52 protein-coding genes and 1 pseudogene (1 of these 53 running past the window's edge) are annotated in these 57,671 nt (G+C 59.4%); 10 read left to right on the top strand and 43 right to left on the bottom strand.

Annotated features, from left to right (window positions below; translation table 11 throughout):
- From IDH44_RS00415 to IDH44_RS00370, 10 genes and pseudogenes are all read right to left on the bottom strand, one after another.
- Window positions 1-735: the 5' portion of a phosphotransferase family protein gene (locus IDH44_RS00415; RefSeq protein ID WP_190913634.1), read on the bottom strand. 96 nt of this gene lie to the left of the window's left edge; the window shows 735 of its 831 coding nt (coding positions 1-735); the start codon lies at window positions 733-735; its stop codon lies beyond the left edge, outside the window.
- Window positions 732-878 carry a DinB family protein gene (locus IDH44_RS00410; protein ID WP_190913633.1) on the bottom strand — a complete coding sequence of 49 codons (147 nt, stop codon included), beginning with the start codon at window positions 876-878 and terminating at the stop codon, window positions 732-734. Before IDH44_RS00410 ends, IDH44_RS00415 begins: the two co-directional genes overlap by 4 nt.
- Window positions 871-1,212, bottom strand: a complete 342-nt coding sequence (locus IDH44_RS00405; protein ID WP_190913631.1) for a DinB family protein — start codon at window positions 1,210-1,212, stop codon at window positions 871-873. Before IDH44_RS00405 ends, IDH44_RS00410 begins: the two co-directional genes overlap by 8 nt.
- Window positions 1,213-1,239: 27 nt before the next feature.
- Window positions 1,240-1,506 (bottom strand): 3-alpha domain-containing protein, encoded by a 267-nt coding sequence (locus tag IDH44_RS00400; protein WP_190913629.1) that lies wholly within the window; start codon window positions 1,504-1,506, stop codon window positions 1,240-1,242.
- A complete protein-coding gene (locus IDH44_RS00395) occupies window positions 1,484-2,953 on the bottom strand; it encodes a HAMP domain-containing sensor histidine kinase (protein ID WP_190913627.1) in 1,470 nt (489 codons plus the stop codon). Before IDH44_RS00395 ends, IDH44_RS00400 begins: the two co-directional genes overlap by 23 nt.
- A 30-nt stretch (window positions 2,954-2,983) precedes the next feature.
- On the bottom strand, window positions 2,984-4,852 hold the full coding sequence (locus tag IDH44_RS00390) for a patatin-like phospholipase family protein (RefSeq protein ID WP_190913625.1): 1,869 nt from the start codon (window positions 4,850-4,852) through the stop codon (window positions 2,984-2,986).
- A gap of 88 nt (window positions 4,853-4,940) precedes the next feature.
- On the bottom strand, window positions 4,941-5,624 hold the full coding sequence (locus tag IDH44_RS00385; protein ID WP_190913623.1) for a response regulator transcription factor: 684 nt from the start codon (window positions 5,622-5,624) through the stop codon (window positions 4,941-4,943).
- Between the two features lie 32 nt (window positions 5,625-5,656).
- Window positions 5,657-6,796 (bottom strand): DUF2264 domain-containing protein, encoded by a 1,140-nt coding sequence (locus IDH44_RS00380; RefSeq protein ID WP_190913621.1) that lies wholly within the window; start codon window positions 6,794-6,796, stop codon window positions 5,657-5,659.
- A gap of 172 nt (window positions 6,797-6,968) precedes the next feature.
- Window positions 6,969-9,596, bottom strand: coding sequence for an RICIN domain-containing protein (locus IDH44_RS00375; RefSeq protein ID WP_190913619.1), 2,628 nt, complete (start codon window positions 9,594-9,596; stop codon window positions 6,969-6,971).
- 102 nt (window positions 9,597-9,698) lie between these two features.
- Window positions 9,699-10,131: pseudogene (locus IDH44_RS00370) on the bottom strand (thiamine pyrophosphate-dependent enzyme); the annotation flags it as partial.
- 208 nt (window positions 10,132-10,339) lie between these two features.
- Here IDH44_RS00370 and IDH44_RS00365 point away from each other — a divergent pair.
- Complete coding sequence (locus IDH44_RS00365; RefSeq protein ID WP_190913617.1) at window positions 10,340-11,254, top strand: phosphotransferase; 915 nt, start codon at window positions 10,340-10,342, stop codon at window positions 11,252-11,254.
- A 146-nt stretch (window positions 11,255-11,400) separates the two neighbouring features.
- Here the strand turns inward: IDH44_RS00365 and IDH44_RS00360 are convergent, their stop codons facing one another.
- The 9 genes from IDH44_RS00360 to zwf all read right to left on the bottom strand — a co-directional run bounded on the left by IDH44_RS00360 (window position 11,401) and on the right by zwf (window position 20,108).
- The gene (locus IDH44_RS00360) at window positions 11,401-11,601 is read right to left on the bottom strand and encodes a hypothetical protein (protein WP_190913615.1); all 201 of its coding nucleotides are present in this window, start codon (window positions 11,599-11,601) and stop codon (window positions 11,401-11,403) included.
- A complete protein-coding gene (locus tag IDH44_RS00355; protein WP_190913613.1) occupies window positions 11,598-11,774 on the bottom strand; it encodes a hypothetical protein in 177 nt (58 codons plus the stop codon). Before IDH44_RS00355 ends, IDH44_RS00360 begins: the two co-directional genes overlap by 4 nt.
- Before the next feature lie 51 nt (window positions 11,775-11,825).
- Window positions 11,826-12,653 carry a protein phosphatase 2C domain-containing protein gene (locus tag IDH44_RS00350; RefSeq protein ID WP_190913611.1) on the bottom strand — a complete coding sequence of 276 codons (828 nt, stop codon included), beginning with the start codon at window positions 12,651-12,653 and terminating at the stop codon, window positions 11,826-11,828.
- Window positions 12,654-12,748: 95 nt separating this feature from the next.
- Window positions 12,749-13,495, bottom strand: coding sequence for a hypothetical protein (locus IDH44_RS00345; RefSeq protein WP_190913609.1), 747 nt, complete (start codon window positions 13,493-13,495; stop codon window positions 12,749-12,751).
- A gap of 128 nt (window positions 13,496-13,623) precedes the next feature.
- The gene (locus tag IDH44_RS00340) at window positions 13,624-14,670 is read right to left on the bottom strand and encodes an NADH:flavin oxidoreductase (protein ID WP_190913607.1); all 1,047 of its coding nucleotides are present in this window, start codon (window positions 14,668-14,670) and stop codon (window positions 13,624-13,626) included.
- A 49-nt stretch (window positions 14,671-14,719) separates the two neighbouring features.
- Window positions 14,720-15,304, bottom strand: coding sequence for a TetR/AcrR family transcriptional regulator (locus tag IDH44_RS00335; RefSeq protein ID WP_190913605.1), 585 nt, complete (start codon window positions 15,302-15,304; stop codon window positions 14,720-14,722).
- Between the two features lie 521 nt (window positions 15,305-15,825).
- Entirely contained in the window at window positions 15,826-16,491 is a 666-nt protein-coding gene (fsa, locus tag IDH44_RS00330; RefSeq protein ID WP_190913603.1) for a fructose-6-phosphate aldolase, read from the bottom strand.
- Window positions 16,492-16,546: 55 nt separating this feature from the next.
- Window positions 16,547-18,553 (bottom strand): transketolase, encoded by a 2,007-nt coding sequence (gene tkt, locus IDH44_RS00325; protein ID WP_190913601.1) that lies wholly within the window; start codon window positions 18,551-18,553, stop codon window positions 16,547-16,549.
- A complete protein-coding gene (gene zwf, locus IDH44_RS00320) occupies window positions 18,546-20,108 on the bottom strand; it encodes a glucose-6-phosphate dehydrogenase (RefSeq protein ID WP_190913599.1) in 1,563 nt (520 codons plus the stop codon). The genes tkt and zwf overlap by 8 nt, the downstream gene beginning before the upstream one ends.
- 106 nt (window positions 20,109-20,214) lie before the next feature.
- Here zwf and IDH44_RS00315 point away from each other — a divergent pair, with 106 nt between their 5' ends.
- Window positions 20,215-21,093, top strand: a complete 879-nt coding sequence (locus IDH44_RS00315; RefSeq protein ID WP_190913685.1) for a LysR family transcriptional regulator — start codon at window positions 20,215-20,217, stop codon at window positions 21,091-21,093.
- A gap of 173 nt (window positions 21,094-21,266) precedes the next feature.
- On the opposite strand, the gene IDH44_RS00310 is transcribed toward IDH44_RS00315, so the two are convergent.
- The 9 genes from IDH44_RS00310 to IDH44_RS00270 form a co-directional block, all read right to left on the bottom strand.
- Entirely contained in the window at window positions 21,267-22,253 is a 987-nt protein-coding gene (locus IDH44_RS00310; protein ID WP_190913597.1) for a cation diffusion facilitator family transporter, read from the bottom strand.
- Between the two features lie 292 nt (window positions 22,254-22,545).
- A complete protein-coding gene (locus tag IDH44_RS26925; RefSeq protein WP_317890081.1) occupies window positions 22,546-22,938 on the bottom strand; it encodes an alkaline phosphatase in 393 nt (130 codons plus the stop codon).
- Between the two features lie 341 nt (window positions 22,939-23,279).
- Window positions 23,280-24,461: a type III-B CRISPR module RAMP protein Cmr6 gene (gene cmr6, locus IDH44_RS00300; protein WP_190913595.1), complete on the bottom strand. Its 1,182-nt coding sequence runs from the start codon at window positions 24,459-24,461 to the stop codon at window positions 23,280-23,282.
- Window positions 24,454-24,897, bottom strand: a complete 444-nt coding sequence (gene cmr5 / locus IDH44_RS00295) for a type III-B CRISPR module-associated protein Cmr5 (protein WP_190913593.1) — start codon at window positions 24,895-24,897, stop codon at window positions 24,454-24,456. Before cmr5 ends, cmr6 begins: the two co-directional genes overlap by 8 nt.
- Window positions 24,890-25,870 carry a type III-B CRISPR module RAMP protein Cmr4 gene (gene cmr4 / locus IDH44_RS00290; protein ID WP_190913591.1) on the bottom strand — a complete coding sequence of 327 codons (981 nt, stop codon included), beginning with the start codon at window positions 25,868-25,870 and terminating at the stop codon, window positions 24,890-24,892. Before cmr4 ends, cmr5 begins: the two co-directional genes overlap by 8 nt.
- Window positions 25,871-25,934: 64 nt before the next feature.
- Window positions 25,935-27,080 carry a type III-B CRISPR module-associated Cmr3 family protein gene (locus IDH44_RS00285; RefSeq protein WP_190913589.1) on the bottom strand — a complete coding sequence of 382 codons (1,146 nt, stop codon included), beginning with the start codon at window positions 27,078-27,080 and terminating at the stop codon, window positions 25,935-25,937.
- Window positions 27,077-28,735 (bottom strand): type III-B CRISPR-associated protein Cas10/Cmr2, encoded by a 1,659-nt coding sequence (gene cas10, locus IDH44_RS00280; protein WP_190913587.1) that lies wholly within the window; start codon window positions 28,733-28,735, stop codon window positions 27,077-27,079. Before cas10 ends, IDH44_RS00285 begins: the two co-directional genes overlap by 4 nt.
- Window positions 28,722-29,657 (bottom strand): type III-B CRISPR module RAMP protein Cmr1, encoded by a 936-nt coding sequence (gene cmr1 / locus IDH44_RS00275; RefSeq protein ID WP_190913585.1) that lies wholly within the window; start codon window positions 29,655-29,657, stop codon window positions 28,722-28,724. The genes cas10 and cmr1 overlap by 14 nt, the downstream gene beginning before the upstream one ends.
- A gap of 46 nt (window positions 29,658-29,703) precedes the next feature.
- Window positions 29,704-30,657 (bottom strand): DUF6602 domain-containing protein, encoded by a 954-nt coding sequence (locus IDH44_RS00270; RefSeq protein WP_190913583.1) that lies wholly within the window; start codon window positions 30,655-30,657, stop codon window positions 29,704-29,706.
- Between the two features lie 389 nt (window positions 30,658-31,046).
- On the opposite strand from IDH44_RS00270, the gene IDH44_RS00265 reads away from it, so the two are divergent.
- Complete coding sequence (locus tag IDH44_RS00265; protein ID WP_190913581.1) at window positions 31,047-31,826, top strand: sulfotransferase domain-containing protein; 780 nt, start codon at window positions 31,047-31,049, stop codon at window positions 31,824-31,826.
- A gap of 91 nt (window positions 31,827-31,917) precedes the next feature.
- Here the strand turns inward: IDH44_RS00265 and IDH44_RS00260 are convergent, their stop codons facing one another.
- The 4 genes from IDH44_RS00260 to IDH44_RS00245 form a co-directional block, all read right to left on the bottom strand.
- Window positions 31,918-32,754 carry a hypothetical protein gene (locus IDH44_RS00260; protein ID WP_190913579.1) on the bottom strand — a complete coding sequence of 279 codons (837 nt, stop codon included), beginning with the start codon at window positions 32,752-32,754 and terminating at the stop codon, window positions 31,918-31,920.
- A gap of 7 nt (window positions 32,755-32,761) precedes the next feature.
- Entirely contained in the window at window positions 32,762-33,229 is a 468-nt protein-coding gene (locus IDH44_RS00255; protein ID WP_190913577.1) for a hypothetical protein, read from the bottom strand.
- A gap of 79 nt (window positions 33,230-33,308) precedes the next feature.
- Window positions 33,309-34,010 (bottom strand): response regulator transcription factor, encoded by a 702-nt coding sequence (locus IDH44_RS00250; protein ID WP_190913575.1) that lies wholly within the window; start codon window positions 34,008-34,010, stop codon window positions 33,309-33,311.
- Between the two features lie 164 nt (window positions 34,011-34,174).
- The gene (locus IDH44_RS00245; protein ID WP_190913573.1) at window positions 34,175-35,569 is read right to left on the bottom strand and encodes a sensor histidine kinase; all 1,395 of its coding nucleotides are present in this window, start codon (window positions 35,567-35,569) and stop codon (window positions 34,175-34,177) included.
- 414 nt (window positions 35,570-35,983) lie between these two features.
- Here IDH44_RS00245 and IDH44_RS00240 point away from each other — a divergent pair, with 414 nt between their 5' ends.
- The 5 genes from IDH44_RS00240 (at window position 35,984) to IDH44_RS00220 (ending at window position 42,070) form a co-directional block, all read left to right on the top strand.
- Window positions 35,984-36,445 (top strand): GNAT family N-acetyltransferase, encoded by a 462-nt coding sequence (locus IDH44_RS00240; RefSeq protein WP_190913571.1) that lies wholly within the window; start codon window positions 35,984-35,986, stop codon window positions 36,443-36,445.
- A gap of 42 nt (window positions 36,446-36,487) precedes the next feature.
- A complete protein-coding gene (locus IDH44_RS00235) occupies window positions 36,488-37,006 on the top strand; it encodes a phage tail protein (RefSeq protein WP_190913569.1) in 519 nt (172 codons plus the stop codon).
- Window positions 37,007-37,043: 37 nt separating this feature from the next.
- The gene (locus tag IDH44_RS00230) at window positions 37,044-37,550 is read left to right on the top strand and encodes a phage tail protein (protein WP_190913567.1); all 507 of its coding nucleotides are present in this window, start codon (window positions 37,044-37,046) and stop codon (window positions 37,548-37,550) included.
- Window positions 37,551-37,595: 45 nt separating this feature from the next.
- Entirely contained in the window at window positions 37,596-38,111 is a 516-nt protein-coding gene (locus tag IDH44_RS00225) for a phage tail protein (protein WP_190913565.1), read from the top strand.
- A 575-nt stretch (window positions 38,112-38,686) separates the two neighbouring features.
- Window positions 38,687-42,070, top strand: coding sequence for an S-layer homology domain-containing protein (locus IDH44_RS00220; RefSeq protein WP_190913563.1), 3,384 nt, complete (start codon window positions 38,687-38,689; stop codon window positions 42,068-42,070).
- 191 nt (window positions 42,071-42,261) lie between these two features.
- Here the strand turns inward: IDH44_RS00220 and IDH44_RS00215 are convergent, their stop codons facing one another.
- The 6 genes from IDH44_RS00215 to IDH44_RS00190 all read right to left on the bottom strand — a co-directional run bounded on the left by IDH44_RS00215 (window position 42,262) and on the right by IDH44_RS00190 (window position 47,639).
- The gene (locus IDH44_RS00215; RefSeq protein WP_190913561.1) at window positions 42,262-42,402 is read right to left on the bottom strand and encodes a hypothetical protein; all 141 of its coding nucleotides are present in this window, start codon (window positions 42,400-42,402) and stop codon (window positions 42,262-42,264) included.
- Complete coding sequence (locus tag IDH44_RS00210; protein ID WP_190913558.1) at window positions 42,372-42,794, bottom strand: GNAT family N-acetyltransferase; 423 nt, start codon at window positions 42,792-42,794, stop codon at window positions 42,372-42,374. The genes IDH44_RS00215 and IDH44_RS00210 overlap by 31 nt, the downstream gene beginning before the upstream one ends.
- 77 nt (window positions 42,795-42,871) lie before the next feature.
- Window positions 42,872-43,549, bottom strand: a complete 678-nt coding sequence (locus IDH44_RS00205) for a class I SAM-dependent methyltransferase (RefSeq protein ID WP_190913556.1) — start codon at window positions 43,547-43,549, stop codon at window positions 42,872-42,874.
- A gap of 85 nt (window positions 43,550-43,634) precedes the next feature.
- A complete protein-coding gene (vanT, locus tag IDH44_RS00200) occupies window positions 43,635-45,818 on the bottom strand; it encodes a serine racemase VanT catalytic subunit (protein WP_190913554.1) in 2,184 nt (727 codons plus the stop codon).
- Window positions 45,811-46,572, bottom strand: a complete 762-nt coding sequence (locus tag IDH44_RS00195) for a D-alanyl-D-alanine carboxypeptidase family protein (RefSeq protein ID WP_190913552.1) — start codon at window positions 46,570-46,572, stop codon at window positions 45,811-45,813. Before IDH44_RS00195 ends, vanT begins: the two co-directional genes overlap by 8 nt.
- Window positions 46,563-47,639 (bottom strand): D-alanine--D-alanine ligase family protein, encoded by a 1,077-nt coding sequence (locus tag IDH44_RS00190; protein ID WP_190913551.1) that lies wholly within the window; start codon window positions 47,637-47,639, stop codon window positions 46,563-46,565. The genes IDH44_RS00195 and IDH44_RS00190 overlap by 10 nt, the downstream gene beginning before the upstream one ends.
- Window positions 47,640-48,057: 418 nt before the next feature.
- On the opposite strand from IDH44_RS00190, the gene IDH44_RS00185 reads away from it, so the two are divergent.
- Together IDH44_RS00185 and IDH44_RS00180 are read left to right on the top strand one after the other, a co-directional pair.
- Entirely contained in the window at window positions 48,058-48,939 is an 882-nt protein-coding gene (locus IDH44_RS00185; protein ID WP_190913550.1) for an AraC family transcriptional regulator, read from the top strand.
- Between the two features lie 99 nt (window positions 48,940-49,038).
- On the top strand, window positions 49,039-50,430 hold the full coding sequence (locus IDH44_RS00180) for an ADP-ribosylglycohydrolase family protein (RefSeq protein ID WP_190913549.1): 1,392 nt from the start codon (window positions 49,039-49,041) through the stop codon (window positions 50,428-50,430).
- Window positions 50,431-50,851: 421 nt separating this feature from the next.
- Here the strand turns inward: IDH44_RS00180 and IDH44_RS00175 are convergent, their stop codons facing one another.
- The 5 genes from IDH44_RS00175 to IDH44_RS00155 form a co-directional block, all read right to left on the bottom strand.
- Window positions 50,852-51,997 (bottom strand): response regulator, encoded by a 1,146-nt coding sequence (locus IDH44_RS00175; protein ID WP_190913548.1) that lies wholly within the window; start codon window positions 51,995-51,997, stop codon window positions 50,852-50,854.
- A gap of 18 nt (window positions 51,998-52,015) precedes the next feature.
- Entirely contained in the window at window positions 52,016-53,797 is a 1,782-nt protein-coding gene (locus IDH44_RS00170) for a cache domain-containing sensor histidine kinase (protein ID WP_190913547.1), read from the bottom strand.
- A 154-nt stretch (window positions 53,798-53,951) separates the two neighbouring features.
- Window positions 53,952-55,517 carry an extracellular solute-binding protein gene (locus IDH44_RS00165; RefSeq protein WP_190913546.1) on the bottom strand — a complete coding sequence of 522 codons (1,566 nt, stop codon included), beginning with the start codon at window positions 55,515-55,517 and terminating at the stop codon, window positions 53,952-53,954.
- 68 nt (window positions 55,518-55,585) lie between these two features.
- Complete coding sequence (locus IDH44_RS00160; RefSeq protein ID WP_317890079.1) at window positions 55,586-56,461, bottom strand: carbohydrate ABC transporter permease; 876 nt, start codon at window positions 56,459-56,461, stop codon at window positions 55,586-55,588.
- A 13-nt stretch (window positions 56,462-56,474) separates the two neighbouring features.
- A complete protein-coding gene (locus IDH44_RS00155) occupies window positions 56,475-57,419 on the bottom strand; it encodes an ABC transporter permease (RefSeq protein ID WP_223869233.1) in 945 nt (314 codons plus the stop codon).
- Window positions 57,420-57,671 lie beyond the last annotated feature (252 nt).

Below are 57,671 nucleotides of genomic sequence, written 5' to 3'. Positions count from 1 at the left end.
GACCGGCAGCAGCCATTGCGCAATCTCCGCCTTGCCTCGTCCGGACAAGCGGATATACTCGGCCAGGTAGGCTTCGCGGATCGTCTCGCGCGCCGCTTGGAGCTGCCGGCTCTCCGCCTCCGAAGCGTGCTCCGGCGGCGCGCCGTACTTGAGCAGCAGCCAGGTGCGCGCGGCGTCTCCCGCCGGGCTGCCGGACATGCCGTTCATCCAGTCGAGCACGACATCCTGCGCGCCGGCCATGATATTGTCCGGATGGTAATCGCCGTGACACAGCGCCTGCTCCTCCGGCAGCCGCTCCAACAGGCGGAGCAAGGCCTGCCGCTCCTGAGCGTCCAGTCGCTCGCAGCGGCGAATGCCCGCGGCGAGCACTTCCTTTTGCCTGATGCCCATCCCGGCGCCGTCGCACGCATGCACCCGGATATGAAGAGCGGCCATCCTGCGCGAGAGCGGCTCCAGCTGCAGAGGCTGCTCCAGCATGAGCCTCAGCAGCGGCACGCCCGCGGCGCGCGTGTAGCGTATGCCGAGCCTGCCGTCGATCCGCACGAGCCCCAGCGCGGCCGGCGTAGCGATGTCCTGTCCCCGCAGCCACCGTCCGGCGGCGTATTCGCGCTCGACATCGGTCTGCGGGATGAATGGCTTGAACAGCTTCACCACCGTCTCGGCATCCGCCGCATGCGCCATGATGTCGGCGGTCCGACCGTGACCGATGGCCTGCCAATCGTTCGCTTCGCTCATGTCTGCTCCCGCATGAAGAGGATCCAGTCCGTGCCGCAGCTTGGCAATCCGGCTTGGTACAGCATCGCCGTCACATTGCCGCGATGGTAGGTGCCGTGGTTGACCATCTGCACGAGCAGCTCCGTCAGCGTATTCTCATACACCGTACCGGACGTGTTGGCGTACCGGATGACCGCATCGCCCTGCGCGCCGGACAGATAAATCGCGCACCGACGCGTGCAGCGCGCCGAGCCTTGCCTTGGCCTCTGCCGGCTCGGCGAACACCGTCTCTCCGAGCGCCCCCGGGCCGCTCCCTCTCATCCGGCTGAACCAGGTGCGATCCACATCATAGAGGTGACCGAACATCCGGGCCATCGTCGGGAACGGCGACGCCAGGACGCGGGCAAACACCTCCGGTGTGCGCGCCACATGATCGAGCAGCCGCGCATTCGCCCAGCCGTGGTAGGCGTGGTACTTCATCATTTCCGCTTGATGCATGCCTTATCCCTCCTTGCGCCGAGCGCGCTAAGCCTGTCCTTCCAATCTGGCCTTCGTGTCCGTGCGCTGCCCGTCCAGACGCTTGCGCAGCGTGGCGGACCAGCTCGCCGACAGCGCCTCGACCGCGAGCAGCCGGCTCATGCCCTCCAGGTAATCCGTCTCGTGGTGCATGATCCGATTCGCATCGGCGACGGTGACGCCGGCCGCGTCGCGCTCCAGCAGCACGAGCTCGTCCGTATCCGCGACAGTCCCCGCCTGCAGCACGGCCGCTCTATCGATTCTGCACTGCGGCATCCGGCATCACATCCTGTGCTCTCGCCACTGGCACCGTCAGCGCAAAGACGCTTCCTTGACTGTCGCTGCGAGCCAGCTCAAGCTCGCCGCCCAATGCTCGGGCGATAAGCCGGCTGAACGACAGGCCCAGACCGAGACCTCGCACGTATCTCTTTTTGGCCTCGCCGCGGTAGAACGGTTCGAAAATTCGCTCCCGCTCCTCCTCCGGCACGCCGCGGCCACAGTCGCACACCTCGATGCGCACGGATTCGGCCTCGCGCAGCAGACGTACGAGGATCGTCCCTCCCTGCGGCATGGCGTCTGCGGCATTGCGCAGCAGATTGATCGCCACCTGCTCCACACGCCCCGGGTCCGAATCGACCTCCCAGGCCGCACTGCCTCGATTCTGACCGAGCTCCAGCCGAGCCGAATGCCGAGGCCGGCTGAAGTTCCACTGCCGGACGATTGCATGCAACGCCTTGCGCATATGGAACGGCTCGCGGCAGATCGTCACCGTGTTGGACGCAAACGCATGAAAATCCAGCAAATCCTCGACCATTTTTTGCAGATGGCGGGTATGCTTTAAGCCGTTGTCCAAAAACAGCTTTGCCTCCTCGCCCTCCACTACGCTGTCCCGTACCGCCTGCAGCAAGCCGCTGATCGAGGCAATCGGCGTCTTCAGCTCATGCGTGACCCCGGCGAGCAATTGGGTCCGCAGCGCCTCCAGACGCTTCAATCGATCGGCCATTTCGCGGAACGATTGCAGCAACTCGTGGATTTCCTTCTCCGGATGGCTATGACTGCTCAATTGAATGTCGTAGTTGCCGGCGACGATCTGGCGCGATGCCTCCGCCGCATGCCGAATCGGCTGCACCAGTCGCCGGGTGATCCAATAGATCGCAAGCCAGCCGACCAGCACGATCAAGCCCGTCCCAAACAGCCGAATTTCCCGAAAAGCCTGCAGACCGCGCAAAACATCGGATTTCGGCTGCACGAACAGCGCATATCCGGCGCTCGTACCGGCGGCCGAGACCAGCGGGACGGCAGCCCCCACGTACGGGATCTCACCCCCCAGTCCGCGCGGCCTTACAACCCCCGCAGCCCCTTGCGTGATAGCAGCGAGCTCTCCGCGCAGCTCCTCCAGATCGAAGCGCGGCGCCAAGGGCGATTGCTGGACGAGCCGCCCCCGCGAATCAAGCACGAAAAAAATCGGCCGGCTCGTCAGGCCGAAGCGCTCCGTCTGCTCCACCAGCTCACGCTCCAGCAATTCCTCCGGCAGCGCGCCGCCGTGCGCCTGGAGCTTTGCCCCGAGCTCGCGCACAACCTGCTCCATCGCCTCCCGCTGCTCTTTTGAGGCGCTATACTGGATCAACGTCAACGTTCCGATTCCGACGCCGATCGCACAGACAAGCAGCAACAGAAAATAGCGCAGCGACCCATACAACAACAAACTTCTTCTTCTTTGCACGTCTTCCGCCCCCATGCTCCGACAGAATGCTCAGCTCATTTTGTTTCGAATCGCTGCGACCGCTTCGCATGCCGCCAGCTCGCCTTTTTGAATGAGCAGCGTGGAGGCTTTGAAGGTCATCTGATTCGTGTCGAGCTGCGGGCGCAGCACGACGTCGGCCAACTGCAACTCCTCGCTGACGATCTTCTCGCTCATGATATCGATCGTATTCAGGATCGAGGATACGAAATGAGCCGGTCTGCGCTTCACGAAGGAGGGGAGGCTAACGTCGACCGCAATCACGATATCCGCGCCCAAGCTTTTGGCCAGCGCGACAGGTACCGGGTGTACGACTGCGCCGTCGAGCAGCAGCCGCCCGCGATAGTGGACCGGCTTCATGATGCCGGGGATGGCCGTGGAGGCGCAGATCGCATGCGACACGCTGCCCTCGTTCAAAATGTACGGCTCGCCGGTCGTCGCATCCGACGCCACGGCGGCAAACGGTATCGGTAGCTCGTCGAATTGGACGGGGCCGATGTACTTCTCCACGAACCGGGCCATCGGACGGTTGTCGAAGAATGCCTTGGGCGGCAAGGCCGGGCGAAGCAACTGGTTCCAGCGCACCGTCGGCAGCACCCGTTCGAAAGCCGAGATCGGCTGGCCGCCGACGTACAAAGCGCCCAAAAAGGCGCCGACGCTCGTACCCGCCACAATGTCGACGGGAATGCCCTCGCGCTCCAGCACCTTCAACACGCCGATATGCGCCGCGCCGCGCACGGAGCCGCTGCCCAGCGCCAAGCCGATGGTCGGCCGCGCCCCGGGCGCGCGGCGGCCGCCGAACTTGATATGCCGAGCCTGGATCGCCCGGCCCTCGCTGCGCACGAGGGCTTGTTGCACGACTTCCTTCAACTCCTGTATATTGCCCTTCATATAAGGATACATGGCCAGCATGCGCATCGCCGGCTCGGCAATCGCCTCCTCCGGCCGGACCGCTCCCGCCTGCGCCAAAAATTCGGCGGCCAGCTCGGGGATATCCTCCACCCGCTCGCGCAGCGGCGTCAGCTCAATGCACGCGATGCGCCGCTCCGTTGCCGGGCGGCGACAGGCGGTCATCACGAGCGCAGGCCTGCCGCGTTCGCACGACCATTCGTCCAGCAGCTCGTGCAGCAGCTCAGGCGGCAAATGGTCGGCATGCTCCAGTACGAGCATGCCCTCGCCGGCGCCCGCTCGCAGTTGCAGCTTCCATTCCGCGTGCGCGAAGTGTGCGCCGTCGATACGCAGCAATGGCTGCTCGCGGCGCGCCGAGCCGCGATGAATGGCGTAAGCAAGGTGCAGCTTGCCGACGCCGGGATCGCCGACGAGACATAGCGGGTAATCGGAATCCGTCAGACGCGATATTCGGTGGCGCAGCTGCCCCATGAACGGCCCGCTGCCGACGAGCGGGCCAAAGCTGGCGGCGCGTTCGCGTTCCAACTGACGCAGGACGAGCGCCCCGCGCGCATGCTCCTGCGCAATGCGCTCGTTGGATCGGCCGATCCGCGCAATCATCGCCTCGATCATCTGCTTGCGGAATACCGGGCTCCGTTCCATCAATTGCAGCATGCCCGCGCGCGTAATCGACAACGTCCGCACCGCGCCTTCGGCCATGACCGTCGCGCTGACCGGCTCTCCGGTTAGACACGACATCTCGCCGCAGATCTGACCTTCCTCCAACACCGCCACGCGCACGCGCATTTCTTTTTCCACGAACACGCCCAGCGTCCCCGACAGCAGCAGATGCAGCCGGTCGCCGGCCTGCCCCTGCCGAAGCAGCGTCGTACCGGCATCATAGGTGTGTTCACTCAAGTATGGGAGGATCGCCTCCATATCCTCCGCATCCAATCGACTGAAGATGGGATAGGTTAGAAACTTCTTGCTCACGGGCTATCTTCCTTTCGGCCTAGCTGGCGGCGCTGCCGCCTATCACCCTCCATCATACCCCGCGATTGTTTCGATCCTGTCACAAGAGCTAGCGCGCAACGCGGAACTGATAGCCGTAATTGCGTATCGTCGCTATCTCGCCTTCCGCGGCCGGCCACTCCGCCAGCGCCTGACGAATCCGGGTCACGGCCATATCAACAGCCCGATCGCTGCCGTCGTAATCGATACCCCACACCGCCTCGATCAGCTGCGCCCGGCTCAGCGAGTAATTCGGGTGACGGGCCATATGCGTCAGCAGCTCCAGATCGCGCGGTGGCAGAGGCACCTGCCGTCCGCGCAGCGACACCTCCCTGGCGCCGAAGTCCAGCGACAAGCCGCCGAATACGGCGCGCTCCGGTGTCATGATCCGGGCCGGGCGCCGCAGCACGGCGCCTACGCGCGCGACGAGCTCCTCGCCGATGAACGGCTTGGTGATGTAATCATCGGCCCCGCGCTCGAAGCCTTGCAGCTTGTATGCAAGATCGCCGAGCGCCGTCAACATGATGACCGGTATCGAGCTGTGCGCGCGCAGCCGCTCCAGGACGACCCACCCGTCCAGATCGGGCAGCAGCACATCGAGCAGCACGAGCTGAGGTCGCCATTGCGCTGTCAGCTCCAATGCACGCTCGCCGGTCTCCGCTCGCTCGGTCGCATAGCCCGCCTGTCGCAAATAGGCGTGCAGCACCATCGCAAGATCCGGCTCGTCCTCGACGATCAGTATGCGGCTGTTCACGGCAACTCCCCTTCCATTTCCCGAGCCTGGTGTCAGTGTTGCGTCAGCGCATGATCTGCGGCCAGGTCCTCGCTCGACCACAGCCGCTGCGCCGTCCAAGCTTGGTCATCGTCCTGCCAGAAGGGCGCATGCGCAGGCAAGCCAAGCGGTAGAAAGGCCGCCGTACACAGATAGAGACTGCCCGTCGAGATATAGCCCTCGCCCAGGCCCGGTTGATGGCCGCACAGGCCGATGCGGAGCCACCCATTCGCGTCGAACGTGCCCGGCGCGTCCATCGTGCGCCGAATGACCGCTTCCAGCGCGCAGCGCACCTGCGCACGCGGCAGAGTCTGCGGGAGCTCGTCCAGCAGCGCCAGCTGTGCGAGCAGGTGAAACGCGCCACAGCGGTACGCAAGCGAGCGACCCAGTGGCGCGAAGCTGCCGTCAGGGGCGATCAGCCGCTCCTGCACCTCGGCATAGCGCTGCGCTCGCGTCAGGATGCGCGTCTGCTCCTCGACCGGGCGACCTTGCGTCCGCAGCGTGTCGAGCAGCATCGGCTGGATAACATAGCTGTTGTAATAGTCCCAGTGGAATTCCGGGCCGTCGCCGTACGTCCCGTCCCCCTTGTACCAGAGCTCGTGCTCGCGCAGGGCGTAATCGATGCGCATGCCATCCGCCTGTTCGCCGGTCGCACCGATCCATGTCTCGACCATCGCTGCGAACAACAACCAGTTGTTGTAAGGCGGAGTGACGACTCGCGTCGCGCGCATCGCCTCCAACACCTGTTGCTTCACCCGCGCCTCCAGCGGCTCCCAGAGTCGTCCCGGGGCGCGCAGCAGAGCCTCTGCGAGGAAGGCCGCGTCGACGAGCGACTGCGGGCTGTCTCCGAAGCGGCCGTAGTCTGGCGAATCGGGGTTGGTGAGTGCGTCCAGCCCGGCTACCGCCCACTCCCGGTACTGCTTTTGCAACGCGGCCTCCGATTCGCTCAGATCGGGATCGGTCAGCTCCAGCCACGGAGCCATGCCGCACAATGTACGGCCAAAGGCCTCCAGATAGCTGCAGGCGCTGCGATCTCTCTTGGCCTCCAGCGGCATATCCTCCCGCAGCCTCCGATGTGCGGCCGCCTCCAGTACCGGCCCTCCGATGCGCAGCATCGTTTGCAACCAATACGATCGCTCTCGTTCATCCGACATGCTTTCTTCCCCTTCCCCTATATCAAAAAAATTGAAGATGCCCTTCACATTGTAATTCTGCACGCCTTGCTTCATCGCCTGCCGCGCATCATAAAATTCGTAACGGTCATGCGCTGGACTCGCCGCCGACGAGCGCTGCTCGGAATCCAATCGAGCCGACGATAGCTCTGCCTTACTGCCGCAGCACGAGCCACCGCTGCTTGTCGGTGCCGTCGGGGTCCGCCCACTCGTAGCGGATGCCTTCGGCGCCGCTTGCGTCAACCGGCTGCAATACCTTGCGGTTCGCCGCATAGACGAGCAGATAGCTGCCATCCGGCTGCCGCTCCAGAATCCACTGCTGATTCACATCATGATAGGCAAAGGTCTGCTGAATCGCCAACTGCGAAGCGTTCGGCGCCAGCACGAGACCGCTGTTCGCATTGACGATGCGCGTGCCGCTGCGGTACCAGCGGAACTGCCATAGCTGCTCCGGGGTGCCGGCGTACACGGCCTGCGTAACGCTGGCCGCATTGGCGGTGCTCGCATCGGCGACCTCCATGACCTGGCCAGTAGCCGCATTCTGCAGAATATAGTCATGTTCCTCGTCGACGACGGGCTCGATAGGCTGCCGCTCGTCCTTGACGATATACCACTGCTGCGCATCCGTCCCGGTATACGGAGCCGTGACCGCCATCGCGCCCTCGAGCAGACTGCCGTCCTTCGGCTGCAGCACGCCTGTCGTGACGTTGTCGCGAATGACGTAGGCGCCATCCGGCTGCTTGTCCAGCGTCCATAGCTGCCGCGGCGCATCGTACCAGAATGGAGCCTGGGTAATGCGCGAGCCGGCCGCGCCATTAATGACCAGCTTACTGCCCGCGTTGATCATGCGAAAGCCGGAGCACCCGTCGAAGCAGCGGAAACTCCACTTCTGACTCGCCAGTCCCTCATCCTCTTGAAGATTGGCAATACCGCCCTCCGTACCGCGTGAATTGCCGATCTGCAGCACCTTGCCTGAGGCCTTGTTTATCACCTGATATAGATGCTCGCCGTGATCGATAATGTGTGTGCGGGGGCCGGCATAGTCCATCTGCCACGTCTGGCGCGGGTCCGTAGACACGGGCTCTACCGAGACCTCCTCCTCCAGCGGATCGGTCGAGATTGCCAGTACGAGGGAGCTGTCCGCCGCTTGTATCCGCACGCGCTGGCCCGACAGCGGAATCAGCTCCCACTGCGTCGCGACCTCGCTTTGCCCGTACGGCACGCTCAGCAGGCTCTCGCCGCCACGCGTCTGGATCTCGTATCGACCGCCGCCGACTGCGCGGAAGGTCCACTGCTGATCCCAGCTGAGCGTATTCGGGCCGTGTACGTAGCCATAGACGGAGCCCGTCGCGGTCAGCAGCGTCTCCGACTGCCCATTCGTCAGTGTGTATGGGATGTGCTCGACCGGGGTTGCCTCTGCCCCGCTCGTGAGTACCGTGACCGAATGTCCCGGCAGCTCCAGTCCGTCCGCCGCCCATGAGGCAGCGTTTAGATTTGGCGTGTGCGAAGAGCCGCTCGCATCCAGTCGGTACAGTTGCCAGGTACCCGGCGCCGTGCCGGACTGATTCAGCTCCACCGTCTGGACGTCGTCCGTACGGTTGATCAGCATCATTGACTTGCGGTCGTCACTGGCGACGGCGAAGCCGTCCACCTTGGTCTCGTCCTCAAATGCCGTCGCGACCGTCTGACCGTGGAAGAAGCGATTCAGCCAATGATGCAGGTCTGCCGTCTCGTACAGCTCATGACGGTCATTCATCAGTCCCATGTAGGAGCCCTCAGCATGCCAAAAATTCACGGCCGTGCCGTCGCCGCCGACGACATTCGCCGCCAGCAGCGCTGTATACACCGACTCCTTGCTCGTATGCAGGCGCGGATCGGTGTCCCAGGTCATATTGTATTCGTCAATCACTATCGGCAGCTCCGCGCCCGGATGATTCGTCTCGATCTCCGCACGCAGCGCGCTTGCCAGCGCGCCCTGATTCTGTGCATGATTGTACGCCTGAACATCCGTGCCGGGTCGCGACTGACCGCTGCTGTAGGCGTGCATAGACACGAAGTCGAGGCTAGGCAGCGCCAGATCGATCACGTCGGACAGATACGGGACGTTGACATCGCTCGTCGCCGGTCCGCCGACGAGTATCGACGGATCGACCGCCTTCATGGCGAGCGCGCTTTTGGCGATCAGCTCGGCCATAGCCGAAGCGCTCAAGCCGGGGCTCGCGAAGCCGCTCTCGCGCTCGTTCGGAATTTCCCAGTAGCGCACGTCCAGCCCGTGATCGACATTGACGATCTCCACCAGCTCGGCGGCGAAGACGGCGAAGGCATCGGCATCCAGATAATCCGTCTTGCCGGCCGGGCCGTACGGAATGTTGATCATGATCGGGTAATCCTCCTGGACCAGCGGGGCCAAAGCACCCGCAATCCGCGACTCGTTCCAGGTCAGATCCTCATTGAGCCAGCCTGCAGTGCTAATCATGCCGGTACTGTGAATGCGTATCAAGCCTTTGTTGCCGTTCAAGTATCGGATATTGGCCATGAAGTCCGGATTCTCGGTATACGTACTCTGCAAAAAACCGTTGGCGTTCAGACCGTACGCATACGGCGCAATGGTCTTCCCGAGTGTGTTCCAATCTACCGTCGCGACCAAGCCTCCCGTGGCCGGCTTTTCGTCGGCGTTCACATTGGTTGCGCTTACATTTCCAATCAGAAACAGCCCGAGCAACAGCCCAGCCAGCGCCTGGCTGATGCGCTTGCGCAAGCGCCCCCCGATTAATCGATTCATTCCTTATCCTACCTCCTTTGGAATCAGCGTTCATTTCCTAGGTTCTGCGCGTCGCAATTGAATTCCTGCTTGGCCGCTGCCCGTAACGCAAAATAGCGCTAAGACGTTGAAGCCGCCGTCGCCGCACATCGCCACCGCCTGCCGGCCGGGGCAGGCCAGCTTGGCCGCCATCGCGCCGGGCAGCCCGCAGCCCAGCGTCGCCAGCCAGCTCGAGAGCACCAGCTTTTGCCCGGTCATCCGGAAATAACGCGCCGTCCATACCGTCACGGTAGCGCCGGCCGAGATTCTCCGGGTTGCTGTCGATCTGGATCGACTTGGCCCGCTCCGGCAAAAAGTCCGTATACGGATAGGACGTGCCCAGCAGCAGGAGCGTGTCGCACCGCTCCATCGCTTCGTAGGCCGGCTTGGTGTCGATTATGCCGAGGTTGCCCAGGCAGAGCGGGTGCTCGTCGGCGATGACGCCCTTGGCCGGGAGCGTGACGACAATCGGCGCGCCCAGATGCTCGGCGAACGCCTCCAGCTCGTCTCTGGCATGCAGGCAGACATTTCGGACAACGGCGCTCCTACGATGTATTTAATCGCACCCCCTTCCAATCAATCAGAGGAATCGGCGAGGATGACTGCAGTTGCACGCCTTCGCGCAGCTACACCTGACGATGGCCGCAACGGTCAACAGAGTCGCTTAGACGCTCATTTTGAAGCTTTTCCGGCTCTATACGAAGGAACGAGGAGGCAGATACTTCATGAGAGGAACGAATGTATGGGACGCGGAGTGGGAGGTTAACGAAGAGCAGGCGCAGAGACTGATCCGCAGACAATTCCCTCGGCTGTCATCGAACCAAGTGAAGCGATTGGGCTGGGGCTGGGACAATACGGTTTTTCTCATCGGTGACGAGTACGTGTTCCGGTTTCCAAGAAGAACGATTGCAATTGGCTCGATTCGTATGGAAGGGAAGCTGCTGCCGAAGCTGGAGCCATATATGACCATCCCCTATCCGAAACCGTTGTTTTATGGGGAAGCAAGTGACGAATACCCGGCACCATTCCTGGGCTATGCCTACGTGCCAGGAGATTTCCCAATCGGTTTGACGGAAGAACGCCGGGCTTTATCGGCAGAGACGCTGGCGAAATTTTTGCGGAGATTGCATGAGTTTCCGGTGCAAGCGGCGCTGAAGTTCGGGATTCAGCACGATCATCGAAACTTGACGGACATCGCATCGCGCAAAGTGAAATTGGAGGGCTTTCTACCGAAGGTGGTTGCACACTTGTCGCCGGAGGAGGCCGGTGTGATCGAAGCGTATATTAGCAGGCTGCAAAAGGATCGTGTCGAGGCGGTGAATGCACTCCTACATGGCGATCTTCATTTCAAAAACATGCTTGTGAATGAGAACGGGATCGTTTCCGGCATCATTGATTGGGGCGATCTGAGCGTAGGCCATCTAGCTTGCGATTTGAGCGTTGCTTACAGCTTTTTACCTCCTTACGCTCGTGATGTGTTTTTCGAAACCTACGGAGGGGCAGGCGAGGAAACGAAGCTGCTGGCGCGGCTAATCGCGGTATACATCCCCGTATTGCTCTTCATGCAAGCGGTGGATGACGGGAATGATGCGATTGCGGCAGAGGCGAAATCCAACATCATGCGGGCATTGTCGGATTAGTTTAACAGAGTAATCAACATTATTAGAATTTAACATAGCCATTTTAAAAAAACGCTCGACATCGCGATGTGCGAGTCGTAGCGGGCCTGGCTGCAGTCGCTCCCATGCGGAACATGAATGGTTCATTCGGGGAGCACAGCGACGCCTTATTGCAGGTCGGTCAAGGTGAGTCCGCAGTCGGGGCACACCTCCGTCGCCGCCGTCACGCCGGCTTGGCAGGCCGGGCAATGCTCCGGCGCATCTGGAGGTATAGACGCCGCCGGCTCGGGGACGCGCAGGCGGTCTGCGAGGGCAGCCAGCGGCTGGCCGTCCACCTCGATCACCGTCAGCTCATCGGTACAGATCAAACTGATGCGCCCCTGGTGTCGCAGACGGCGGCCACCGGAATCTCGTCGGCCTCCTCGTGCGGGAACAGATTGCCGCCCAAAAAGCTTGGCCGCTGCGCCTTATAGGCGCCGAAGCCGGTCCCCAGCAGGATGTAGCGTTGATTCGTCGACTTGTGCAGCACAATGACGCTCATCGGTTATGCCTCCTCTCGTATTCGCTATGTGTCGCCAGGATCGCCCTGTCGTCAGACATCCGAAGGCATCAGTCCAGGCGATTCGCAGGTCCAATAGAACCCGAGCATCGTGGCACTGTCGCGGACGCGATCCCGGCGCGCGTCCTCGAGTACGGTCCGGATCGAGCGATCCATCCCACTGTCACGGATAGCATTTCCCCCAACCTTCCGGCGGGGAAAGAAGGCCTCGTAGAGATGGGCGGGGTCCCGGTACCGACGATCCGCCGTGTCCAGGATGCCGTCAGTCGTCAGCACAATGGCATTGGCGCCGAATCGCAACTGACGTCGCCCCGACGTGTAGCAAGGAACCGGCAGATCGAGGGCGCTGCGCGCTCCGATCCATTCGTAGAACTGCCGCTGATTCAACGCGTATTGACCCAGCCCCGCCAGCTCAGGATGCAGTAAATAGGCCATACAATCGCCGACGGACAGCCACCACAGATAGGCCCCCTTGACGAAGCAGATCAGGCAGGACGTCTCGCCAGTCGTGCCCCGGCATGCCGATCGGAATTCGCTTCCCATCAGCAGCTCAACAATGGCAGGCTCGAGCGCCGCGAAGGCATCCGCCCTTCCGCAAGTGTCCGCCAACTGCGGCGCATAGCGGTCGAACAGCCCCACCAGTAGCTCGGCGCTCGCCGCCGTATGATGCGCGTCCACCAGCACCGCGAGGACCCATTCGCCCGCCTCGTCTCCAAGCGCGAACAGGCCGTCCTCGTTTTTGTGCGCACCGCCGGCGGTGCTGCCGCCGAAGCGGCCGACATGCAGCATCTCGCCGACTGCCGTCACATGCACTTCATCCAAATAGGAGCCACGGCTGCCGACCCAGGAATAAGTTTGCATGATTTCCTTCACCTCCCAAACGTTCGCGACAGGCAACAAAAAAGACGAACGCCCGCATTCCAACGCCTAGTCAATCGCCGCGGCAACCCGTTCGTTCAGTCGACCATCTTGCTGCGCAGCACGTACACCCCGGTCTCGGCAATCGGACGATTGGACTTGGACGGCTTGCGCACCTCCAGGAGATACACCGCTTGGGCCGCTTGACCGGGCAGCTCGTAGAGCTGCAGATCCGGATCATAGCCGCCGGCAGACTTGAAGGTATACGCCTTGAACTCAATTGTCTCCTCATCGTATACCAACTGAAAATATCCCGTGCCGTTCCAGCCTCCGCGAGTCGTGTTGTTGATATCGTAGAATGCCTTTGATTGCCGAGCCTCCCGCACGAAGCCCTGCAGCGTCAGCGGCGCCGCAGCGTCCTCCCAGTCCTGGAAAGGGGCGATCAGCCCCGTCAGCTCCTCAAAGCGGCTCGTCTCGCCGCTCGGGCGAGCGCTGTCCAGCTCCGGCAGGCCGGCCTCGCCGACGTCCAGCTGCCGCACCGTGCGGCCGTCGGCGGCGACGGCCCATAGCATCGCCGGCCGATCGAAGCCGCGTGCAGCCTGCCGATATACGAGCACGCGCCGCTCCTGGCGATCCCAGACGATGGTATCCACCGCGCCCGGTACGAGCTTCGCCAATTCGTGGCGCGCGCCGACGAGCGGCGCCTCGGTCAAGGCAGGGTAGCTCTCCAATGCCTGCGGGAGCAGCAGCCGGTCGAGCGCATTGCGCGTCCCGTCGTGACGGGCCAGCCACCACCCGGCCAAGACGAGTGCGAGCAGCGCCGCTGCATATAGGGTCGCCTTCATAGGCGGCCTTTCCGAATGGCTGTCCTCTGCATGCACACCACTCCTCTGCCTGAGGCGCAAGCGCCAGGCGATTACTTCCTCTCATTCTACCGCAGATCGGCGCCTTTAAGAATGACAACCAGTCGATGTCAGCGCAGCGTCTGCAAGGCCTCGCGGGCAAACGGCTCCCACTCGGTCGTCCGGCCGTCGCGCAGCTTGCGCGCCCAAGCCGGGTCCGCCAGCAGCGCCCGGCCGACGGCCACCAGGTCGAACTCTTCCCGCTCCAGCCGCTTCACGATCTCGTCGACTCCGGTATTGGCCGCGCCCTGGCCTTCGCGGAAGAAGCGCGAGACGTCGCCGTCGAGACCGACCGAGCCAACCGTGACGACCGGCTTGCCGGTCAGCTTCTTGGTCCAGCCGGCCAGATTGAGCTCGGCATCGGCATCGGCAAATTCAGGCTGCCAGTAGCGCCGCGTCGAGCAGTGAAACACATCCACTCCCGCTTCAACCAGCGGGTTCACAATTTCCGCCCACTGCTCCGGCGTCTCGGCCAACCGCGCCTCGAAATCGACGCCCTTCCACTGCGACAGACGCAGCATGATCGGGAAGTCAGGCCCGACGGCGGCGCGACATGCCTCGACGACCTCGACGGCGAAGCGGGTACGCGCCGCACGGTCGCCGCCGTAGCGGTCGGTGCGCGAATTGGTCCGCTCCCACAGGAACTGATCGATCAAGTAGCCGTGCGCGCCGTGCAGCTCGATGCCGTCGAATCCCAGCCGACGGGCCGCCGCGGCAGCGTCCGCGAACGCCTGGACGATCTCGGCAATCTCCGCTTCGGAATAGCCGTTCACGTCGCCGCGCGCGCCCATGTGCCAGATCTGCGGCATGATGCGCCCGCCTGCCTCATGCACCTCGCGGACGACATGCGCCCAGCCTTGCAGCGCCGCTGCGCCGTAGAAATGCGGCACGTTCGCTTGATTGGAGGCGTCGGCATGCTCCACGATCGTGCCTTCTGTGACAATCAAGCCGACGGCATTCTCGGCCCGGGCCCGATAATAGCGGGCGACATTCTCGCCCGGCACTCCCTCTGGCGAGAACTGCCGGGTCATCGGCGCCATGACGATGCGACTGGCGAGCGTCATGCCTCCGAGCTGAAAAGACCGAAACAACGGATTGGCATTGGACGAATGATTCATTCTGCTCTCTCCCTCTTACTTTCCATTTTTTGCTCGTTTGGGGCGCTGTTCAGGGCTCCAGCAGCGCAAAGGACGTCTGCAACACCGCGTCGATGCTGGCCCGGCCGGCGCCCGACCGCTCCATCACCTTGGCACTGCGCAGGACATTGCTCAAATACGCGGCCAGCTCCCGGCTCGCGCAGCGCGTCGTAATGATATGCTGCGCCTGTCCTTCTCGAAGCACCACTTCGAGAATGCGCTCGACTTCCGCGGACATGCTCGCAATTTCGGCGGACACCGCGAGATCCTCGGCTCCGAACTCCAGCACCGCATTGACCATCAGACAGCCTCGGCAAGCCGCGCCCCCCTCCCCGGAGCCCAGACTCAGCAAGCGAATGTCATCCAGCTTCTTCCGGACAGGCGCCTTCTGCGACGCAGCTTGCTCCAACATGCGGATGAACTGCTTGCGGTAGAGCGCCAGGGCCTGGAGGTACAAGCTTCGCTTATCCTCAAATGCGCCGTACAGGCTTTGCTTTTTGACCTGGGTGCGGCGGGTCAGGTCTTCGAAGGACGTTGCCTTGAACCCCTTCGCCCAAAACACGTCCATGCACTGCCGCAACGCAAGGTCGGCATCGAATTCTCTTGGTCTGCTCATGTCTGCAAGTATATCCATTCTTGACTGTCTAGTCAAGAATAATAGTCGACTCGCTCTCGGGCTCGGCGTCTCGTCAGCCGCCCGCTCACGCAGTAGCGTTACTTTTTCACTCTACTGTCAGTCGCCTGAACTCCACCGAATCGGCCAAATCGGCCGAACCCATATGTGCGCACTTGGCTGCTTGCCCCCAAAAAAAAGCCTCCCGCCCCCGCGTCCATAGCGGGTTTAGGAGGCTTTTGCTTCTAGAGGTTATAATTGACTCAGCGTCCATTACAGAAGAACCAGATGCGATTGAAACCGTCCTGATCCCTTCACCAACCGCCAACGAACCTAACGGTTGCCACAGCGGCTATTGCGCCCAAAAAACGCCGTTAGCTTCGCAGAGTCCGTTTGCCCGCGTGATGGGATGGATTAGCTGGCTTTGGTTATTTCGTGAAGGGGCATCCGACCAGCGTCATGCCGCCGGACCCCGCGCGCTGGGAGCTGCGCGCGGAAAGACCTGAGACAAGCATTAGCGCGCCTTACTTCGTGGCGTTCTGCCAGTCGGCCGCGAACTTGTCCATGCCTTGATCGGTCAGCGGATGCTTCGAGATCTGCTCGATGACGGCAAACGGCACGGTCGCGATATGCGCGCCGGCCATCGCCACGCGCGTCACATGGTCGGGGTGGCGCACCGAGGCGGCGATGATCTGCGACTCCAGGCCGTGGATGCGGAACAGCTCGGCGACCTTGGCGACAAGCTGCACGCCGTCCTCGGAGATATCGTCCAGCCGGCCCAGGAACGGAGAGACATACGTCGCGCCGGCGCGTGCGGCGAGCAGCGCCTGGTTGACAGTGAAGATCAGCGTGACGTTCGTTTTGACGCCCTTCTTGGTCAGGTAGCGGCATGCTTCCAGCCCTTCCAGCGTCATCGGCAGCTTGATCGTGATGTTTTTGTCGCCGCCGTTGATCTTGATCAGCTCGTCGGCCTGGGCCATCATATCCGCCGCAGTGAGCGCATCCGGCGTAACCTCCGCCGACACCGATTCGACCTCGGGTACGGTTTGCAGAATTTCCGCGATGCGGTCCTCGAATTTGACGCCTTCCTTCGCCACCAGCGAAGGGTTGGTCGTTACGCCGGACAGCACGCCGATCTTGTAGGCTTTTTTGATGGCATCCAGGTTTGCGGAATCGATAAAAAATTTCATTGTGCATTCGCCTCCTAAGTTTGGTTCTTGCCTATACTTGCCTATAAGTGTACCGTTATACGAGCGATTTGGCCAATCGGACCACATGCTCGGCCGTGAAGCCGAAATGCGCCTGCACCTCGCCGCCCGGACCGGACGCGCCGAACGTCTCCATCGCCAGCACCTTGCCCGCCGGACCGGCATAGCGCTCCCAGCCGAGCGGGATGCCCGCCTCGATCGCCACCCGCGCCGCGATCGCATCCGGCAGCACCTGCTGCCGATACGTCTCGGGCTGGCGGTCGAACAGTTCGCGGCACGGCATCGCCACGACGCGCACAGAGCGGCCCTCGCGCTCCAGCTCGGCCTTGGCGTCCATCGCCAGCGACACCTCGGAGCCGGTCGCGATCAGCAGCAGCTCCGGCGAGGCGTCGGTCTCGGCCAGCACATAGCCGCCGCGCGCGACGTTGTCCATATTGCCCTTGGTCGCCTCGTAGACCGGCAGATTCTGCCGGCTCAGCACGAGCGCGACCGGCCCCTTGCTCTGCAGCGCATACGCCCAGGCGCTCGCCGTCTCGTTGGCGTCGGTCGGACGAATCACGGTCAATCCCGGAATCGTGCGCAGCGCCGCCAGATGCTCGACCGGCTCATGGGTAGGACCGTCCTCGCCAACTGCGATTGAGTCGTGCGTGAAGACGTATGTCACCGGCACCTGCTGCAGCGCCGCCAGCCGGATCGCCGGGCGCAGATAGTCGCTGAAGACGAAGAACGTCGCCACGAACGGCTTCACGCCGCCGTGCAGCGCCATGCCGCTCCCGGCCGCGCCCATCGCATGCTCGCGGACGCCGAAGTAGACGTTGCGCCCGGCATATCGCGGCGCGGCGAATACCGGCTCGTCCTTGATGTTGGTCATCGTCGAGTGCGACAGATCGGCGCTGCCGCCGAGCAGCGACGGCACCTTCTTCACATAGTGATTGATCGCTTCGCCGCTCGCGACGCGCGTGGAGATCGCCTTCCCCGTGTCGAAGGTCAGTACGTCCTCCGCCTCCAGCGGCGCGCTGCCGTCGAGCGCCCGCTCCAGCTCCTCGGCCAGCGCCGGGTGCGCCGCCTTGTAAGCCGACAGCCGCTCGTTCCAATCGGACTCCGCGGCCGCGCCTCGGCGGCCGAGCGCTTCGAAATGCGCGCGCACCTCGTCCGTCACCGTGAACGGCTCCTCGTGCGCCCAGCCGTAGGCCTGCTTGGCCGCGGCGCCGCCCTCGGCGCCGAGCGGCACGCCGTGCGCCTTGTTCGTGCCGGCCGCCGGGCTGCCGTAGCCAATCACCGTACGCACCTCGATCAGGGTCGGCTGCGACCGGTCTTGCCTGGCCGCCGCGATCGCGGCCGAGATCTGCTCGACGTCATTGCCGTCCTCGACGCGAAGGTAGGACCACTTCGCCGACTCCGCGCGCTTGCGCATGTCCTCGCCGAAGGACAGGGCCAGCTCGCCGTCGAGCGAGATGTCGTTGGAATCGTAGAGCACGATCAGCTTGCCCAGCTTCATATGGCCGGCCATCGACATCGCCTCGTACGAGATGCCCTCCATCAGACAGCCGTCGCCGACGAGCGCGTACGTATGATGATCGATCACGTCGTGACCCTCGCGGTTGAAGCGCGAGGCCAGATGCGCCTCGGCCATCGCCATCCCGACCGCCATCGCGATGCCCTGACCGAGCGGGCCGGTCGTCGCTTCCACACCGTCGGTGTGGCCGTACTCGGGATGACCGGGCGTGCGACTGTTCAATTGGCGGAATTGCCTCAGGTCCTCCAGCGAGACCTGATAGCCCGATAGATGGAGCAGGCTGTACAACAACATAGAGCCATGCCCCGCCGACAGCACGAAGCGGTCGCGGTCGAACCACTGAGCATGCGCCGGATTGTGCTTCAGGTGGCGCGCCCACAGCGCGTAACCCATCGGCGCCGCGCCCAGCGGCAGCCCCGGATGGCCGGAGTTGGCGCTGTTGGTGGCATCGATGGACAGCGTGCGGATCGTGTCGATGGCGAGCTGCTCCATCGCCTGTGTTGTATGCGTCGCTTGCGTATCAGACATATTGTCGTTCCCCCGCTCTCTTGGTATGCTCCTGTACGGCATGCTCCTGCGGGATCTCCGCCTGTGCGCGCTCCGTCTCCGCCGCGCGCGCCTCGTCCTCGCCTTGCCACCAGCGGTAGCCGTCCCGCGCCGTCAGCGCATCCGCCGCCGCCGGTCCGTGCCCGCCGGCTTCGTACGGATGCAGCGGCACCTCACCGTCCGCGAAGGCTTCCAGGATCGGCTGCACCCATCGCCAGGACAGCTCGACCTCGTCCCAGTGAGCAAAGAAGGTCGCATCGCCGCGCAGCGCGTCACCGATCAGATTCTCGTACGCCTCCGGCGTCTCCTCGGCGTCGTCGCGCAGGTCCAGATGCAGCGGTCGGAACCGCGCCTTGTCCTGCGTGTCGCGCGCATTGAGCTGCAGTGTGATCGTCTCGTTCGGATTGATGTCGATGATGAGCAGATTGGGCGGCTGCGCCGCGTCCGCGCCGGACTGCTTGAGCGGCGGCTTGAACTCGATGACGATCCGCGTCGACTTGGCCTGCAGTCGCTTGCCCGTACGGATGTAGAACGGCACGCCGCGCCAGAAGGCGTCGTCGATCGTGAGCCGCGCCGCGACGTACGTATCGTTGGTCGAGCCGGCCGGGATGCCCGGCTCGTCGGCATAGCCTGCGACCGGTACGCCCGCGATCGCGCCGGCGGCATACTGGCCGCGCACGACGCTGGCCGCGACCTGCCCCTGCTGCAGCGGATCGAGCGCCTCCATGACCTTCTTCTTCTTGAAGCGGACCGTCTCCGCCGTGCTGTTCTTCGGCAGCTGGGCGGTCAGCATCATCAGCAGCTGCAGCATATGATTCTGGAACATATCCCGGATCGCCCCGGCACGGTCGTAGTAGCCGGCCCGCGTCTCGACGCCGACCGTCTCGCTGGCCGTGATCTGCACGTTGGCGATGTAGTGGTTGCTCCACAGCGCCTGCAGCACCGGATTGGACTGCTGCAGCAGCTCGAGCTTCTGCACCATCGGCTTGCCGAGGTAGTGGTCGATACGGTAGATCTCCTCCTCGGCGAACGTCTCGCCGAGCTTGGCGTTGAGCGCGCGCGCCGACGCCAGATCGTGGCCGAACGGCTTCTCGATGACGAGCCGCTTCCAGCCGTCTGCGCCGCCGAGCCCGCTCGCCTCGATATGATTCGCGATCGTGCCGAAGTACTCCGGACCGACCGACAGATAGAACATGCGGTTCGGCGTCAGCCCGAGCTCCCGCTCGCGCCGCTCCACGAGCTCGCGCAATTGCGCGTAGTCCTCCGCGCGGTCGATGTCCAGCACCTGGAAGCGGAAGGCGCGTACGAAGCGCGCCAGCTCGCCGCGGTCCGCCGGCTTGCGCCGGGAAAAATCGTACAAGGCTTGCTCCACATTGGCCTGGAACGTCTCGTCGCTCCACGCCCGCCGTCCGAGCCCGACAACCGAAAAGCCCTCCGACAGCTTGCCGTCCACGAACAAATTATATAAGGCGGGGTAGATCTTGCGCTTCGCCAGATCTCCCGTCGCGCCAAACAACACAAAACTTGCAGCATTCACGGTACATGACTCCTCTCGGCTAGCTTCTCCATGCTAATTCCACTATAATACATATACGTGCCATGCAAGTAATTAATATATTGGACAGGAGCTATAGATGTCGTCTATGACCAATAATTACGAGTTATACAAAGTGTTCTACCTGGCCGCCAAAACGGGCAGCCTGTCCCAGGCCGCCAAGGCGCTCTATCTGACGCAGCCCAGCGTCAGCCATGCCATCAAGCAGCTCGAGGACAGCTTCGGCCTCGTGCTGTTCCACCGCACCTCCAAAGGCGTGACGCTCACGCAGGAAGGCGCCTTGCTCTATTCGTATATCGAACAATCCCATATCCTGATTACACGCGCAGAAGAAAAAATGGCCGCGCTGAAAAACCTCGACGACGGCGAGCTGCGCGTCGGAGGCAGCGACTCGCTCTTCAAGCACTACTTGCTCCCTTATTTGGAAAGTTTCCACCGCCAGTACCCCGGCGTCCGCATTCATCTCAATCACGGCACGACGCCGGAGGTGATCGCCTTCCTCAAGGAAGGTCGGATCGATCTGGGCGTCGTGCGCATGCCCATCGTCGACCCGCAGCTTCAGGTGCGCGAGAGCTTTCAACTGCAGGATTGCTTCGTAGCCGGGGAAGGATACAGCGAGCTGAAGAATACGGAGCTGTCGATGGAGGAGCTGCTGCACTATCCGATCATCCTGTTCTCGCGCAACAGCCGGGCCCGGATGGCGATTACCGAGCTGTTCCAGAGCTACGGCTATCCGCTGAAGCCCGAGTTCGAGGTGGGAAGCGTGGATCTGTTGATCGAATTCGCGCGCAAGGGGCTCGGCATCTCCTACGTCACCCGGGAGTTCGTATCACGGGAGCTGGAGGACGGCTCGCTGTTCGAGATTCGTCTCGACGTGCCGCTTCCCCCCTCGCAGGTCGGGCTCATGACGATGCGCAATATGCCGCTCACCAATGCGGCCAGCCGCTTCATGGAGATGGTCGGCTGACGATACACACAAGGCCCGGTCGCGAAGCGCGCCCGGGCCTTGCTGACGCTATACGAACGACCAGACCTGCTGTTAATGAAAAGCGTTTTTTTGGGGGCAAGCGCGCGACAAGACACACACGCAAACAGCCTGCAGCGCCGGAAGCGGCGAGCAGGCCGGTAACTGTCTTCGCGTCAATGATGATGATGCGCGTGCGCGTCGGGCGCGTCCGCCCGGACGGTGCACAGCACCGAATCGTCGTGCGCGTGCCGCTCGGACTCCGCCTGCAAGGTGACGTGGCGGATGCCCCGATGCTCCAGCGCATGCTCGATCGTCTGCAAGATCGCTTCGGTCTCATAGACGCTGCGCCGACCGTCCACCACGATATGCGCGGTCAGGGCGTTCATGTTGCTCGTGATCGACCAGACGTGGACGTCGTGCACGCCCTCGACGCCCTCCGTCTCGCGGATGAGGCGGACCAGCGCGTCGACGTCGATATTGGCCGGGGCGCCCTCCATCAACACGTGCAGCGACGACTTCGTCACATAGTAGCCGCTGCGCAGCACGAGCACCGCGACGACGACGCTCGCCAGCGGGTCCGCCCAGCCCCACCCCAAGCCCATCATGAGCAATGCGGCGGCGATCGCTCCGACGGAGCCGAGCATATCGCTGAGGACGTGCAAATATGCGCCGCGCATGTTGAGGTTGTTCTCCGTGTCGCTGCCGCGCATCATGATCCATGCCACCAGCACGTTGACGAGCAGACCGATCGTGCTGATGACAAGCATGCCGACAGTTGCGACCTCGGGCGGATTGCGGAAGCGCTCGATGGCCTCGTAGAAAATGTAGAGCGCGATGCCGATCAGCGTCACGCCATTGAGCACAGCCGCCAATATTTCGAACCGCCGATAGCCGTAGGTTTTGCCGGTGTTGACGGCTTTGGAGCCGTAAGTGAAGGCAGCGAGCGCGATGCCCAGGGCGATCGCGTCCGACAGCATGTGACCGGCGTCGGAGATGAGCGCCAGGCTGTTGGTGACGAAGCCGCCGACCGCTTCGACGATCATGTAGACGGTGATGATGACGAATGACACTAGCAGAATTTTTTTATTGGCCCCCGCGCCGTGACTGTGTCCATGGTCGTGGTCGTGGCCGTGGGCATGAGCGTGATGATGTCCGGACATGCGCGTCCTCTCCTTCCTTTCACGGACATGCAGGCGTGGTATAGCTTTTCCCGCTTTTAGAATTTCCAGTCCATTTCTCATTCCCCAAAATAAACATATGAGCATGTGTTCATGTTTAGGTTTTATTCATTATAGCTTTCCTTCCCTGTGTCGTCAACCTTTGGCCTTGCCTTGCCTTTTCGCTTACGCGCTTCGCGACTACATCCGCAAATAGGGGCTGACGCCTGCATCATCGCGCGATGATGCAGGCAGCAGACCCTTGAGCGTGTCAACGTTCCTTTCGAGGTTAAGCCTAAGCCGACTGTGTGAGCGCCGCCGACAGCCAAATGCAGAATGCCAGACGCGTCACCTGTCGAAGCGCTGACCCAGGAGCAGGCGACAACAGGGCTGCCGGTCGCTCCGGATTTTGAAGCGCAGGTCCGGCAGCTTCAGGAAGCGGGCGTGCTAGACGGCGGGGCATACGCGCCGGAGCAGCGATTTCATTATAATTGCTCCGCGAGCGTTCATAAGCAGCATACGCAGCCGGCGTGGCATGATTCACCTGGCTCGTGACGACCAGTTCGGTCGATTTGCCTAGCGCCTTGGCGCGCTCCAGCACGGTCTGCGTATCGGTCTCGTCATTATCCACTGCGATTGCCCCGTTTGTAGGTCTTGACGCCCATATAGTAGCGGTAAGCGGTGGTATAGGACGGTCCCATGCCGTCCCCGATCATAAAGATGACCTTGTCGATTCGAGTGCTCTGTTCCTCTCAGGCGTCGACCGGCGTCGCTGTTCCTGCCGTGAAGCTCGTCAAGGCCAGCAGCGGCGCTATGACCCAGGGTATGACTCGTTTCCCATGTTCGTTCAGCATCGTGATCCTCCTCGTCGAATAGGGTTGACTCCTTCACTATACGAACCAGCGTTAACCCCGTGTTGACGGATTGTAAGACGGACGTAAAGGATTCGGATTGAACCGCTCACCGCACGATACCTCTACACGGCGGCAGGCGCCGGAGCGCACGACGCCGAGGCACGTAACGATTCTATTATTCTTTTACTTCTAGTAATTTCTGTATCTCTTCACACTTTTTCAATTGCTTTTTTGAAGGTTTTTTATCGATCCATTCATTATGACGCATCCAATAATTCTGCAATTGACTCGCAGCTTGTACATTTTTGGTTGCTATAACCTCGTTATATATCTCCTTTTTGCTATCCTCCAAATCACGTACAGATCCGCTTAAATGCTCCATTCGATAGAGCAATCGCTCATCTGGAGACATATTTGCAAGCTTAACTTCTGCCTGGCCTGAAATTTGAGTCTCGTTGTCTGCGGACTCGGTTGAAATTGAAAACCTCCCGTAACCCGAAGCAGTTTTCCCGCCGATCCCCAGTTCGTGAAATGCGGACCCCACCCACTTCGACACCAGATCTTTCAGGTTCTCCACATTTAGTTCCATCTCGCCAAGGAATGCATTTAATTTACGTTTGTTGACCATAAGCATTAATTTAGCCGTTTTGACTTGCACGCCGTAAAATGTATTTGGAATCGGATTTCCCGTATCCGCCGGAGCCATACCTTTCGTGTAATAATCGCTAAAATGCGGTGTTAAAATGTCTTCCGTAATAGCCAGGCCATGATACAGCAAAATATCATAGAACTGAAGTAATCCCTGGGATTCAATGGTCCCGAATAACGTGCGCCCCAAAATGGCTTTAACATCCTCTTCACGGTTAAGATTTTGTTCCCTTCCCTCTAACAAGGCATCGATATACCAGCGTCTCACAACACCTTTTACACTGGATGCCGGCAAATAGGGAACGCCGTACACCGGATGGATTGTCAAACTGTTCTCGCTAACATGTCCACCACCCAGTCCGTGCAGGATGGTCGTCTGATTTTGAAATTGATATGTCCAAAGATAGTGTGTAGCTTCAGTCAACTGCAGCAGCTTTTCTAAACGCCGTTCACGCAATGCAGCCTTTTTCGCCACGTTTTGCAAGGACGTAACGTTTACCCGGCGCTTATTCTTACCTATTTCAAAGGATTTGTGCTCTTCATGCTTTTTGGCCTTCTTCTCCGAGATATCCTGATTATAGTGGACATGATACCAAAGATGATTCTTTTCTGTTATTCTTACATCTTTCAAATATCTGGTCGTATCTTTTGGATGAAAGGATTCAGGGACATTTTTCAATGATAGTTCGAATCGCCGTTCATTATTCATGGCCCGCGTTTTCCTTGTCAGTGATTATATGGGGAGTACCCCCCTCCCTGTCTTTGTGCATCCCAGTAGCAAATTTCTGCATCCAATTGAGCAATGCCAGCACTTCAGTAGTGATACGGCGATAGTTGTCGCTGTTCATCTCCACGATAGACTCCAGCAAGTGCTGGTTGCGATCAATCTTTAACTCTGGTTGTCCATGCAACCAATGATTGATGGATGCAAATATTAAAGCATATTGTTTTACTTGACACTTGGTATAGTAAAATGCCAGAGCTTGTCCCAATCCGTTGACATGAATCATGCTTGGCAACCGCTTAAGATAAGACGCATACAGTCCGATTTCATCCGTTTTTTTTAAGGATGCAATTGAATTTTTGACCTCTTGATAAGCAAATCCGGCTCTGCCGCCTTCAATTTTCTGGATCGTATTATTCACCTGCAACCCCTCCCGGAAGTTGAATCGCTCGAATCATACCTTTCCCAATCGTAGCCGATCCTCCAAGTTGAAAGACGTCCGGAAAACGCTCGTTCAGCACATAGTCGCGAACATCTTCGGCAGTCTTAAGACGCTGTGCGGCGAGCCCTTCCCTCAAGCCGGACTGTACCCGCTTTTTTTGCGGTTCTCTAGGATTTCCAAATAAAACAGAGCTATAGAAAACAGTCTCCGGCGGAATATTTTCTTCATACCATAATCCGCCTGCCACTTGACCGTTGTCTTCAATCCGAATTCGCGCATTTACTTCCGTAGACATCTTCACAAAATCGGTAAATTCATCGTCTGATACCACCACCAACTTTTCTTCAATTCCTAAGGGCTCCCCAAAGAGTTGCAACCACGCATCCAGCTTCTGCGCCAATTCAGCAGCTTCACTCGTCTGCTTGACTGTTAGTGTGTATTCTTCCAAAACAATAGGAAAGGTCTGGTCATTTTTATTCACTTCGCTGACCTTCAACGTACTACCCGATACACTCCCGGCAGCCGCCGTCTTCAGTACATAAGGATTTTCACCCCCGTTAACAGCGGATAACAACTCCATATCGCGGTTAAACCTCCGCAAAACATACGGACATGTTATCCATGCAAATGTCCCTTTCAACGATTTAACTGGAAATAATAAAATCCTGGCATCAAGGAACGACACTGCGCTTGCCTGTGATTCATTGTTCGGGTTATCGCTTGGTGAGGAGCCAAATACGGTGAAGAAATCAGTTTCGCTGTCTGAACCGTCTACCAATGTTTCACTGAAGCATTGTTTCCAAGCTCCCTTTAACGTTGAACTTTCCATTTTGGGGAATGCAGTATGCTGTTCACGCTGAATAGGCAAATCAACAATTCCGGTTTCACTTCCACTCCCGGCATGAACAGAGGTTGCGGCATATAAAAGCAAAGGCTGGTACTGGGTAAACAAAATAAACGCCTCCTTGACATTTCATTAGTGATTTTCGAATTACATATTCGTACGTTTTTTACATTCATCCGGTTATAACGGCAAATCCAAAACCTTCATGGAACCGATCCGGCACCTTTTCTTTCAACAAATGAAAGCCATTGGCCAACTGAAGCAGGTTCGGAATGTCTTTACGCAAGATTTTTACATAAAATACCGTTCCCATTGGCAACATAAGCTGTCTCTTCTTGGGCCGATGGGACACGATATCCCAGCCACCAAAAAGTTCTGGTCGTCCACTTGCCCAAGTCAATAATTCAGCGTTTATATCGGAGGTTAACTGCAGATTCCCATCGAAAAAAACATCGTGAGTTGATAGCTCATCCGGCAATACCAGCGGTGTCAATAAAATAATACGCGCAATGCCCGTGGCATGAAGTTTCTCTTCCAACTGAAGCATCTGCTCGTTGCTCCAAAATGACCAACTCTGATCTTCCTGTTCTAAAAACCAGGGTCGATTTTCCGAGCCCAGGCTCACCATTGCAACATCCGAAAAATCCGGTCCAGGATCAGAAACACAAGAAACCAGCTCACATTCCGCTCGCATATTCAACATATTCATTTGAAAAAAATGGGCATCTTCCGCACCGTTTGTGGCGCGGTCAATTTTGATCCCTGTTTTCATATATGAAGTGACGATTTGCTCTAAGGCACGAATATCTTGAATCGGCTTTTGATTGAAAACCGTGTTTTTCCAATGGTCTAACGGTACAAACTGTCCACTATGCGCAATATCTTTTCCTTCCCGTCGCGCATTACCGTGCCGAATGAACGTATATCTTGCATTTGTGTTCGAGATTGACACGTTTTCGGCTAGCGTCAACGACTCCGCAACAGGGTTCCCGTTTCCGGACGCAGCATTTCTGAATATGCGATAGTCCATTGGCACCGGCAGTAGAAGTTGCTTGCCTTGGCGAAGAAAAATAGCTTCTTGCTTAAACCGCCCGAATGAATACGGCGTTCCCATCCACGCTCTAATCGCCTCATCTCCGCCCTCTCGAAAGATTTTAAAATTACTGAATCGGTGAATATACGCGGAACGGAGCGCCCCATACACCGTATTCGGACGAGGCGGGAATAGTCCGATCCACTGCGACGGCACACCCATCTCGGACATCATGTGACCTTTAAAGAAAAATGAATCCGCCGGCGTCAGCTTCAGAAGTTTCATGCTTTCATCTCCTTTCTGCTGAAAAAGGCCGTCATTTTTAATAAATCAATAAATTTTTTTAATCCGACTTGTCGATAAAGTTCGGGAAGACGGGATACTGTAATCTGCAATTCTTTCTTTAAGGTCACGTCGTACACGGCGCGATCAATCAGACGGCAGCATTCCAACCGAACCATCTCTTCCAAGTGTTCCGGTTCCTGATCGGGAGCAGATCCAATCAATCCCTGGAAGGTGGAAGCTAATTGATAAATGAACGCTGTCGAAACAACCGCTCCCAACAGCTCCGCCATCTCGGATAATTGACCCGTTACGGAAACCTCATTCTTTGTCCACGGGAGCACAATCGACCCCAGATATTCCCCCGATCGCGGCAGTACTGAAAGCGCAAAAGCATTTTTATTCATACCATTAGCACCATCAGCAGCGTAATGCTTGGCTGCTTGTTCCAAGGACCTCGCCTCAGTCAGCATCTGCTGGAGCGGGGTCCTTTTATGACCAATTGCAATTCCCGCAGAAGCCGTTGCGCCTAAAAGCCCTACCGCATCATCACTAAAAGCCATACGAAGTTGATACGCCGCCGGGAGTACGTTGTTAACCGGGAATATTGCGAGCACATCATCGCCTCCCGCATACAACAGCACGCCTTTGTTTCCACTCACGATATCCGGAACTTGATTTGTGGCGAAATAGCTCAACTTCTGACTCGTACTGCGCACGATCTCCTGACTTCCGCTAAAAAATTGCCCCATATTATCGCCGTCCATAAGCAACACTGCATAATAGCCGTCCTCTTCTGCTCCCAAATCCACGACAGACTCATAACGGGAAAACACATCCGATCCAACCTCATATTCGTGCATAAAAAAGTCGCGAGCGACCCGGCGAATCAAGCTGATGGCACATAAAAATTCATTATCGCGAATACGAGCCTTATCCGGATTTTGCGGGTCACTGGGCTTATATGTATAATGACGATTGCCCCAAGTATCCATTAGCTTGCTTTTCAATTGTCCATAACGATCGGTCGGCAATGGATCCTTGTCACATAAGGCATCCATTCGTTGATAGACCGTGCAGGCTATCCCCTTCTCCGGGAAACTCTTAATCGGACGCTGCACCTTTATCGCTTGGAAGAGCCGCTCCGCTTCCTGGCGTTCTCCGTCCCAATCTTCCTTCGAACTAATCCGATGAGCAATCCAATTCACTTCAAGGAACTGCTTGACTTGCTCCTCTGCTTGCAGCTTGAGCCGCCCCGTTCTATCTTTTGCACTCGGCGAACCGGTATCAAACACTTCGTCAACAACCCAATTTGAAATTCGAATGAGTTCGCCCAGCGCATGATGCTGTAACGCTTGCATGACATTTTGGACAGGTTCCTCGTTCCCAATCAATGTGAAAGTAAGACGATTCGGAAAATTAGCGATAGCCAACCGGGAGGAATCTGCCTTGCTTCTTTCTTCCAAGGCAGGATACAGCAATTCTTTCTGAACCCCGTGATTCCTGCAGATCGGGGTCAGGGTCTTCAACGTGGACTGAACCAGGAAGGAAAGCAAATAGCTGCCGCCCCACAGATCCTCCAGCTTGCGGGAGGCTGCAATGAAGGATTGCACCGGACCGATTGCAAAAACACAATAATACGCTTTAGTTTCCGGCAATTCCTCTCACCCCCATATGTGTAAGGAACTCGTCGCGATCTTTTTTGTACGATTCATTACCAAATTCATTAGAATGCAATTCGGAAATAATCGGATAATATCGACCGCCGATTTCCCGGACTGTTCCCCAGAGAGGAGATGCTAAACGCTTATTGCCTGCACCCAAACTAGGTCTGCCTCTCCGCAAATGGGATGCTTCTCCGAACTTCTTTGTTGCATCTTCAGCCCTTTCCTTGCCTTCCCCAATCCAGACCGCAACAAGGAGCGGGCGTCCATAAAGTTGAAGATGCGTGCCGTCATCCAGTTTGACATTGTTGTACGCATCACTGGAAATTCCAACTTCTCGATTCAGTGAACGCAATAACTCTTTAAGCCGCCGCATATATTCATCTACATTCTTGAATTGATGCTGATCCCATTGCATCGCGCCGAATCCTCTTCGGGCACGCTGCCCAATACTTCCAACCATTAAGAAAAGCTCCATTGCATTTTTAAGCTTTGATGCATCGTTCTCTTCCATGGTAAACGGCTTTCGAGACTCCATATGGATACAAATACATAAACCCGGTTGCAAGGCCGGTCGTTTCATTCCTATTCCATTGCGATGGGGAAGTAATTCACTTTGAACCAAGCTATTCACATGTTGTTGCAATTGAAATCGAATCGAAGATTTGCCTCCCGATTCCCGGTCAATTCCGCCAAAGTAACAACTTTCTTGATCCTTTAAATTCTTTAGCTCCAGTGCAGCGCTGCTCGCCCTCCACCAATATCGCAGTACACCCCGCAAGCTGGTCACTCGAAATTCCGCCTTCTCTTTTGGTTTGGCACCATGTATAGCAGCGGGCGTGAGTAGCTTTAAATTATATGTTTGGGTCACAACTGCTGAGGCATTTTTCAGTTCTTGCAGTATTCGTTCTTCCATTTTGGCCTCCCCATATTCATTATTTTCCTTTGTTGAGTGAGCCTATCTATAGCTCTTGGAAAGCTTTTGCATACGCAAAATGAGGAAACAACATCGGGTTATTGATCAGCATGAGCAATTGATTGAGTTGAAGATTTAATGAAAGCAAGGGATTATCGGCGATTTTCATCTCTACTAACTTATTGGTAATTCCAAAATTTTCATCCAAAGTAAACCCGGCCTGTTCCAGAATAGTTTTGCCGCCAGGTTTTTCTTTCACAAATTTAACCGGTAAAGGCGCCTCCTCTTCTGATTCAATTTGGTAATGATGATTCAAACGATTGCCCCACCACCCCAGTGTCTTTTCTTCATTTTTAATCAACACCTCAAACCGCTTCTTATCCGTTGCGAATTCCCGCTGCTCTTGAACGATAAAATCAAAGTGGTCACCTAGTTGTTCCTTTGATTGATGTAAGGCCTCATCCGTCACGTTGTCTTTAATGCTAACCAAAACTTTGATCGGCAAGGTCTGGGATTGCGTCTCACTGGTCACTCCGGTAGCATATCCGGTAGCAATTCGCGCAATACCGGTATTGTTGGCCTTTAGCTCTTCAATTTTTTTCGCCCATGCAATTAATTGTTCCGAATTGTAGGTCGTACTTTTACATTCAATCACTAGCGACACCGCTTCAATCGGAATTAACTTCAACGTATGGTACTGGAAAATATAGGGTGTGTACATTTCGTCTATAACTGCGATGTCGACTTCGTTTGATAGCTTCCCTCCAGAATCGATAATCATCGCTCCGTGTACAAATGAGAACTTTCGAGGGATAATACTGCGAAAAAATTTGACCCACATTTCTTCCCGATAACCACCCGTTAATCCCGGATGAGCCGTTGCTAATTCAATTTCTTTTACCATCATGGCATTCAGATCTCGATAATTCTCAGCAATTAATTGCAGCGGATTTCCATTCAACGTTATGCCACCTCCAAGATTTTTATTCACTTGCTCCATAGGAATCAGGAATATCCTTAACCTAAACGCCATTTTAGAGCATTAGACACGACTTTTTAGCTGGAACCAATTCCATAGACCCTAAATAAAAAAAGAATAGATCCTAAAGACCTATTCTACAATTTCTCCATTAATCTCTTAAATCCTTCAACATTTCCCTCTTTTCGCGAAAATTTTCGATTAATCAATTTGCTTGAATTTTGGTCATACAGGTGTCTGTCCGAAGCGCAGGAGACCGCGGCGGCATACGTTGCAGTACGAGCATCGCCAGGCGCGGCGCCGCCTATGGCCTCGTGCCCGTGCCGCGCCCCCGCATCCGGGCCCTCGCGGCGCGCGTGTCCGGCCCGGACGCGCCCGGTGCTGCCTTCCCGAAAGGAGGAACTGTCCGCGTGTCCACCCATCCCGTTTTGCCGCTGCCGCCGTTCATCTCCAGTTCCGTGCCCAAAAGCGGCACCCATATGATGCAGCAATTGCTTAACGGCATACCGCATGTGAACAATCGAATTGAAAATCTGCAGACCAAATTTTTTGTCAACAATCCGCCCGTCGGCTTCTACGAGGATCATGCCCGTCGGCTCAGCTTGCTGCAGCCGAACCAATTCGGCATCGGGCATTTGTACTATTCGGACCGGTACGCCCGCATGCTGGAGGAACGCGGCCTCAAGCACATTTTTTTGTATCGCGACCCCCGCGACATTCTCGTCTCCCTAACCTATTTCATTGCGTCCAAGTGGGTCGAGCATCCGCTGCATCCCTATTTTAAGACGCGCTATGTCACATTCCAGGACCGCGCGCTCGCACTGCTACAGGGCACTCCCGAATTCCCCGCGACGTTCGGGCAATATTTCACGCCGTTCTATGGCTGGCTCGACGATTCGCGCTGCTTGCACGTGTCGTTCGAGCAACTGATGGTCACCCCGGCCAAACGCCGGGAGACACTGCTGCGCATTTTGCGGTTTTTGTGGGCTGACGCCCCGCTGCCGGCTTCGCTATCGGCGATGGCCGGCAGCATGAACGCCCGCATCGACAGCAGCAGCTCGCGTACGTTCCGGGCCGGACGGATCGGCGCGTGGCGGACCGAGTTCACGCCTCGCATCAAGGCGCTGTTCCAGCAGGACGCCGGGCATCTGGTCGTCAAGGCCGGGTATGAGAGGTCGACGCAGTGGTAAAGGGACCATCTGCCCACGATTAACTAACCGTTCGTGTAAATGAGAACAGCGCAGCCCTGGGCAGGCTGCGCTTTTTGGCTTTTTTGCTTTTCTAGTCCTGGTCTTGCAGATTCAGATCGTGTCGGAACGCACGCAGCTCAATTAATGGACGCGTGGCTTGCTTGCCTTTCTGAATTTCGACCTCTCCGTCCGCATTCGTCGTCCGGATGCTATAATCGCCGGTCAACAGATTATAATCCGCTTCATCGGCCTGCTCCCGGGTTGTCGTAGCGGTAAAATAGGAGCCTGTAGTCGCGCCTATCAAATACCAGTCCGCTTGCTGATAGCGAAAGCGATACGCCGAATACCATCGCCAATTGCTGCCCCCGTAATGGCTGACGACGACCGAGCCGCGATCGATCGCCACGCTCTCGAACGGATCGCCCCACACGCCTCCCTCGTCTTCCTTGAGCATCACCTGCTCGGCTACGATGGACCGCTCAAGCGAGCCGTCTTCGTGGCGCAGGGCGATCAAGAGCGCACGCAGCGGCACCCCTTCGCCGCCCTTGCGTTCGATAACGATAACCACATCGGATCGCCCGTCCCGATTCAAGTCTCCCTCGGCCTGGACACGCGAGGCTTCGAAGTTGTGGAGCCTCTCCCAGCCATCCGGCAGCAGCGCTGCAATTTCATCGTCCGACTGTTGAGGCGCCTTGGCCGCGCTCGCCTGATCCGCCCCTGCGCCCTCGGCCTCGTCCTGGTGCTGGCCGGTTGCGTTGCCGGTCGCGGCAGCGCCGGCGCCAGCGCTCGCGCGCTCGTTGTCGGTCGGGGCGGCATTCGCAGCGTTCGCCTCATTCGGAGCGTTCGTTACGCCTGCGTCTCCGGCGTTGCCGCAAGCCGCGAGCAAGCTCAGCAGCGCTGCGCCAAGCCACATGTTCAATGTCTTCATGCTCGTTTCAAGCCTCGCCTTCCGGCACCGGATAGCGGAGCCTTCCCGCACGTACATCCGCCTCGACGAATCCCCCCTTCGGCACAGGCGCTCCCGCCAGCCTCCGCAGCATCGTCAACTGCCCGATATGGGTCATCGCATCGGCCAGCGGCCCTTGAATCATTTGCCTCATCGTATGGTCATCTGCCTGCTCCGCTCCGCGCAGCAGCGCTTCGTCCAACCGCTCCAGCGTCAGGTAGAAGCGTTCCGTCTCGGCCTCCCACGTCCCTACTTCCCGGCATTCGCGCTCGTCTCCGACAAGTCGGGAACGGGCATAATCCAGCACAACGGTCGTGTGGCTGAGGAGCTCCACGGGCGAACGAACGCCACGCCCTGCATTGAACCGCGCAAAATAGTCAGGCGCCGCATCCAGCGCCTGGCTCCCCCGATACCCCAAAGTAGCAACATAGTGGCGGAGCACTGCCAGTTGATCCATTAGCCATTCCCCTTCCTTGTTCGCCCGACTGCGCCGGACGGTACGGGTTCAATGATCGTGGATACGACGATTAAAAGAGTCATCTCTCTTTGACCTCCGCAAAGCGATAACCGATTCCTCGTATCGTTTGTATATACCTGGGCATTTTCGGGTTGGCTTCGATTTTTTTACGCAAAAAATTAATATATACACTAAGGCTGTTGGGGTCATATTGCGCATGGTTCCATACCGCTTGGTAGAGCTCGTCCTTCGTATACGTATAACCGGGTTTGCGCATAAATGCAGCAAGCACATCGCATTCCGTTTGCGTAATCGAATATCGTTTCCCCTCTTTTTCAATCGTTAAAGAATCCAAATTAAGAATGATCCCCCGATATTGAAGGCGATTGGCCGTTATACGAGTTTGCGGACTCCGGCTTCGCCGAATATTGGCCAACACCCTGGCTACGAGCTCGCTGGGGATAAAAGGCTTCGTTATATAATCATCGGCCCCCAAGCCGAGCGTCTTGATTTTCTTCTCCGTTTCGCTTAATGCGCTCACAATAATAATTGGCGTATGGTTCTGGCAAGAACGGACATGCTCCAAAACGTGCAGACCATCCGTATCATCCATCATCAGATCCAAGATAACTAAGTCAAAGGACTCCAATTCCAGTAATTCCAGCGCTTCTTTTCCGCTTCTCGCCTCTGTACAAATCATGTCTCCTTCTTCCAAATGGATACAGATCAAATGACGAATATCCGGGTCGTCATCCACGACAAGAATACGGGAATCTATCAATGTGTTTACCTCCTCGCCCAAGATGACATGGCTGTCGCGTCCTTGCAACCGTGGCATGAATGTATCCATTATAGTACAGAATTCATTTCATTATTGCAGAATTTTACAATCGTTTTGAAAAATCAACGTTTAGGTTCTATCCAATGTTCACGGACAGGCTGCCCTCACCGAGGCAATGTGATTGAGAAGCGCGTCTCCAGGCCGGGCACGCTATCCACGGTCACTTCGCCGCCATGGGCATGCGCAATTTCTTTGACAATGGATAACCCGATCCCGAAGCCTTCGCTGCTACGATTTTGACTCTCCTGATAAAAACGATCAAAGAGCAGCTGCTGCTGTTCTGCGGAGACACCCTGACCGCGATCGATGACAGAGAAGGATATTCCCTCTTTCCCTTCTTTATATTCCACCCTCAGATAGTTTCCGTCCGATCCGTATTTTATCGCGTTGTCGATCAAATTGCGTATCGCTCGTTCCAGCAAGTTCGCATCAGCCATCAAGGTCACGCTTATATCCGGAATCGAGAGATCCGCTTCGATCTCCTTGGACTCCAAAACTGCAACGTATTCTGCCAACACTTTTCGCAAGATCACGGCAATTTGAACGGGAGCTTTCTGAATTTGAAAGCCATGGAGATCGTACTGGGACACTTGAAATAACGCATTGATCAGCTTTTCCATGTACTGGGAACGACTCAGGATGATATCCGTATAGGCTTGAAGCTCTTCGTCATTTTTGTATAGTCCTCGCTGTAATGTCTTTGCATAGCCCAGGATGTTCGTAAGAGGCGTCCGCAGATCATGCGATAAGTTGGAAATCAACGTTTTTCGTTTGTTTTCCTGATCCTGGATCTGCGTGACTTGTTCACGAATGCGCTTCGACATGGCATTGAAATGGTGGGCAAGCTGTCCGATTTCATCGTTATGGCGATCATGGATTTCCCGGCGGCGATCGATCGACATGCCGGACAGGGCATCGACGATTTTGGTTAATCGTTTGCGCAAGGAGTGGAAGAAGCGATAGGTAAAGAAATAAGGCGTGGTGATAAAGACCAGAAAGGGAATCGTCAGAGAAAAAAGGGATGTCCACGAACGGAAATATAAAAGAATCTGCGATTCTCTCATCGCTTCCGGGGGAATCTCAAGATGCAAGTAATAAGCGCGCCCCGCAATGTCGGCCGGATACAGCATATTGACGGGATGCTCCAAATCCCAGTAGCTATCCGATTTGTTAGCCAGCAGACGGATGAGCTCGGAAGAGGCGTACGATTCGGAACGCCCATTGGAGGCATGAATAATCGTCCCCTCAGGATCCAGCCACTCAAAAACAAAAGAAGGGTTTTCGGATTGATAGGCATCTGTGACCGTACGGAGCGCTGACGCCCCTCCCCCGCTGCGGTTGGCTTCCATGGTCATTTCGTCTGCCAATGCTTTCAATGTCTCATAGGTATGCCCCGGCTGCAGTGTTGTCCCCAACGTCAGCGCAATGGTCACAAACAAAACAATAGCTGCGGCGCTGCTGACAATAAAGTATATCCATAACTTCAAAGAGAGTTTCATAAGCCCGATTCAACCTCCAAATAGTAACCGCCCCGTCTGTCTATCCTCTCTAAAACAGGTTTGTACTATCGTACAACATTTCTGACGTGCTTGAATACCAAGCGAGAAGAGAGAACGGTTTTAAGAATCCTTTAAGATTTCACAAGAACGGTTATGCGAGAATAATCAGGCAGTGTGCACAACCAGCAGCCGACTCTCGAGGCGTGGTATCCATTGCAAGCGGCTCTAATCACTACTTCCGGTTGGACAACGTCGCGCCTACGGTGGAATTCGAGCTGCAGAAGCAGGACACTTCCCCGTATACAAGCGGAAGCTGGACGAATCAGAAGGCAATGTTCAGCATAAGCCCCTCGGATAATCAAAGCTGGTTAGCAGCCTGTCACGTCCTAATGTCGAATCGCTTGAAGGAGGGTCATGTTTATACTCAGGGCAGTTGTTCCGCAAGACGAGCCGTTTTTGTTTCAACTGTATGCCGGCACACGCATACAAGAAATCGCGCAGTGGGGCTGGGACCGGCGCACTGCGCTCGGCTTTCTCCGCATGCAATGGACGGCACAGCAGCGCTCCTATGCAGCGCACTATCCGGAGCTGGAGCAGCGTATAGTGCAGGTCGAGGAGCGACCGGTCGGGCGATTGCTGCTATCCCGTGCCCGCGCTGCGGACATCGTCGTGGATCTGTCACTGCTGCCCGAGCTGCGCGGGCAAGGCATCGGCACAGCCTTGCTGCAAGAGGTGCTGCGACAGGCAGCCGTTGCGAAGAAGCCGTGTCGGCTGCAGGTAACTGCCGGTAATCCGGCCAGAAGGCTGTACGAACGCCTCGGGTTCCGAACGACCGGTGCCGACGAGATCTACGAACAGATGGAATGGCGCAGCTAATTCCCGCCTCCCCACATATTTCAATTGAGAGGATGATCAACATTGGCAGAGCCGTATATTGGCGAAATTCGATTGTTTGGCGGTAACTTTGCGCCGGTGGGCTGGATGTTCTGCGAAGGGCAGCTCCTGCCGATCAGCCAGTATGACGCCTTATTTGTCCTGATTGGCACGACCTATGGCGGAGACGGGCAGACAACGTTCGCATTGCCCGACTATCGCGGACGGATTCCGCTCGGTCAGGGCACGTCGCCTTCCACCGGCACTACCTATGCGATGGGACAACATGGCGGATCCGAGGACGTGACGCTGACGGCGAATCAGCTTCCCAGCCATACGCATAGCGTCAACGCGAGCACCAGCGCCGGAGAAATCACCTCCCCCGCCAATGCGTTCTGGTCGAAAAGCCCGCTGGAGCAATACTCGAGCGAGACGCCGCTCGAACAGATGAATCCGCAGGCACTGTCGAACAGCGGCGGCAATCAGTCGCACCCCAATATGATGCCGACCTTGACGCTGAGCTACATTATTTCTCTTTACGGGATTTATCCAAGCCAAACGTAAAGCCCCCCCTGCGAGGACAAAAAGGAGGACGATTTAGATGGCAGAACCCTTTCTCGGCGAAATTCGACTTTTTTCCTTCTCGATCACACCCAAAGGCTGGCATTTTTGCGACGGCTCGATTTTGCCCATTTCCCAGAATCAGGAGCTCTTTTCGATCCTGGGCACCACCTACGGCGGGAACGGTACGAGCACGTTTGCGTTGCCCGATCTCAGAGGCCGCGCACCGGTCGGCTTCAACACCAAATTCGAAAACGTCCAGCTAGGCGAAAGCGCCGGAGAACCGACCCATACGCTCACGGTCCCGGAAATGCCACAGCATAACCACCTGGCTGCCGCAACAAGCATGGCAACGAGTAAAAACGCTGCCGAAAACGTCTGGGCAGCAACGGACGACACGATGAATTTCACCACCCAGGCCAATACAACCATGAGCAATCAGGCCGTAGCCGCTAGCGGAGGCAGTCAGCCTCATTCCAATATGCAGCCTTATGCGGCAGCCAATTTTTGCATTGCCATCAGCGGCATATACCCTTCCCGGAGTTAGGTCGCCGTCCCCACGATCATCCCATTTAGATAAGGAGGGGATTCAATGGATCCCTATGTTGGTGAAATTCGTATCTTTTCAGGTGATTTTGCGCCGAACAAATGGGCGCTCTGCGATGGCAGTCTGATCGCGATTTCGCAGAATACGGCACTTTTTGCCATTCTCGGCACGACATACGGGGGCGACGGCAAAACGACATTCGCTCTCCCCAATCTGAATGCCAGGGCCGCGATGCACCACGGCAAAGGGCCCGGGTTGAGCTTCCGACAGCTCGGCGAACCGACCGGCTCGGACACCGTTACCTTGATTGAATCGCAAATGCCGGCCCATCATCACATGGCGAGAAGTCAGCTGGCGGGCAACGAGACCGTTCCGGAGGGCGCAAATTGGTCGGCTGTTGCAGGCCGGGTGCCGAATATTTACGGCAGTACGCCGGATATGACGATGCACCCACTGGCCATTCAAGCAACCGGAGGCAGCCAGCCGCATAATAACAGACAGCCGTATTTGGGCTTGAATTTCATTATATCCCTGTATGGCATCTTCCCCCCTCATCCTTAACCCTTTTCAGAACATTTTATTTTTTCGGCGAAAGGAGTTTTGGCACGTTGTCGAACCCAAGGCGAAACGGGCAAGCCGTTTTTTGCGTCGCAGCAAGCTTCGTTCCGAGCAATTTGATCATTTTCAGAAGAACGACCCGGTTGATTTTAGTTATGCTCCTGGCGTTCTCCTGCTATATGCAATACCCCGGGATTAGCGAAGCTGCTACGTATGAGGATGTTACAGCCAGCGGCTGGGAGGATTTAGCGCATAATGGGTTTTCGGTCTCTGGAGAGTACGCGGCCTATACCGACGACAGCATCGCCCCTGGAATTTATTTAAACAACTTCACCATTACTAGCGGAACCATTAGAGTAGAAGCGACCGGAGGCTTCTCCACTTTTGACCTAACTATGTTGTACTTTAAAACGTATGAAACCAATTCTCTGGTCGATCTGACAATTACGCCGTATGATAGTGCAGACACCCCGGGGACGCCGGAGACGTTCAGCAACAGTTCGCAAACTTTTACTGTTGATGTAAGCGCCAACCCGGGCTTTCAAGGGATCTCGTACTTTATCATTCAGGTTGACGACGTGCCGGGTGATCCGCGAGGCAATTCGACAGCGGACCTGACGCTGCAGGGCTTTGAATACGAAACGGGCGGGGCGCCGCCGGTCATTCAGTCCAACGGCGGCGGGGCGACTGCCAGCGTAGACGTCGACGAGAATACGACTGCCGTCACCACCGTCTTCGCTACGGATGCGGACGGGGATACGGTGACCTACTCCATCTCCGGCGGGGATGATCAGACGGCGTTCGCCATCAATGCTACGAGCGGCGTGCTGAGCTTCGCCGTCGCACCCGACTACGAGAATCCGTCGGACAGCAATACGGACAATAGCTACATCGTCGTGGTGACCGCTAGCGACGGCACCAGCTCCGACACCCAGACGATTAACGTCAATGTGCAGGACGAGAACGAAGCGCCTTACCTCGCCGTCAGCGCGGGCCTCATCGTCCTCGAAGGCGGAGCAGGCACGATCGGCACTTCCGCGCTCGAAGCGTCAGATGAGGAGCAGGCGGCTGCCGAGCTCATCTACACCGTCCAGGCGATCCCTGCGCACGGGGAATTAACCAGCGGAGGCGCGTCGCTGCAGGCGAGCGATACCTTCACCCAAGCCGATATCGACAACGGCACCCTGTCCTATCAGCATGACGGCAGCGAGACGGTCAGCGACGGCTTTGCATTCACGGTCAGCGATGGCGAGCTGACGTTAACGGACCAGAGCTTCTCCATCACGATTACGCCGGTGAACGACGCGCCGCATGCAGTTGACGACCCTGCATACAGTACACCGCAGGATACGCCGCTCGTCGTCAGCCAGGCCGAGGGCGTGCTGCACAACGATACCGATGCCGAGGCGGACAGCCTGACCGCTGTCAAAGTCTCCGATCCGGCGAACGGCAGCGTCGCGCTCGATGCGGACGGGTCGTTCACATACACCCCGGACGCCGGGTTCCATGGGTCAGACAGCTTCACCTACATGGCCGATGACGGGCAAGATCATTCCAACGTGGCCACCGCAACCATTCAAGTCGTCGATACGATCGCTCCGGAGGCGCCGACCGTTGCATTGAGCACATCCGATTGGTCAAGGACGGATGTGACGGCATCGGTCTATGGCGATCCCGGCAATACGCTGGAATATCGCGTCGGCGATGACCCGGACTGGCAGCTTTACAGCGGACCGGTCCAATTGAATGTGGAAGGCCAATATGCCTTTGCAGCACGCCAGACCGATCCGGCCGACAATGTCAGCAGCATCGCCCAGGCTACGATTCGAATCGACAAGACGGCGCCAGTGATCCAGTTGCTCGGCAGCGATGAAATGACGATCGGACTTGGCGAACCCTTTGACGATCCGGGAGCGGTCGTGACGGACAATCTCGCGTCCGGGCTGCAAGCCGCGGTCAGCGGCACGGTCGCCCCCGATACCATCGGCACGTATACACTGCACTATCAGGCGAGCGATGACGCGGGCAATCAAGCGACGGAGCAGACACGGCTCGTTCATGTCGTCGCCGAGCCTGTCGGCCTGAGCTTCGATCTGTCCGATTACGAACTGACGATCGGGGAGACTCTGCCGTTCACAGTACTGATGAGCTATTCGGATGGCAGCGCCCTGGATGTGACGGATGTCAGCAGCTATACCTTCGCTCCTGACGACGTTGCGACCATGCCGCAAGCCGGCGTCCTGCAAGGCGATCAAGCCGGCACGACCGTTGTGACGGCCGTATACGACGGGCACAGCCAATCTGCTACGATCCACGTGCATGCTCTGAGCGACAATGCGAATCTGGGCAGCCTGACGCTGTCACGCGGCTCGCTCTCGCCCGCTTTTGATCCCGACACGACTTCGTACAGCGTGCGTGTCCCGCACACGGTGCGGGAGCTGACGGTCACCGCGGACACGGCTTCGGCCGAAGCCACGGTGAGCATCGCCGGCGCCGATGCTGCAGCGCAGACCCAATCCGCGGTGCTCACGCTTCGCAGCGGCCGCAATGAGGCCGCGATCATCGTGACGGCCGAGGACGGCACCAGCCGCACCTACCAGCTGACGCTATGGCGGGAGCGGGCTCACGACCCCGGTGACGATCAGGACGAGGATGAGCATGAGGACGATCACGAAGAAGAGCATGAGACGCCGCCTTCCGGCTCCGACTTCCCGATCTATGTGAATGACGTGCGTCAGGAGAATATCGGCCGTGTCCACACAGACACGGCGGACAACGGCCAGACGCGAATCACGATCACGCTGGATACGGCCGCAATGAATGACAAACTGGACCGGGAAGGCTCGAGCACCACCGTCACGCTTCCGATTACGGAGCGCTATGGACAGATCATTGCCAAAGTAGACGGTCAAATCGTAAGCAAGATGAGTCTGCTGGACACAACTTTGAGGATTGAAGTCGATACCGTCGTCTACACCCTTCCCATCCAGCTGTTGAACCTGGAGCAGGTCAAGCGGCAGCTCGGCCTGGAGACGCAGGATGACGCCTTCAACCTGCAGATCGATCTCACGCATCTGACGGAAGAGGCCTCCATGCAATTGGAGGAGCAGGCAGCCGAAGACGGCGCGGACCTTCTGGTTCGGCCGATGTCGTTTGCCATTGTCGCCAGCACCGCAGACCGCAGGATCGAGCTTGATCGTTTCAGCGCGTATGTTACGCGCAGCTTCATCCTTGCGGATGAGGAGAGCGATCCCCAGGCCATCACGACCGGGGTCGTCTGGATGCCGGACGGCACATTCCGGCACGTGCCGACGAAGATTACCCGGCAGGCGGACGGCAAATTGCACGCCGAGATTCACAGCATGACGAACAGCACCTACGCGGTCGTGTACCATCCGGCTTCCTTCGCGGATGTCCAGGGCCACTGGTCCGAAGCGGTCGTCAATGACATGGCGTCTCGACTGGTCGTGAACGGCGTGGACGAGGCGCGTTTCAACCCGGACGCCGCAGTGACGCGAGCGGAATTCGCCGCGATGGTCAACCGCGGACTGGGGCTGTACACCTATGAAGCGCCCGCCGCATTCAGCGATGGCGGAAGTCATACCTGGTACGATGAAGTGGTATCGGTCAGCAATGACTACGGTCTGGTGTCCGGATTCGCAGACCGGACCTTCCGCCCCGGCGCTTCGATTACGAGGCAGGAAGCGATGGTCATCATGGCCAATGCGCTGGCGCTCGCAGACCGCAGCATTGCGTTGTCCGAAGCGCAAGCGCGTCAACTGCTGGGCGGCTTTACCGACGCCGATCAGGTCAGCACATGGGCGCGCATGGCTGCCGCCGAAGCGATCCATCACCAGATCGTGATCGGCAGCGGGCAGCAATTGCATCCGACCGCTTCGCTGACCCGTGCAGAAGCCGCAGCGATGATCCTGCGCATGCTGCAGGCGGCGGAACTGATTTAACGCAGTAGCGTGATCATATCTTTTCTTTATTTTCAAGCAAAAGCCGCGTCCTCCCGTTGGAGGCCGCGGCTGTTACAGCGGCTATTTAGCCAAAAAAAGCGCCGATTAAATTGTAACGGTTGCCTCAGCTCTTATTTTCGTAAAATCACTCGAAAAAGACTCGATTGGGCCAAATAGCGCGCCAGCAACCGTTAACCCGGATAACGCAATTTCCCCATCTGCACCTCCGCGACGATGAAGCTGCCTTTGGGCACGGGCGCTCCGGCCAGCCGCCGCAGCATGGCCAGCTGGCCGATATGCGTCATGGCATCGGCAAGCGGCCCCTGTACCATTTTAACCGCTCCACACCCGGGTACTTCTCACCCAGACTGACAATAGCAAAGCCTGTCGCCCAATAGAAGCCGACCGCCTCCCGATCGGTCTCCGCGATCAAGTCCGGCGAGCTTGAGATCCGGCTATACGCATCAATCATGGCTGTTCCGAGCCCTTGCCTGCGCTGATCGGCCCGAACCGCAAGGTGAGCCAAACGCACAGCCCCGCCGGGAAGTCGTTCTACGCCCATGATGCCGACCAGCCGATGCTGCCGATAAGCCCCGTACATCGTCCTCGCGTCTGAGGCCAGATACGCACTTATTTCCCGTTCCACCTGTCCGTTGCCCGTACCCGTGCATGCTTGCAAGAGCAGCCGAATCTCGGCGACCTCTGCTTCATTTACAAGCGCCATCCGAGCCAAGCGTATCTTAACCGGCGGCCTTTCCCTGTTTCCGCTTTCGTCTTGCATGCCCGCCACACGCCTCCCCGCTACGGCTTCACCGCTGTCCAGATATACCGCTCCTCCCGGACGGCAAGGCGTCCGTCAATGCGGTGCTCGTCCAGCTTTTCCCGAAGCAAGTGCTCGTTTTCCGGCAGCGTGTAGTCCGGGTTGCCCGGCGTATCAGACAGGAAGAGCGCCAGCTCCCGCTCGTTTGGGAAGTGGTAGACCGCTTCCCCGTACGTCTCGATTTTAACATGTCGGAAGCCATTTTGCCGCAAGCGCTCCTGCACGGATTCAATCGCGTTGTGGATGCCGACAATGGTGCCGCCCCTGGCAAGGACCCGGCTATGGTTGAGGATGGAGGTCGGCCCGCGCCGATCGTAGATCAGATCGAATTGTCCGTCTGTGAAGGGCAGCTCGGTTTTGGTGGTCGCGTGCACGAATGCTACATTGGGGACTGCGCTGTCTCGCAGCAATTGCTTGGCAATGCGGATCATTTCGACTGAATTGTCGAAGCCGACGATGTGCCTGGCATGCCCGGCCATGCGCAGCGTAAATGCGCCGTGACCGCATCCCGCGTCCAAAATAGACTTGAAATCAGGCAGCATGCGAAGCAAGCGCTGCTCAAAAAGCGCCTCTGCCGACTGTCCTTCAACGGTGAAGGCCGCCCTCCCCCGATACCCGCCGTTGCGCCTGGCGATCATGTCGTACCATTCAACTCCCATGGCTGTGCCTCCCCGAATGCAAACATCCCGCAGGCCTGGATCGGTTCGCGGGATGTTTGGAATGTGTGAGCAATCGCTTCTTCCTTCAGCATACCATAAATTCCGTCTCCCCGTCTTGGACCTCCGGGGGATGCACCATACAATCGAGGCGTCTGCCGATCCGGGAGAGGAGCTCATTGGCAATCGTGCCGCAGCGCTCGGCTACCTCCTCTACCGTAATCGCGTGCGCGCCGTCCCTCCCGATCAGCGTCACCGGATCGCCGGGATGGATGTCCTCGCGTCCGGTCACGTCGACCGACAAGTGATCCATACAGATGCGGCCGACAATCGGCGCATACGCCCCGCGCACGAGCACGCGCCCGCCGTCCGCATAGACGCGCGGCACGCCGTCCGCGTAGCCGATCGAGACGATCGCGACGAGACGATCCGCAGCCGCTCTGCAGTCCGAGCCGTAGCCGATCTGCTCGCCCCGTGCGACCTGTCTCACCGTGGAGACGCGTGCCCTGAGGGCAAGCACCGGCCGCAGATCGAGCGCCTGCCGCACCGGCTCCCGGGTCGACAGCGCGCCATAGAGCGCGATGCCCGGCCGGACCCGATCATAGGAGAGCTCCGGATAATTGACGATGCCGTAGCTGCTCTGCACATGCAGCAGACCCGGATCGATCCCGCAGCCGCGCAGCCGCGCCACGACCGCGTCGAAGCGGCCGACCTGCGCCCGGGCCAGCGCCTCGTCCGTCTGCTCCAGCCGATCGGACGAGCCGAGATGCGTGTAGGTCCCGGCGATGCGCAGATGCGGCAGCCGGTAGATCGACAGGACCCGCTCGAAGCGATCCGTCGACTCGCCGAGCCGGTGCATGCCGGTGTCGAGCTTGACCTGTACCGTGATCGTGCGGCCGTATCGGCTGAGGGCGACCGCATCCTCGGCGTCGACGACCGTCTGCTGCAAGCGGTAGCGGATCAGCTCCCGATAGCGCTCCGGGCTCGTCCTTCCGAGGATGAGGATGTCGCCTCGCACGCCCTGCTTGCGCAGCGCGATCGCCTCGTCCATGCACGCGACGGCATACTCCCGCACGCCCTCGCCCTGGAGCCAGCGTGCCGCCAGCGCGCCGCCGTGGCCGTATGCCTCGGCCTTCACCACCGCCATCACCTGGCAATCGCCTCGCACGGCGCGCCGCAGCTCCGCCAGATTGTGCCGCAGGCGCCCCAGATCGATCTCCTTCCACGCCCGGCTGCTGCGTGGGACGGACGGGCCCTTGCGCGCCTGCGCCGGCCACCATCTGACGGCCAGTATGCTGATCGTCCATGAGCCGGCGGCCACCGCTACATAGTGCAGCATGCTGTCGGTCACGAGCCACGGCACCGCGCCCAGCAGCTCGGCGAGCCCGCGCACGAGCACGATCACGAGCGGATGGAGCAGATAGATCCAGAGGCTCACATCGCGCATGCCGCGCTTGCCCGACGCGCGCGAGCTCCTCCGCGTCAAGGCCAACAGTCCACAGTACACCGCCGGCGCCAAAAACACGTACATGCTGTCGTGCCGCGGCAGCTCCCAGGTCCGCAGCAGGATCGCTTCGACGCTCATCAGCACCACAGAGACCGCCAGGCCGATCCATACCGCCCTGGCCGGCGGCCGGGTCCGCGCCCGCGTCTGCTCCGCGACCAGGAGGCCGAGCGCCAGATAGAGCGGCGCAAAAAAGAGGCCGTTGCGCGTATAAGTGAAAAGGCCGAACAAGCTGTCGTAGAACGCATCGAGGGCGGGCGCCGAAGCCGCCAGGCCGTAGTAGCTGTCGCCGAGCAAGCCGGCCAGATACAGCACGCTCGCAATGCCCACTGCCCAAGCAGCCGAGAGGCGTCTGGACAGCGCATAAACGAGCAAAACGCCGATGGCCAGCGCCGGCAAATACCACAGATGATAGAAGGTGCCGTCGAAGACCGCCACTCGCAGCACGTCCCGCACGCCGTGCATGTCGGACAAGTAGCCGGCGTACAGCATGAGCGGCAGGTACAGCAGCGTCGAGCCCGCATACAGCAGGAGGACGCGGCCAGCGTAGCGCCGCACGACGACGCCGTCCTCCGCCAGCCCGTACAGCTTGCGGTACAGCAAAAATCCGGCCGTCGCGAAGAAAAACGGAACCGCCAGCCGGGCGGCAATCCGCGTCACCACAAAATCGCCGTACGAACTGTAGGACTGCAGCGGTCCAGTGTGAATCGCGATCACCAGGAAAGCTGCGACCAGCTTGGCCCGATCCAGCAGCGGATACCTAAGCACGGCGCCGCTCCCGCAGACATGTCACGACGTAGCCGTCCACATTATTGCCCGAGACCTCGCACGTCTCCCCGCCCAGCACCGGCACCACAGTCACGCCGTCTGCCCCGGCGCGCTCGTCCGCAGGGACATGGTAGAGGTGCGCCTCGCGCCCATCCTCGAGCAGATGCACGTACGGATCGGCTGCGGCGTACCCGGCGAGGAAGGCCGTGTATTCCTCCAGGCACAGTCCGCGCGCCTCCATGATGGCCGCATGCGGCGCGCCGACATAGCGGAAGTGCCACGGCTCGCAGGCGATCTGCGTGATCGGCGTCTTGTCCGCCTGGTAGCGCTGCACGAATCCATACGCGGCCGCCTGCCGCCGGAATGCCCCGCACACGCCCGTGTCCGGGAAATCGGGGCGGATGAAGTCGACGTCCGGCCGCTCCTCCCCGACATCGACCGCCAGCCCCGTCTGATGCTCGCTCTCGCCCGGCCTAGCCACGTATTGCTGCGTGAACGCCAGCCCGTGCTCGGCTGCGGAGGTGTCGTAGATGCGCGTCTGCTCCTCCCGGGAGCGGTAGCCGCTCACGAGCCGGATCCGCCCGTTCGCCCCGCCGCAGGCGTCCAGCAAGGCGTCCAATTGCCTGCGGCACGTCGCATCGAGCGTCCGGCCATCCGCCGCCACGCGTACCGGATGGGCCTGATTGACGAGAATGAGCGGGCCGCGATGCAGCGCCTCCCGTCCCAGTCTCAGCGTATGCGGCGCTACTCGCATCGCTGCGGCTCCCTCGCGAGCGCCGCCGCCACGATGCGGTCCAGCAGCTCGGGGAACGCCACCCCCGCCGCCGCCCACATCCTCGGATAGCGGCTGTGCGCAGTGAACCCCGGCATCGTGTTCACCTCGTTGAATACGACCCCGCCCGCCGCCGTGACGAACAGGTCGACCCGGGCCAGCCCGCGGCAGCCCAGCGCCCGATAGATCCGGCGCGCCGCGCGCCGCACCTCGTCCGCCACGGCCGCATCCAGGCGCGCGGGCAGACGAATCGCCGACGTGCGGAGCGAATACTTCTCCTCATAGTCGAAAAAACCGCCCGGCGCCAGCTCCACCTCGTCGATCACGCCCAGCTCGGGCTCCGTCTCGCCCAGCAGGGCGCAGCCGACCTCGAAGCCGTCCACCTCTTCCTCGATCAACACCTTGTCATCATGGTCAAAAGCGCGGTCAAGACCCTCCAGCAGCTCCGAACGGTCGCGCGCCATGGTCATGCCGATGGACGACCCGGAACGGACCGGCTTGACGTACAGCGGGTACGTCAGACCACCCGCCCGGGCAGCCGCAGTCTCGCGATCCTCGTCGACTCGGACCTCGACGGCGCGCGCCGTACGGATGCCGGTCCCGCGGACCGTCGCCTGGGCGACCGCCTTGTCCATGCACATCGCCGATGCCGCGACCCCGCAGCCGACGTACGGCAAGCCCGCCAGCTCCAGCAGACCCTGGAGCGTCCCGTCCTCCCCGTACCGGCCATGCAGCACCGGGAAGACCACGTCCACCGGGAGCGGCTCAGTCGTGCCGGACCGCTCCACGAGCAAGTACTTGTCCGATTCGCGGACGCCGAGCGGCAGCTGCACGGGATAGCAGCGCGCATCGGCCTGCCAGCGATCCGCTTCGATTGCCTCGTGCTCCCCCTCGTAGCAGTACCAGGCCCCCTCGCGCGTGATCCCGATGCGGGTCACCTCGTAGCGGTCACGGTCCAGATTGGCGATGACCGACGCCGCCGAACGCAGCGACACCTCATACTCGTTCGAGCTCCCCCCGAATAATACAGCCACACGGATACGCGGCATTTGCAGCCAACTCCTTTCTTGTTCGCTACATCATACCGCGCGCCGTTTAAAACCGGCTTAGCAATTTCTGAAGTTTTTCTTAGGTATGCTTAATGCGAACTTAACAATTTGTTCAAGGCGAAACGGCGAGGCCGTCTTTCTGTGGCCGAGTAAGCTTCGTTCCGCGAAAGATAAGACCGGTATGAGCGACTAGCTTGCGCTCCGAAGCTGCCGCGCGCACGGGCTACCGCAAGCTCCGGACTACAACGTGCCCCGGATTACTATGCGCCATGGCCTGCTGCATACTCCGTACTGCCGCTTGCTCCGGGCCTGCCGGTCCACCGCGCCATGCGTCTGGCGCACGCTCAGGCGACTGTGCTACACTGGGGGCAATCAGACTAGGGGGACATCCCCACTACCAACCCGCGAGGTGGCGGATATGAAGCTGACGATTACCTACGATCATTCGATCCCGATCAACGCGTTCCAGTGGACGCCCAGCGTGTCCGCCAAGCCGCTGCATATGCACACCAGCCTGGAGATCGGCCTCTGCACGTCCGGCCAAGGGGAATTCCAGATCGGCGACAAGCGCTATGCCGTATCGCCCGGCGATCTCATCGTCGTCAACAATCAGGAGCTGCACATCGCCCGTTCCGACGCGCACGACCCGAGCTGCTACATCTTCGTCAACTTCGACCCGGGCCTGCTGCTCGCCGAGGAAGAGGCGCTGCTGCTGCCGTTCGCTTATCGGCCGGAATGCTACGTCAATCGCATCCCCGCGGCGTCCGAGCTGGCCGCTCCGGCCGCCGCGCTGGTCCGCACGATTCACCGAGAGCTGGAGACGCGCGAGGAAGGCTACCGCAGCATGGCCAAGAGCGCGCTGCTCGAGCTGTGCGTGCTGCTGCTGCGCAATTACGCCACCGGCTGGTCGCAGCGCGAATGGCAGCGCCTGACTGCCTCGTTCCGCCGCATCCGCCCGGCGCTCGCGCTGATCGATCAGCGCTACCGCGAGCAGCTCGAGCTCGCCGATGTCGCCGCCGCGCTGGGGATGAGCAGCTCGCAGGCGAGCCGCTTCTTCACCCGGGAGATGGGGCGCAGCTTCAAGGACTATCTGCTTCGGCTCCGGCTCCGCGAGGCCAAGCGGCTGCTGCTCAGCACGCGCAAGAGCGCCGCGGAGGTCTGCTTCGAGAGCGGCTTCCAGAGCGTGGCAACCTTTTATCGCCTGTTCAAGTCCGAGGCCGGCATGTCGCCCCAGGACTATCGTCGCGAAAACGACTGGAGCGCAATAATTGAGAAGGACGCGCAACCGATGAGTAGATGAACGCCGCCCGTCGCCCCTATAATAAAGCGGTATCATACAAAGGCAAGACCGCTTGCAGGATACCGCGATTATAGAATAACGAATAGGGAGGAACGTCTAATGGCGGGCTGGACATTGCTGGATAGCTTGATGGAAAAGGAAGTCATACAACGGCGCGAGGAGGGCTGCGACGTCGAGGGGTACGCCGCGCGCGTCGCGGCGGCCGGGAGCGACCAAGGGCAGCTCATGGCGATCTACGAAGAACTGTCGGCGCTGCCGATTCGCGCCGATTATCCGTACGAGGAGCCGTCCGAGCTGGCGGAGATTCGCGCGCTCCGGCCGGAAGGCCCCCGGCAGTTGGCCGACGGGCTGAGCGAAGCGCAGTGGCGGGACAAATTCTACGGCGCTTGGCTCGGACGCTGCGCCGGCTGCGCGCTCGGCAAGCCGCTGGAAGCGCCTGCCTACATGGGCGGCACTGCAGATGCGAGCGGCTGGCGCAACGTGAAGAGCTGGTATGAAGGGGCCGATGCCTGGCCGATCGCAGACTACGTGCCGCAGGAATCGCGCGCCTCGCAGACGCACGGACTGGCGCTCGCGACGGCCAGCAGCAAGAGCACGCGCGAGCAGATCCGCTTCATGGAGACTGATGACGACATCCGCTATACCGTGCTGGGACTGATCCTGCTGGAGGAGAAGGGGCTGGACTTCGATTCCTACGACGTCGGCAAGCTGTGGCACAGTCATCTCACTTATCGTCAAGTCTGCACCGCCGAGACCCAGGCCTATCTGAACTTCGCCCACGCGACCTCGCATCAACGCGCAGAGCGTCCCGCCGACTGGGCAGAGCGGCAGCAGTGGGTGCGCACGCATCTGAACCCGTATCGCGAATGGATCGGCGCCCAGATTCGGGCGGACGGGCTGGCCTACGGCGCGGCCGGCAACCCCGAGCTGGCGGCCGACCTGGCCTGGCGGGACGCCTCCTTCTCGCATGTGAAGAACGGCATCTACGGCGAGATGTTCGTCGCGGCGATGATCGCGGCAGCCTTCGTGGAGTCGGACCCGGAGCGCATCGTGGAGATCGGCCTGAGCGAGATCCCGCGCAATTGCCGCTTGGCGCATGACATCCGCCAGGCGCTCGACATTGCCCGCAGCGCGTCCGATCAGGTCGAACTGGTCGACCGCATCTGGGAAGCGTTCAAGCACTACAACCCGGTGCATACAAACAACAATGCCGCACTGGTCGCAGCCTCGCTCATCTTCGCCCGGGGCGACTTCGAGCTGGCGATCGCGACCTCCGTGCTGGGCGGCTGGGATACCGACTGCAACGGCGCGACCGTCGGCTCGATCATGGGCGCCATGCTCGGCGCCGAGCGCCTTCCCGCCAAGTGGATCGAGCCGCTGCAAGACACGCTCTACGCCGAGGTCACCGACTTTCATCCGATCGCCATCTCGGCATGCGCCGACCGGAGCCACGCCGTCTTCCGCAAGCTTCGCACAGCCGCCCGCGGCTAAGCGGCCGCCGGGACCGGCGCGAGCGCATCCGTCTCCGGGCGCCGGCGCCTCGGCCTGCTGTCGGCGCCCGATCCTCCCTGGCAAGGCGCCGCGCCGGGGCGGCTGTCGTCCGCTTCGCCGACGGCTGCCCCGCCCTCTGCCCGTGTGCCGCTTTCGCCGACGGCTGCCCGGCACCTGCCCGTGTGCCGATTCGCCGACGGCCGCCCCGGCCTCTGCTCGTGTGCCGATTCGCCGACGGCCGCCCCGGCCTCTGCTCGTGTGCCGCTTCGCCGACGGCTCCCCCGGCCTCTGCTCGTGTGCCGCTTCGCCGACGGCTGCCCCGCCCTCTGCCCGTGTGCCGCTTTCGCCGACGGCTGCCCGGCACCTGCGTGCGCCGATTCGGCCCCCGGCCGCCCGCGTCCCCGCTCCGCCCGATGAGCCGCTAATCCCGTTCGGCGGCGGGGCCTTCTCCGCCCGGACCCGGCTCCAGTGCCAGCAGCTCGCCGTAATAGCGGCTTTTCAGCTCGGTCGCATTCATCCCGTAATACGCCTTGAATACCTTGGCGAAATGCGCGCCGTCCGCGTAGCCGACGGCCTCTGCGATCTCGGCCTGCCGCATGTCGGAGGCGAGCAGCAGCTCCTTCGCCCTGCGCATCCGCACCTCGATCAGCCAGCTCCAGATCGTCATCCCCGTGTGCTGGCGAAAGACCTGCGACAGATGCGGCTTGCTGACATTGACTGCATCGGCGATGACCTGCAGGCTGAGCTTGCGCGCATAATGCCGCTCGATATAGCGCTTGACGTCGATCACCGTCTTCGTCCCGGCCGCGCTCCCTCCCGCCGTATGCCGGCTGCCGAACCAGCTCAGCGCCAGCTCGAGCCGATACACGCCGGACAACCTGCGGTACAGCTCCAGATCCTCCACAAGCGGCACGGGCGACCGCGCCAGCGCTCCCTTCATCCAATCGAACACATCCGCCCCGCCTCTCGTCTCGGCGATGCCGGCAATCCACGCCTCCGCCAGCGGGGACAGCAGGTCCCGCCGGTCGCCCGCCCAACGCTCCAGCACGGCCAGCGTATCGACGACCAGCAGCGGCAGAGCGTCCCGCTCGGCGCGAGCGGGACGCTCCCGCCACTGCCGCATCAGTTCCTGCGTGCTCGGCTGGCTGTACGCCCGCAGCAGGATCGAGCGCGCCTCGTGCCGCCGCATCGTCTCCAGCTGCTCGGCGGCGGCGTGCAGCGCCCGCTCCAGATCGTCCGGATTGACCGGCTTGACGATATAGTCGACGGCGCCCAGCGCGATGCCCTGCTTGGCATACTCGAAGTCGTCGTAGCTGGAGATCACGATGGCGCGCATCCCGGGGAAGCGGCGCTTGACCTGGCCGATCAGCTCCAGCCCGTCCATATGCGGCATGCGCACATCGCTCACCAGAATATCTGCGCTGTGGCCGCGCCCTTCCAGCCACGTCAAGGCGTCGCGGCCGTTGGCCTCGGTGCGGATCGCACGGAATCCTTCGCAGCGGTTCACCCGATTGACCATGCCTTGACGAATCCACAGCTCGTCATCCACGACCAAGCAGAAGTACATGGGCAGTTCCCTCCTTGTTCATGCGGGGATCATCGGCACGACGATGGCTACGGTGATACCGGTTCCCTCGCGGTTGTGATACACGCCGATGCGGGCTCCTCCGCATCCGCGCTGCGCATAGAATTGACTGAGACGGTAGGCGACGTTGGCCAGCCCGATGCCGCTGTCCCCCGCCGGCAGCTCGAGGCTGGCCGAAGCGAGACTGCCGCGCAGCCGGTGCAGCACGGCATCCGGCATGCCGGCGCCGTCGTCGCGAATGCGAATGTGGACGTAGCGGCCGAAGCGGGCGCGCACGGACAAGTCGAGATGCAGACTGCGCCCGGCGGTCTCGACGTTGTGCTTGCATGCATTTTCGAGCACCGGCTGCAGGATCAGCTTGGGACACCGCACCTCCAGCGCCTCGGGATCGACCCGGTACGTATAGCTGATGCGCTCGAAGCGGATGCCGGTCATGTACAGGTAATGCCGGGTATGCTCCAGCTCGTCGCGCAGCGGCACCGCGACCTCGCGGATGCGTGAGGAATAGCGGATCATCGCCGACAGGGACAGCACGGCCTGCTCGATCGTCCGCATCCCGGCGATGCCGGCCATCGCATTGATCGTCTCCAGCGAATTGTACAAAAAATGCGAATGAATCTGCGACTGCACGGCCGTGAACAACGCCGTCTGCTCGCGCGCCCGGGCATCGGCCAGCTCGTCGACGGAGGCGTCCAGACGACGTAGCATGCTGTTGAACGCATGTCCGAGCTGCGCGATCTCATCGACGCCGCCCAGCTCCGGCCCCGGCTCGATGCGGCCGAGCTTGGTCTGCAGCAGCTGCTTCTTGAGCTTGACGATCCGACCGGTAATCGACGAGCTGAACACGAACAGCAGCAATACCGTGACTCCGATGCCGAGGACGGTAACGGAGACCGTGAAGTCGCGCACCAGATAGATCGTCCGGGCCGCCTGATCGTACGGCAGCTCGATCACCGATGTCCATCCCTGCGTGTCGGGGATAGCCGCGAAGACGACGAATCGATTGGATGCCCGATCCAAAAACGCATCGGAATCCGCTTGGGCGATCTGCGCGCCCAACTGCGGCGAGACCGCCTCAAAAATTCGCTCCTCCTGGGCATGGACCACGATTCGCCCCTGGCCGTCCACAATATATTGCGCGCCGTCCGTCGCCTCGTCCATGCGCTGCAGAATCCGCAGCAGCGGCGTCACTGCAATGTCCATGACGATATACGAGTTGCTGCCGTAGTGATTCCATTGATGCGTCAGCGACAGCACCACCGGCGCCGCGCCGTCGTAATCGTCGGAGCGATGCACCACGGCCGACTGGATCCGCCCCCCCGGCATCGGCATGCGCGTCATTCGCTCGCGCAGCGAATAGTCCAGTCGGAAGGGGGCCGACGTCGTATAGCGTAGCTCGTTGCCGTAGGGATTAAGCATGGAGAGCGACAGCACCTCCGGATGCTGCATGATGAACGGCTGCACGGAATTGCGGTCGATCAGCTTGGAGAGGCGCAGATACGTCGAGGTGAAGCGCTCCCGCTGCCGGGTCCACGTCAAAAATTCCTCGCTGCCCTCGACAAACAGAAAGGCCTGCTCGTACTCCTTGAAATAGCGCTGAATGTTCAGATTGGCCTGCTCCAGCGTCTGCAGGCTGTACGTCTCCAAATCGTCGCGCAGCATGGAGGAGGTCAGCCCATACTGCGCGATGCCAACCGTCGAGATCAGCAGCGCCATGACCGTGACGAACAGCAGCACCAGCTTGCGGCGAATCGAATTCCGGATGAATGGCAACGTTCTCATGCTGTTCCCCGCTTTCGGACAGACTGGATTATACGCGCAATAGAAAAGGGAGCAAAGACGCTCCCGCGCGCGAAAATGCGAGCGGAGGCGCCTTATATCAGGCAACGCGAGCCCGTTGCCAAATGCGTCGTCTCGGAAATCGTCCGAGCGGCGCTTATCCTTTTTTGTTCTCGTTGTACCAGTCGGTCATCTCCCGAATCAACTGGTCGCCGCCCTGCTGCCGGATCGTCTCGACGAAGGTGTCGAAGTAGTCGACCGGCAGCTCGCCGTACACGATCTTGGTCATGGCCTCTTGAATCAGGCTGCTGGAGTACCAGCTCAGCTCCGGATTCTCCGACAACGCTGCGGGCTGAGGCATGCCGATCGTCGGAGTGGGCAGGCCCTCGTTCCGGGCGACCGCATACGCTTGGTCGATCCGCGCGATCGCTTCCGGCGCGTAGCGCGCGGGAATCGTTTTCTCATTATAATAAAGCGGCGTGACGGCGAACACAAGACGAAGATGGGACGTGTCTTGATCGGCGTCCGCATCGTAGACGTAAGCTTCCCCGTTCTTGGTGTACGTATCGCCCTCCATGCCGAGATCGACGAAGATCTGGCCTTCCTCGGAGGCGATCCAATCGAGCAGCTTGATCACCGCTTCCGGGTGCTCGGACGTCTTCATGACGACCATCGACACGCCGATTGGATTTTTGCGATTGCCGAGCGGCCCCTCGTATCCACTGCCTCGCGGCGTCGGAATGGCCACGATGTCGACCGGGACATCCGGATTGGCATCCTGAATCGCTTTTTGGAAGTCGCCTACTTGCTCCACCGTGTGATTGTAGGAGGCGACCTGACCCGAATTCAGCTTTTGCGTCCAGATGCTACCCGTATTGGAGAGGAACTCGGGGTCGAGCAGCTTCTCCTCGTACATTGTTCGCAAAAAGGCGAGCGCCTGCTTCATGTTCGGATGCAGATAGCTCGGAATGACCTCGTCGTTGTAGATCGTGCTGGCGGACGGATCGATGCCCCACATGCCGAACAGGTTCTCCATCCAGCCGAAGCTCTGACGGCCGCTGAACGGAATCGTGTCGTCCTTGCCATTGCCGTCGGGATCGCCGTCCCGCAGCTTGCGCAGCACGTCCAGGAACTCGTCCGAGGTCGTCGGGATGTCTGCCCCGACCTTGTCGAGATAGTCCTTGCGCATGTAGATCAGGCGATCCGTATCGGTGCCGCCGCCGGGGAAGCGGGGGATGGCCATGATTTGTCCCTTCAGGGTGACCGCGTCCCATGCCGTTTGCGGAATCGTTTTTTTCAAGTTCGGCCCGTATTCGTCGATCAGATCATTGAGCGGCAGCAGCATGCCGTTGGCCAGCGTCTCTTCGTTGGCGAAGCCCCCCGTCCAGTAAAAATCGGGGTATTCGCCCGCCGCCATCTTCAAGCGCAGCTGCTCATTGTATTTGCCGTGCGCCAGGAAGGTCACGTCAAGCTTGGTATTGGTCTTTTCCGCCAGATAGGCCAGGGTCGGAATGTCCATCGTATCGCCCGGCGGAATCGGCTGATTGACGTCGGTCATATAGGCCTTGAGCGTGACGGGCTCCGTCGTGTCGTCGGTTGCGCTCGAGTCGGATTGCACATCATTGGCAGGCGCGGCCTCTTCCTTGCCGGCGCAGCCGGCCAGCAAGGAAGCCACTATGGTTACAGCCAGCGCGCCCTGCGCAGCAGCTTTGAACGATTTCATTTGCAGTTACCCCCTTGAGTCATCGTGTTCGAGTTGATCGATTCGAGCTGGAATGCCGGGCGCCCGCTCTACTCCTTGATCGAGCCGAGCAGCGCGCCGCGGATAAAATGTCGCTGAATGAACGGATAGATCAGCATGACCGGCAGCGTCGCCACGCCGACGGTCGCCATCTGAATCCCGAGCGGCGAGTAGTTGCTGATCGACTCCGGCATGTTCAGCAGCGAATCCTGCGTATTGAACTGGCTGAGCAGGCTGAACAGATAGAGCTGCAGCGGCTTGATCGCCGGATCGGTGATGAAGAAGAGCGGTCCCATGTAATTGTTCCAGTGGCCGACCGCGTAGAAGAGCGTCAGTGTCATGACGATCGGCATCGAGAGCGGCATGAAGATGCGCCACAAGATCCGGTAGTCGCTCATGCCGTCCACCTTGGCCGCCTCGGCCAGCTCCTCCGGCAAGCCGCGAAAAAACGAGATGCACAGAATCAGGTTGAAGGCGGCGATCGCATTGGGCAGCATGATCGCCCAAAGCGTGTTCATCAGGCCGGCGCTCTTGATGACCAGGTAGGACGGTATCAGCGGCGCCGAGAAGATCATCGTGAATACGATGCCGAGCAGCACCGCCTTCTTGCCCTTCAGTATCCGCCTGGACAGCGGGTACGCAGTGAGCAGGGTCAGATACATGTTGATCAGCGTGCCGACGACGGTGACGAGCACCGAAATGCGAAACGCGTTCCAAAACACTTGATTGCGCCAGACAAGCTGGTAATTGTCCGTCGTCCAGTCGACCGGCCAGAAGGTGACCAGGTTGTGAATGAGCGCCTCCCGCGAGCTGAAGGAGGACGCCAGCAAATGCACGAACGGCAAAATAATCAGCAGGCTGGCCGCGAACAGCAGCGCGATGTTAAGCGCGTCGAAGCCGCGTTCGCCGAGGGTTCGAGTATGCACGCTTCGCCCTCCTTTAGTATAAGCCTTCGCCGGTGGTCGATTTGCTCAGCCGATTGGCGAGCACCAGCATCAAAAAGCCGACGATGGACTTGAACAGCCCGATAGCCGTGGAAAAGCTGTACTGGCCGTTGAGCAGGCCGGCCCGATAGGCGTACGTATCGATGACATCGCCGACGGAGTACGTCGCCGGCGTCAAGAACACGTAGATCTGCTCGAAGCCGATGTCGAGAATATGCCCGATCTTGAGCAGCAGCAGGATCATCGTCGCCGGAATCAGGCCCGGAACCGTCACGTGGAGGAACTGCTTCCAGCGCCCGGCGCCGTCCACAGTGGCCGCCTCGTACAGCGACGGATTGATGCCGGCCAGAGCGGCGAGAAAGATGATCGTCCCCCAGCCCATCTCCTTCCACATCCCGCTGGACACGACGATCGGGCGGAAGTAGCCGGGATCTTGCAAAAACGAGATCCGATCGCCTCCAAGCGCGGCGATGTAGTGGTTCACCAGACCTGACTCGGAGGAGAACAGCGCGTATACCAGTGCAAAAATAATCGTCCACGAAAGAAAATGCGGCATGTACAAAATCGTCTGAATCCAGCGTTTCACACGGGAGCGCCGCAGCTCGTTGAGCATGCAGGCGAGCACGATCGGCGCCGGGAAAGCAAAGATCAGCTGGTAGAAGCTGATGACCAGCGTATTGACGAGCAGGCGCTTGAAGTTGGGGTAATCGAACATGCGCTCGAACCACTTGAAGCCTACCCACTCGCTGCCGGTCATGCCGCTAAAAATGTTGTAATCCTGAAATGCAATGACACTGCCCAGCAGCGGGGCATAGCGAAAGAGCACGAAATAAAGGATGCCCGGGACAAGCATGGCGTATAGCCCTGGATTATTGCAAATGTGTCGAAGCCAGTCGGAGCGGGCCCGTCCGGACCGGGCTGCGTGTAGCGCACCCCGCATCGGATCGCCCCCTTTCATGTGAAGTCAGCACGTGCTATGACTTAGTGTAAGCGCTCTACGAGCTCGGAACAATCGGGCGGAACGAGGATTTCTTGTCTAATCGGATGGAATAAGGCGAAACGACGAGGACGACTCTTGCGGACGAGCACGTTTCGTTCCGGGCAGAAGGCGAAACGACGTGGACGACTCTTGCGGACGAGCACGTTTCGTTCCGGGCAGAAGGCGAAACGACGAGGACCGCTCTTGCGGACA

It is taken from the genome of Paenibacillus sabuli (assembly GCF_014705605.1).
Lineage (GTDB): Bacteria > Bacillota > Bacilli > Paenibacillales > Paenibacillaceae > Paenibacillus_D > Paenibacillus_D sabuli.
The sequence above is the reverse complement of the archived record's forward strand: the minus strand, read 5'-3'. Positions and strand labels throughout refer to the sequence as shown.

What these genes read in the sequence shown, in the direction of transcription:
- IDH44_RS00190 (WP_190913551.1), bottom strand. Translation starts at nt 47,639, where the DNA reads ATGCCGCGTATCCGTGTGGCTGTATTATTCGGGGGGAGCTCGAACGAG.
- IDH44_RS00260 (WP_190913579.1), bottom strand. Translation starts at nt 32,754, where the DNA reads ATGAAGACATTGAACATGTGGCTTGGCGCAGCGCTGCTGAGCTTGCTC.
- IDH44_RS00310 (WP_190913597.1), bottom strand. Translation starts at nt 22,253, where the DNA reads ATGTCCGGACATCATCACGCTCATGCCCACGGCCACGACCACGACCAT.
- IDH44_RS00240 (WP_190913571.1), top strand. Translation starts at nt 35,984, where the DNA reads ATGTTTATACTCAGGGCAGTTGTTCCGCAAGACGAGCCGTTTTTGTTT.
- IDH44_RS00365 (WP_190913617.1), top strand. Translation starts at nt 10,340, where the DNA reads ATGAGAGGAACGAATGTATGGGACGCGGAGTGGGAGGTTAACGAAGAG.
- IDH44_RS00245 (WP_190913573.1), bottom strand. Translation starts at nt 35,569, where the DNA reads ATGAAACTCTCTTTGAAGTTATGGATATACTTTATTGTCAGCAGCGCC.
- IDH44_RS00255 (WP_190913577.1), bottom strand. Translation starts at nt 33,229, where the DNA reads ATGGATCAACTGGCAGTGCTCCGCCACTATGTTGCTACTTTGGGGTAT.
- IDH44_RS00345 (WP_190913609.1), bottom strand. Translation starts at nt 13,495, where the DNA reads ATGAAGGCGACCCTATATGCAGCGGCGCTGCTCGCACTCGTCTTGGCC.
- IDH44_RS00340 (WP_190913607.1), bottom strand. Translation starts at nt 14,670, where the DNA reads ATGAATCATTCGTCCAATGCCAATCCGTTGTTTCGGTCTTTTCAGCTC.
- cmr1 (WP_190913585.1), bottom strand. Translation starts at nt 29,657, where the DNA reads ATGGAAGAACGAATACTGCAAGAACTGAAAAATGCCTCAGCAGTTGTG.
- IDH44_RS00180 (WP_190913549.1), top strand. Translation starts at nt 49,039, where the DNA reads ATGGCGGGCTGGACATTGCTGGATAGCTTGATGGAAAAGGAAGTCATA.
- IDH44_RS00350 (WP_190913611.1), bottom strand. Translation starts at nt 12,653, where the DNA reads ATGCAAACTTATTCCTGGGTCGGCAGCCGTGGCTCCTATTTGGATGAA.
- IDH44_RS00315 (WP_190913685.1), top strand. Translation starts at nt 20,215, where the DNA reads ATGACCAATAATTACGAGTTATACAAAGTGTTCTACCTGGCCGCCAAA.
- tkt (WP_190913601.1), bottom strand. Translation starts at nt 18,553, where the DNA reads ATGTCTGATACGCAAGCGACGCATACAACACAGGCGATGGAGCAGCTC.
- IDH44_RS00185 (WP_190913550.1), top strand. Translation starts at nt 48,058, where the DNA reads ATGAAGCTGACGATTACCTACGATCATTCGATCCCGATCAACGCGTTC.
- IDH44_RS00400 (WP_190913629.1), bottom strand. Translation starts at nt 1,506, where the DNA reads ATGCCGCAGTGCAGAATCGATAGAGCGGCCGTGCTGCAGGCGGGGACT.
- IDH44_RS00155 (WP_223869233.1), bottom strand. Translation starts at nt 57,419, where the DNA reads ATGCGGGGTGCGCTACACGCAGCCCGGTCCGGACGGGCCCGCTCCGAC.
- fsa (WP_190913603.1), bottom strand. Translation starts at nt 16,491, where the DNA reads ATGAAATTTTTTATCGATTCCGCAAACCTGGATGCCATCAAAAAAGCC.
- IDH44_RS00210 (WP_190913558.1), bottom strand. Translation starts at nt 42,794, where the DNA reads ATGGCGCTTGTAAATGAAGCAGAGGTCGCCGAGATTCGGCTGCTCTTG.
- IDH44_RS00215 (WP_190913561.1), bottom strand. Translation starts at nt 42,402, where the DNA reads ATGGTACAGGGGCCGCTTGCCGATGCCATGACGCATATCGGCCAGCTG.
- IDH44_RS00285 (WP_190913589.1), bottom strand. Translation starts at nt 27,080, where the DNA reads ATGAAACTTCTGAAGCTGACGCCGGCGGATTCATTTTTCTTTAAAGGT.
- IDH44_RS00230 (WP_190913567.1), top strand. Translation starts at nt 37,044, where the DNA reads ATGGCAGAACCCTTTCTCGGCGAAATTCGACTTTTTTCCTTCTCGATC.
- IDH44_RS00405 (WP_190913631.1), bottom strand. Translation starts at nt 1,212, where the DNA reads ATGCATCAAGCGGAAATGATGAAGTACCACGCCTACCACGGCTGGGCG.
- IDH44_RS00355 (WP_190913613.1), bottom strand. Translation starts at nt 11,774, where the DNA reads ATGAGCGTCATTGTGCTGCACAAGTCGACGAATCAACGCTACATCCTG.
- IDH44_RS00175 (WP_190913548.1), bottom strand. Translation starts at nt 51,997, where the DNA reads ATGTACTTCTGCTTGGTCGTGGATGACGAGCTGTGGATTCGTCAAGGC.
- IDH44_RS00170 (WP_190913547.1), bottom strand. Translation starts at nt 53,797, where the DNA reads ATGAGAACGTTGCCATTCATCCGGAATTCGATTCGCCGCAAGCTGGTG.
- IDH44_RS00195 (WP_190913552.1), bottom strand. Translation starts at nt 46,572, where the DNA reads ATGCGAGTAGCGCCGCATACGCTGAGACTGGGACGGGAGGCGCTGCAT.
- cmr6 (WP_190913595.1), bottom strand. Translation starts at nt 24,461, where the DNA reads ATGAATAATGAACGGCGATTCGAACTATCATTGAAAAATGTCCCTGAA.
- IDH44_RS00165 (WP_190913546.1), bottom strand. Translation starts at nt 55,517, where the DNA reads ATGAAATCGTTCAAAGCTGCTGCGCAGGGCGCGCTGGCTGTAACCATA.
- IDH44_RS00375 (WP_190913619.1), bottom strand. Translation starts at nt 9,596, where the DNA reads ATGAATCGATTAATCGGGGGGCGCTTGCGCAAGCGCATCAGCCAGGCG.
- IDH44_RS00225 (WP_190913565.1), top strand. Translation starts at nt 37,596, where the DNA reads ATGGATCCCTATGTTGGTGAAATTCGTATCTTTTCAGGTGATTTTGCG.
- IDH44_RS00335 (WP_190913605.1), bottom strand. Translation starts at nt 15,304, where the DNA reads ATGAGCAGACCAAGAGAATTCGATGCCGACCTTGCGTTGCGGCAGTGC.
- IDH44_RS00205 (WP_190913556.1), bottom strand. Translation starts at nt 43,549, where the DNA reads ATGGGAGTTGAATGGTACGACATGATCGCCAGGCGCAACGGCGGGTAT.
- IDH44_RS00270 (WP_190913583.1), bottom strand. Translation starts at nt 30,657, where the DNA reads ATGGAGCAAGTGAATAAAAATCTTGGAGGTGGCATAACGTTGAATGGA.
- IDH44_RS00380 (WP_190913621.1), bottom strand. Translation starts at nt 6,796, where the DNA reads ATGTCGGATGAACGAGAGCGATCGTATTGGTTGCAAACGATGCTGCGC.